The 57,400-nt window shown below is 56.8% G+C and carries 51 protein-coding genes and 1 riboswitch (1 of these 52 cut by a window edge); of the genes, 25 read left to right on the top strand and 26 right to left on the bottom strand.

The annotated features are described in order from the left end of the window. Together rhaA and rhaB are read right to left on the bottom strand one after the other, a co-directional pair. Window positions 1–892, bottom strand: the 5' portion of a protein-coding gene (gene rhaA / locus ACERY3_RS23220) for an L-rhamnose isomerase (protein ID WP_058841950.1). Its footprint begins 368 nt before the window's first position; the window shows 892 of its 1,260 coding nt (coding positions 1–892); the start codon lies at window positions 890–892; the stop codon falls past the left edge of the window. Beyond that, window positions 889–2,358, bottom strand: coding sequence for a rhamnulokinase (gene rhaB, locus ACERY3_RS23215; protein ID WP_058841951.1), 1,470 nt, complete (start codon window positions 2,356–2,358; stop codon window positions 889–891). Before rhaB ends, rhaA begins: the two co-directional genes overlap by 4 nt. 301 nt (window positions 2,359–2,659) lie before the next feature. On the opposite strand from rhaB, the gene rhaS reads away from it, so the two are divergent. Beyond that, the gene (gene rhaS, locus ACERY3_RS23210) at window positions 2,660–3,496 is read left to right on the top strand and encodes an HTH-type transcriptional activator RhaS (RefSeq protein WP_058841952.1); all 837 of its coding nucleotides are present in this window, start codon (window positions 2,660–2,662) and stop codon (window positions 3,494–3,496) included. A gap of 73 nt (window positions 3,497–3,569) precedes the next feature. Then, a complete protein-coding gene (gene rhaR, locus ACERY3_RS23205; protein WP_058841953.1) occupies window positions 3,570–4,418 on the top strand; it encodes an HTH-type transcriptional activator RhaR in 849 nt (282 codons plus the stop codon). Here the strand turns inward: rhaR and rhaT are convergent, their stop codons facing one another. After that, entirely contained in the window at window positions 4,419–5,453 is a 1,035-nt protein-coding gene (gene rhaT, locus ACERY3_RS23200) for an L-rhamnose/proton symporter RhaT (protein WP_058841954.1), read from the bottom strand. A gap of 287 nt (window positions 5,454–5,740) precedes the next feature. On the opposite strand from rhaT, the gene sodA reads away from it, so the two are divergent. After that, window positions 5,741–6,361: a superoxide dismutase [Mn] gene (gene sodA / locus ACERY3_RS23195; protein ID WP_004203668.1), complete on the top strand. Its 621-nt coding sequence runs from the start codon at window positions 5,741–5,743 to the stop codon at window positions 6,359–6,361. A 71-nt stretch (window positions 6,362–6,432) separates the two neighbouring features. Next, window positions 6,433–7,107, top strand: a complete 675-nt coding sequence (gene yiiM / locus ACERY3_RS23190; RefSeq protein ID WP_058841955.1) for a 6-hydroxyaminopurine reductase — start codon at window positions 6,433–6,435, stop codon at window positions 7,105–7,107. 53 nt (window positions 7,108–7,160) lie between these two features. Here the strand turns inward: yiiM and cpxA are convergent, their stop codons facing one another. Together cpxA and cpxR are read right to left on the bottom strand one after the other, a co-directional pair. Beyond that, window positions 7,161–8,534: an envelope stress sensor histidine kinase CpxA gene (gene cpxA, locus ACERY3_RS23185; protein ID WP_023309731.1), complete on the bottom strand. Its 1,374-nt coding sequence runs from the start codon at window positions 8,532–8,534 to the stop codon at window positions 7,161–7,163. Then, window positions 8,531–9,229, bottom strand: a complete 699-nt coding sequence (gene cpxR, locus ACERY3_RS23180) for an envelope stress response regulator transcription factor CpxR (RefSeq protein WP_006179159.1) — start codon at window positions 9,227–9,229, stop codon at window positions 8,531–8,533. The genes cpxA and cpxR overlap by 4 nt, the downstream gene beginning before the upstream one ends. Window positions 9,230–9,379: 150 nt before the next feature. On the opposite strand from cpxR, the gene cpxP reads away from it, so the two are divergent. From cpxP to ACERY3_RS23150, 6 genes are all read left to right on the top strand, one after another. Beyond that, the gene (cpxP, locus tag ACERY3_RS23175; protein WP_373226578.1) at window positions 9,380–9,886 is read left to right on the top strand and encodes a cell-envelope stress modulator CpxP; all 507 of its coding nucleotides are present in this window, start codon (window positions 9,380–9,382) and stop codon (window positions 9,884–9,886) included. A gap of 152 nt (window positions 9,887–10,038) precedes the next feature. Then, window positions 10,039–10,932 carry a CDF family cation-efflux transporter FieF gene (gene fieF / locus ACERY3_RS23170; RefSeq protein WP_023309697.1) on the top strand — a complete coding sequence of 298 codons (894 nt, stop codon included), beginning with the start codon at window positions 10,039–10,041 and terminating at the stop codon, window positions 10,930–10,932. Between the two features lie 174 nt (window positions 10,933–11,106). Further along, window positions 11,107–12,069: a 6-phosphofructokinase gene (pfkA, locus tag ACERY3_RS23165; RefSeq protein ID WP_023309696.1), complete on the top strand. Its 963-nt coding sequence runs from the start codon at window positions 11,107–11,109 to the stop codon at window positions 12,067–12,069. A 209-nt stretch (window positions 12,070–12,278) separates the two neighbouring features. Next, entirely contained in the window at window positions 12,279–13,268 is a 990-nt protein-coding gene (locus ACERY3_RS23160; protein WP_023309695.1) for a sulfate ABC transporter substrate-binding protein, read from the top strand. A 107-nt stretch (window positions 13,269–13,375) separates the two neighbouring features. Continuing rightward, on the top strand, window positions 13,376–14,119 hold the full coding sequence (locus tag ACERY3_RS23155) for a CDP-diacylglycerol diphosphatase (protein WP_058841956.1): 744 nt from the start codon (window positions 13,376–13,378) through the stop codon (window positions 14,117–14,119). Between the two features lie 73 nt (window positions 14,120–14,192). Next, complete coding sequence (locus tag ACERY3_RS23150; protein WP_211438796.1) at window positions 14,193–15,497, top strand: SLC13 family permease; 1,305 nt, start codon at window positions 14,193–14,195, stop codon at window positions 15,495–15,497. Window positions 15,498–15,596: 99 nt separating this feature from the next. On the opposite strand, the gene tpiA is transcribed toward ACERY3_RS23150, so the two are convergent. Further along, window positions 15,597–16,364, bottom strand: coding sequence for a triose-phosphate isomerase (gene tpiA / locus ACERY3_RS23145; protein WP_014172206.1), 768 nt, complete (start codon window positions 16,362–16,364; stop codon window positions 15,597–15,599). 111 nt (window positions 16,365–16,475) lie between these two features. Further along, on the bottom strand, window positions 16,476–17,072 hold the full coding sequence (locus ACERY3_RS23140; protein WP_047059172.1) for a DUF1454 family protein: 597 nt from the start codon (window positions 17,070–17,072) through the stop codon (window positions 16,476–16,478). Window positions 17,073–17,184: 112 nt separating this feature from the next. On the opposite strand from ACERY3_RS23140, the gene ACERY3_RS23135 reads away from it, so the two are divergent. After that, window positions 17,185–17,604, top strand: a complete 420-nt coding sequence (locus tag ACERY3_RS23135) for a DUF805 domain-containing protein (RefSeq protein WP_023293600.1) — start codon at window positions 17,185–17,187, stop codon at window positions 17,602–17,604. Here ACERY3_RS23135 and fpr read toward each other — a convergent pair whose 3' ends face one another. The 4 genes from fpr to ACERY3_RS23115 all read right to left on the bottom strand — a co-directional run bounded on the left by fpr (window position 17,605) and on the right by ACERY3_RS23115 (window position 21,987). Beyond that, complete coding sequence (fpr, locus tag ACERY3_RS23130; RefSeq protein ID WP_048978880.1) at window positions 17,605–18,351, bottom strand: ferredoxin--NADP(+) reductase; 747 nt, start codon at window positions 18,349–18,351, stop codon at window positions 17,605–17,607. Between the two features lie 96 nt (window positions 18,352–18,447). Next, window positions 18,448–19,458, bottom strand: coding sequence for a class II fructose-bisphosphatase (gene glpX, locus ACERY3_RS23125; protein WP_373226577.1), 1,011 nt, complete (start codon window positions 19,456–19,458; stop codon window positions 18,448–18,450). Window positions 19,459–19,611: 153 nt separating this feature from the next. Beyond that, window positions 19,612–21,120: a glycerol kinase GlpK gene (gene glpK / locus ACERY3_RS23120; protein WP_023309688.1), complete on the bottom strand. Its 1,509-nt coding sequence runs from the start codon at window positions 21,118–21,120 to the stop codon at window positions 19,612–19,614. A gap of 21 nt (window positions 21,121–21,141) precedes the next feature. Further along, window positions 21,142–21,987 (bottom strand): MIP/aquaporin family protein, encoded by an 846-nt coding sequence (locus tag ACERY3_RS23115; RefSeq protein ID WP_014885705.1) that lies wholly within the window; start codon window positions 21,985–21,987, stop codon window positions 21,142–21,144. A gap of 399 nt (window positions 21,988–22,386) precedes the next feature. On the opposite strand from ACERY3_RS23115, the gene zapB reads away from it, so the two are divergent. Continuing rightward, window positions 22,387–22,626 carry a septal ring assembly protein ZapB gene (zapB, locus tag ACERY3_RS23110; RefSeq protein WP_010436935.1) on the top strand — a complete coding sequence of 80 codons (240 nt, stop codon included), beginning with the start codon at window positions 22,387–22,389 and terminating at the stop codon, window positions 22,624–22,626. Between the two features lie 83 nt (window positions 22,627–22,709). Here zapB and rraA read toward each other — a convergent pair whose 3' ends face one another. From rraA to priA, 7 genes are all read right to left on the bottom strand, one after another. After that, window positions 22,710–23,195: a ribonuclease E activity regulator RraA gene (rraA, locus tag ACERY3_RS23105; RefSeq protein WP_032662736.1), complete on the bottom strand. Its 486-nt coding sequence runs from the start codon at window positions 23,193–23,195 to the stop codon at window positions 22,710–22,712. 92 nt (window positions 23,196–23,287) lie between these two features. After that, window positions 23,288–24,208 carry a 1,4-dihydroxy-2-naphthoate polyprenyltransferase gene (gene menA / locus ACERY3_RS23100; RefSeq protein ID WP_069303426.1) on the bottom strand — a complete coding sequence of 307 codons (921 nt, stop codon included), beginning with the start codon at window positions 24,206–24,208 and terminating at the stop codon, window positions 23,288–23,290. A 68-nt stretch (window positions 24,209–24,276) separates the two neighbouring features. After that, complete coding sequence (hslU, locus tag ACERY3_RS23095; protein ID WP_023309685.1) at window positions 24,277–25,611, bottom strand: HslU--HslV peptidase ATPase subunit; 1,335 nt, start codon at window positions 25,609–25,611, stop codon at window positions 24,277–24,279. A 9-nt stretch (window positions 25,612–25,620) separates the two neighbouring features. Further along, on the bottom strand, window positions 25,621–26,151 hold the full coding sequence (hslV, locus tag ACERY3_RS23090) for an ATP-dependent protease subunit HslV (RefSeq protein WP_008501802.1): 531 nt from the start codon (window positions 26,149–26,151) through the stop codon (window positions 25,621–25,623). Between the two features lie 94 nt (window positions 26,152–26,245). After that, a complete protein-coding gene (gene ftsN, locus ACERY3_RS23085; RefSeq protein ID WP_373226576.1) occupies window positions 26,246–27,229 on the bottom strand; it encodes a cell division protein FtsN in 984 nt (327 codons plus the stop codon). A gap of 93 nt (window positions 27,230–27,322) precedes the next feature. Beyond that, the gene (cytR, locus tag ACERY3_RS23080) at window positions 27,323–28,348 is read right to left on the bottom strand and encodes a DNA-binding transcriptional regulator CytR (RefSeq protein WP_023309683.1); all 1,026 of its coding nucleotides are present in this window, start codon (window positions 28,346–28,348) and stop codon (window positions 27,323–27,325) included. Between the two features lie 119 nt (window positions 28,349–28,467). After that, window positions 28,468–30,663 (bottom strand): primosomal protein N', encoded by a 2,196-nt coding sequence (priA, locus tag ACERY3_RS23075; RefSeq protein ID WP_087822923.1) that lies wholly within the window; start codon window positions 30,661–30,663, stop codon window positions 28,468–28,470. A 200-nt stretch (window positions 30,664–30,863) separates the two neighbouring features. Between priA and rpmE the strand changes: the two genes are divergently transcribed. Next, the gene (gene rpmE / locus ACERY3_RS23070; protein WP_003862040.1) at window positions 30,864–31,076 is read left to right on the top strand and encodes a 50S ribosomal protein L31; all 213 of its coding nucleotides are present in this window, start codon (window positions 30,864–30,866) and stop codon (window positions 31,074–31,076) included. A 48-nt stretch (window positions 31,077–31,124) separates the two neighbouring features. Here the strand turns inward: rpmE and metJ are convergent, their stop codons facing one another. Beyond that, window positions 31,125–31,442 carry a met regulon transcriptional regulator MetJ gene (gene metJ, locus ACERY3_RS23065; RefSeq protein WP_007369220.1) on the bottom strand — a complete coding sequence of 106 codons (318 nt, stop codon included), beginning with the start codon at window positions 31,440–31,442 and terminating at the stop codon, window positions 31,125–31,127. A 276-nt stretch (window positions 31,443–31,718) separates the two neighbouring features. Between metJ and metB the strand changes: the two genes are divergently transcribed. From metB to katG, 4 genes are all read left to right on the top strand, one after another. Beyond that, on the top strand, window positions 31,719–32,879 hold the full coding sequence (metB, locus tag ACERY3_RS23060) for a cystathionine gamma-synthase (RefSeq protein ID WP_033146933.1): 1,161 nt from the start codon (window positions 31,719–31,721) through the stop codon (window positions 32,877–32,879). 2 nt (window positions 32,880–32,881) lie between these two features. Further along, window positions 32,882–35,314, top strand: a complete 2,433-nt coding sequence (locus tag ACERY3_RS23055; RefSeq protein WP_033146932.1) for a bifunctional aspartate kinase/homoserine dehydrogenase II — start codon at window positions 32,882–32,884, stop codon at window positions 35,312–35,314. Between the two features lie 226 nt (window positions 35,315–35,540). Continuing rightward, the gene (gene metF / locus ACERY3_RS23050; RefSeq protein ID WP_023309676.1) at window positions 35,541–36,428 is read left to right on the top strand and encodes a methylenetetrahydrofolate reductase; all 888 of its coding nucleotides are present in this window, start codon (window positions 35,541–35,543) and stop codon (window positions 36,426–36,428) included. Between the two features lie 147 nt (window positions 36,429–36,575). Continuing rightward, window positions 36,576–38,756: a catalase/peroxidase HPI gene (gene katG, locus ACERY3_RS23045; protein WP_058841959.1), complete on the top strand. Its 2,181-nt coding sequence runs from the start codon at window positions 36,576–36,578 to the stop codon at window positions 38,754–38,756. Window positions 38,757–38,839: 83 nt separating this feature from the next. Here the strand turns inward: katG and ACERY3_RS23040 are convergent, their stop codons facing one another. From ACERY3_RS23040 to argE, 5 genes are all read right to left on the bottom strand, one after another. Continuing rightward, window positions 38,840–39,943: a glycerol dehydrogenase gene (locus ACERY3_RS23040; RefSeq protein ID WP_008501794.1), complete on the bottom strand. Its 1,104-nt coding sequence runs from the start codon at window positions 39,941–39,943 to the stop codon at window positions 38,840–38,842. Window positions 39,944–39,955: 12 nt separating this feature from the next. After that, a complete protein-coding gene (gene fsa, locus ACERY3_RS23035; protein ID WP_058841960.1) occupies window positions 39,956–40,618 on the bottom strand; it encodes a fructose-6-phosphate aldolase in 663 nt (220 codons plus the stop codon). Window positions 40,619–40,746: 128 nt separating this feature from the next. Further along, complete coding sequence (locus ACERY3_RS23030; protein ID WP_058841961.1) at window positions 40,747–41,511, bottom strand: AraC family transcriptional regulator; 765 nt, start codon at window positions 41,509–41,511, stop codon at window positions 40,747–40,749. A 94-nt stretch (window positions 41,512–41,605) separates the two neighbouring features. Then, a complete protein-coding gene (gene ppc / locus ACERY3_RS23025; protein WP_373226575.1) occupies window positions 41,606–44,257 on the bottom strand; it encodes a phosphoenolpyruvate carboxylase in 2,652 nt (883 codons plus the stop codon). Window positions 44,258–44,528: 271 nt separating this feature from the next. Further along, entirely contained in the window at window positions 44,529–45,680 is a 1,152-nt protein-coding gene (gene argE / locus ACERY3_RS23020) for an acetylornithine deacetylase (protein WP_058841962.1), read from the bottom strand. 88 nt (window positions 45,681–45,768) lie between these two features. Between argE and argC the strand changes: the two genes are divergently transcribed. From argC to oxyR, 4 genes are all read left to right on the top strand, one after another. Beyond that, a complete protein-coding gene (gene argC, locus ACERY3_RS23015) occupies window positions 45,769–46,773 on the top strand; it encodes an N-acetyl-gamma-glutamyl-phosphate reductase (protein WP_032662767.1) in 1,005 nt (334 codons plus the stop codon). A 6-nt stretch (window positions 46,774–46,779) separates the two neighbouring features. Continuing rightward, entirely contained in the window at window positions 46,780–47,556 is a 777-nt protein-coding gene (argB, locus tag ACERY3_RS23010; protein WP_090420882.1) for an acetylglutamate kinase, read from the top strand. A 103-nt stretch (window positions 47,557–47,659) separates the two neighbouring features. After that, window positions 47,660–49,033 carry an argininosuccinate lyase gene (argH, locus tag ACERY3_RS23005; RefSeq protein ID WP_069303419.1) on the top strand — a complete coding sequence of 458 codons (1,374 nt, stop codon included), beginning with the start codon at window positions 47,660–47,662 and terminating at the stop codon, window positions 49,031–49,033. Window positions 49,034–49,360: 327 nt separating this feature from the next. Next, window positions 49,361–50,278 carry a DNA-binding transcriptional regulator OxyR gene (oxyR, locus tag ACERY3_RS23000; RefSeq protein ID WP_023309664.1) on the top strand — a complete coding sequence of 306 codons (918 nt, stop codon included), beginning with the start codon at window positions 49,361–49,363 and terminating at the stop codon, window positions 50,276–50,278. Here the strand turns inward: oxyR and sthA are convergent. Further along, complete coding sequence (gene sthA / locus ACERY3_RS22995) at window positions 50,261–51,661, bottom strand: Si-specific NAD(P)(+) transhydrogenase (protein ID WP_008501785.1); 1,401 nt, start codon at window positions 51,659–51,661, stop codon at window positions 50,261–50,263. The genes oxyR and sthA overlap by 18 nt on opposite strands. A 196-nt stretch (window positions 51,662–51,857) precedes the next feature. Between sthA and fabR the strand changes: the two genes are divergently transcribed. Further along, a complete protein-coding gene (fabR, locus tag ACERY3_RS22990) occupies window positions 51,858–52,496 on the top strand; it encodes an HTH-type transcriptional repressor FabR (RefSeq protein ID WP_008501784.1) in 639 nt (212 codons plus the stop codon). A 9-nt stretch (window positions 52,497–52,505) separates the two neighbouring features. Then, entirely contained in the window at window positions 52,506–52,865 is a 360-nt protein-coding gene (locus ACERY3_RS22985) for a YijD family membrane protein (protein ID WP_008501783.1), read from the top strand. A gap of 80 nt (window positions 52,866–52,945) precedes the next feature. Here ACERY3_RS22985 and trmA read toward each other — a convergent pair whose 3' ends face one another. Next, complete coding sequence (gene trmA / locus ACERY3_RS22980; RefSeq protein ID WP_047653051.1) at window positions 52,946–54,046, bottom strand: tRNA (uridine(54)-C5)-methyltransferase TrmA; 1,101 nt, start codon at window positions 54,044–54,046, stop codon at window positions 52,946–52,948. A gap of 104 nt (window positions 54,047–54,150) precedes the next feature. Beyond that, window positions 54,151–54,327, top strand: a riboswitch (cobalamin riboswitch). Window positions 54,328–54,392: 65 nt separating this feature from the next. On the opposite strand from trmA, the gene btuB reads away from it, so the two are divergent. Further along, entirely contained in the window at window positions 54,393–56,240 is a 1,848-nt protein-coding gene (gene btuB / locus ACERY3_RS22975) for a TonB-dependent vitamin B12 receptor BtuB (protein ID WP_047059189.1), read from the top strand. Continuing rightward, on the top strand, window positions 56,185–57,036 hold the full coding sequence (murI, locus tag ACERY3_RS22970; RefSeq protein WP_373226574.1) for a glutamate racemase: 852 nt from the start codon (window positions 56,185–56,187) through the stop codon (window positions 57,034–57,036). Before btuB ends, murI begins: the two co-directional genes overlap by 56 nt. The last annotated feature ends 364 nt before the right edge of the window (window positions 57,037–57,400 follow it).

Raw genomic sequence — 57,400 nt, 5'->3', positions numbered from 1 at the left:
CGTGATCGCTGTCCCAGCGCACCGGACGGCTGACGTGCAGCAGCAGGCGCGGCACGTAGAGCATGGCGGCGGAGATTTTGTCGGAGATCACCTCGGTCGGGTGGAAGTGGCCGGCATCCAGACACAGCGCGGTCTGGCGGCTGGTGGCGTAACCCATGTAGAACTCGTTCGAGCCCACGGTGTAGCTCTCGGCGCCAATGCCGAACAGCTTGCTCTCTACGGCGTCGATGTGGTGCGCCGGGTCCAGCTTCTCGCTGATGGCCTCATCCAGCGCGGCCAGCAGGCGCTGGCGCGGGGCCAGGCGATCGACGGTGATGTCCTTCATGCCGTCCGGGATCCAGATGTTCATCACCGACGGCGTGCCGAGCTGTTCGCCGAAATACGCCGAAACGCGGCGGCTGACCTTCACGTGGTCGATCCAGAACTGGCGGATGTCGTCGTCCGCGTGGGCGAGGGTAAAACCGTCCGCGCTCAGCGGATGTGAGAAGCAGGACGGATTAAAGTCCAGGCCCAGCCGGTTGGCTTTCGCCCACTCTACCCAGTTCTTAAAGTGTTCCGGTTTTATTTCGTTGCGCGCCACCGGCTCGTCGGATTCGAGGTAAATCGCATGCAGGTTCAGGCGTTTTGGCCCCGGGATCAGGCTCAGCGCCAGCTCCAGGTCGGCGCGCAGTTCGGTCGCGTTACGCGCTTTGCCGGGGTAGTTACCGGTGGCCTGAATACCACCCGTCAGGGAACCGCCTGGGTTCTCGAAACCGGCGACGTCATCGCCCTGCCAGCAGTGCATGGAGACGGGCAGACGGTCGAGCTGGCGCAGCGCCTCTTCGACATCCACGCCGACGGCGGCGAAACGCTGTTTAGCCAGGCCCCAGGCTTGTTCTAATTGAGTTGTCATGCGCAAAGCTCCTTAGTCAGTCGGTTTTGCTGAAACTGCGCCCGAAAGCGAGCAATTTCACGGCAGGGATTGGGGGTGAAGGTGGTCAGGCTGGCGTTAGCCGCCACCACAGAACGGAAGTCATCAACGCTGGAAAGTTCGTCCAGGGTCATCAGCTGAATGCCGATATTCCCGAGCGTGGAGGCCTCCACGGGACCCGCCACTACGGTGATGCCGCAGGCATCGGCGCAGAGCTGGTTCAGCAGCTGGTTCTGGCAGCCGCCGCCCACGATATGCAGCTGGCTGAACGGTTTTCCGCGAAGGCTCGCCAGCTCGCTGAGGATGTCGGCATACAGCAGGGCGAGGCTGTCAAAAATGCAGCGCGCAAGTTCGGAAGGGCTCGACGGCACCGGCTGCCCGCCCTCGACGCAGGCGGCCTGAATTTCGGCGCTCATGTGCGCCGGGTTGATAAAGCGGTCATCGTTCGGGTTGATCAGGAACGTACAGGCCTTCAGCTTCTCGGTTTCGGCGATAAGCGCGGGCAGGTCGGTAACGTTCTGCTCTTTCAGCACCCGCTGGAGCAGCCACAGCCCCATGATGTTTTTCAGTACGCGGTAGCGGCCTTCGGCACCGCCTTCGTTGGTAATGTTTGCCGCCATCGCGGCATCGCTGGCGTACGGGGTTTTGCTCTCAAAGCCCATCAGCGACCAGGTGCCGGACGAGAGGTAAGCCGCGTCTTTACTTGCAAGTGGGGACGCTATTACCGCGCTGGCGGTATCGTGGCTGGCGACGGCAACGACAGGGATTGCGTTCCCCTGGGGGCAAATCCAGTGACCGATCACGTTACCCGGGTGGGTGGGTGTGCCGAACCAGGAAGGCGACGCCCCCGTCCAGGCCAGCAGATGTTCATCCCAGCTATCCGAGTTGATATTGACCAGCTGTGTGGTGGTGGCGTTGGTATATTCCCAGTTCATGTTGCCGGTCAGGCGATAGCTCAGGTAGTCCGGGATCAGCAGCGCATGGGCCACGTCCGCGACCAGCTCCGGCTGTTGCTCGACCAGGGCACGCAGCTGATAGAGCGTGTTAAACGGCAGAAACTGAATGCCGCTGCGCCCGTAGATGTTGTCCTTGCCAAGCTGGGCGATAGCGTTCGCCATCAGGCCGTCGGTACGGCTGTCGCGATAAGAAACCGGCAAGCCGACGCGCTCGCCATGGCTATCAAGCAGAACGAAGTCTACGCCCCAGGTATCAATGCCGATGCTGTCGATGCGAATGCCATCGTTGCAGACGTTGTTCAGTCCGGTACGGATCTCTGCCTCCAGGGCATCGATATCCCAGGTATCAAAACCGTCCTGCTTTTGCAGGCAGTTGGCGAAACGGTGCATTTCGCGAAGCGAAAGCGTGTGCTGCTCACGGTCCCAGCTCGCGAGCATTACGCGGCCGCTGGATGCGCCTAAATCGACAGCCACACAATGGCGAAAAGTCATGGTCAGGTCCTTTCTTAAGTCATTAGCGGTGAGTGTAAAAAAGGGAAGAAAAAGTCACCTTCTCACCACTGACAGGCCAAATCTCGCGCTGGCAAGAAAGCAAAGGTGAATGTGAGGGCGTTCACAGTTTCCAGCAGTGACGGGATGCTCAGGCAGTGTGACGCTGAGCGCATTTCCCGATCTTTCCCCCTGTTTCTTGAAAAATGGACAGCTTTTGCGAGGTTTACTGCCAAAAATTGAAGGTGAGTGTGGGAGGCCTTAATTACTATTTTGAGAACATTTTTCATTGGTGGGGGCCGTTATGACCGTACTGCACTGCGTGGATTTTTTTCCTTCAGGAGGTTCGCCTGTCGCGATTGAGCCACGGCTTCCTCAGGCTGCGTTCCCGGAGCATCATCATGATTTTCACGAAATTGTGATTGTTGAGCGCGGGACGGGTATTCATGTTTTCAATGGCCAGCCCTATACCATCAGCGGCGGTACGGTGTGCTTCGTGCGCGACCACGACCGGCACCTGTATGAACATACCGACAACCTGTATCTGACGAATGTGCTTTACCGTTCCCCGGACGCGTTCCAGTTTCTTTCGGGGCTGAGCCAGCTGTTGCCCCAGGAGCAAGACGGACACTATCCGTCGCACTGGCGGGTGAATCAGTCCATCCTGCAGCAGGTGCGTCAGCTGGTGAGCCAGATGGAGAAGAGCGAGGACGGGCAGGAGACGCACGCCATTGCCACGCGCGAACTGCTGTTTATGCAGCTTCTGGTGCTGCTGCGCCGCAGCAGCCTGGTGGAAGGGCTGGAAGATAACAACGCGCGCCTGAACCATCTGCTGGCCTGGCTGGAAGATCATTTTGCCGAGGATGTCTGCTGGGAAACCCTTGCGGATGATTTTTCACTGTCGCTGCGTACCCTGCATCGCCAGCTTAAGCAGCACACCGGGCTGACGCCGCAACGCTACCTTAACCGTCTGCGCCTGATCAAAGCGCGTCATCTTTTACGTCATACCGACGATAGCGTCACGGATATTGCCTATTGCTGCGGTTTTGGCGACAGCAATCACTTTTCAACGCTATTTCGCCGGGAATTTAACTGGTCTCCGCGCGATATTCGCCAGGGAAAAGACGCGATGCTTCAGTAACGCGAGGGCAGTCACCGTTTTATTTCCGCAAAAAAGCTAATAGTGTCAGGTTATTCGGCGTAGAGGTCGTGGTGTGGCTGCTCAGTTAATTCTTCGCAAAGATGTTTTTTTTGCCTCCGCGAGTCAGGCCGTCACGGTGGCCGATCGCTACCCGCAGGACGTCTTTGCCGAACATACCCACGAGTTTTGCGAGCTGGTGCTGGTTTGGCGCGGTAACGGCCTGCACATCCTCAACGACCGTCCCTACCGCATCACGCGCGGAGACCTGTTCTACATTCGCGCGGATGATAAACACTCCTACGCCTCGGTTAACGACCTGGTGCTGCAAAACGTTATTTACTGTCCGGACAGGCTCAAGCTTAACGTGGACTGGGCCGCGAGCATTCCGGGCTTTCTTGATGCTAAGGGTTCTCCGCACTGGCGCTTAAGCAGTAGCGGCATGGCTCAGGTACGGCAGGTTATTTCTCAACTGGAGCAGGAGAGCCAGAAGAACGACCCCGTTGCTAACCAGCTGGCGGAGTTGCTTTTCGCCCAGCTGGTGATGACGTTGAAGCGCCATCGTTACGCCACTGATAACCCCTCCGCCACAACGCAGGAAGCGCTGCTGGATAAGCTCATCACCCGGCTTGCGGGCAGCCTGAATAAAAACTTTGTACTGGAGAAATTCTGCGAGCAGGAACAGTGCAGCGAGCGCGCGTTGCGCCAGCATTTCCGCACCCTGACCGGGATGACGGTGAACCACTATCTGCGCCAGCTGCGCATCTGCCATGCACAATATCTCCTCCAGCATACGGAGTGGATGGTCAGTGATGTGGCGATGCGCTGCGGCTTTGAGGACAGTAACTACTTTTCAGTGGTGTTTAACCGCGAGGTGGGGATGACGCCGGTACAGTGGCGTCATCGCAGTCGAAAGGGGGCGTAATCAGTTTGCCATGCCGAGGCCGACGATATTGGCAGCGATAATAATCACCACGCAGCCGAGGCTCAGTACGCCAACCGGACGGCGTCCGGCGTTCGTCCACTCTTTCAGCACCAGCCCAACCAGCCCGCCGCAAAGTACGTAGAAACTCATGTGCAGCATCCAGCTTATATAGTCGTATTGCGCCGGAATGCTGGCGTGGCCCCAGGCGTAGAAGAAGAACTGCAAATACCACATCAGGCCGCCCAGAGCGGAGAGCAACACGTTGGTGATGATGAGCGATGTTGCCAGCGAGAAATCGGCTTTTACCGACAGGTTTTTTACTTTTGCCAGACGAATGAAGCAGAAGCCCAGGTTAACCATCGCGCCGCCACCCATAATCACGACATAGCTTGGTAGCGCAACGTACAGCGGGTCGACGCCCAGCGCGGCCGCCGCTTCGTGCATCGGTTTGGCGGCGTTCATGGCGAACGACATGCCGGCCGAGAAAATGCCGCACATCACCGCCAGCAGCAGACCTTTCTTCAGGTTAAAATCTTCAGCTTTAATGCCCATCTTGCGTTCTTTCAACTGCCCCGCGCGCGTCACAATTCCTACGCCAATGACCGCCACCAGCACGCCCAGGAGCGTCATCCGCCCACCCTGAGTATTAATAAGCACGTCGAAGTTGCCGTTGAGAATTGGCGTCATCAGGGTACCGACGATCAGCGTGATGCCAATCGCGATACCAATCCCCATCGACATGCCGAGATAACGCATGGTGAGGCCATAGTTGATGTTGCCGACGCCCCACATCGCGCCGAACAGGAACACCGGCAGCAGGGTGGCGGCGCTGAAGGAGGAGAAGTAGCCCCAGAAATCGGGCAGCAGCATGGCGCTAATGGTCCAGGGCAAAATCAGCCAGGACACGATACCGCCAACGGACCACATGGTTTCCCATGACCAGCCTCTCACTTTTTTAAACGGAGCATAGAAACAGGCTGCACTGGCAGCGCCTATCAAATGCCAGAAGATACCCATCGTAATCGCATGATTCATTTTTACACCCTCATCGTTTTTATCGTCAGTGGCTTCCCACCGACTTGAGGAGTGTAAAAATTAGGCGGTTTGGGGACCTTCAGAAGGTTGCCGCAGATGTGTTCTGGATGGCAATCAGCACGTTAACCGCGTGAGCAGACTCACAATTTCGCGATTAATCGAAAACGAATAACCTTATAAAAACTACGGCATTGATAATCATTTTCAATATCATTTAATTAACTATAATGAACCAACTGCTTACGCGGCATTAACAGCTGTGCCGCCCGACAATAATGGAGAGGATTATGAGTTATACACTGCCATCCCTGCCGTATGCCTACGACGCACTGGAACCGCATTTCGACAAGCAGACGATGGAAATCCATCACACTAAACACCACCAGACCTATGTGAACAACGCGAACGCCGCGCTGGAAAGCCTGCCAGAGTTCGCTAACCTGTCTGCTGAAGAGCTGATCACCAAGCTGGACCAGCTGCCAGCGGACAAGAAAACCGTTCTGCGTAACAACGCTGGCGGCCACGCTAACCACAGCCTGTTCTGGAAAGGCCTGAAAACCGGTACCACCCTGCAGGGCGACCTGAAAGCGGCTATCGAGCGCGACTTCGGTTCCGTTGACAACTTCAAAGCGGAATTCGAAAAAGCCGCTGCAACCCGTTTCGGCTCTGGCTGGGCGTGGCTGGTTCTGAAAGGCGACAAGCTAGCGGTGGTTTCTACTGCTAACCAGGACTCCCCGCTGATGGGTGAAGCGATTTCTGGCGCATCCGGCTTCCCAATCCTGGGTCTGGACGTGTGGGAACACGCTTACTACCTGAAATTCCAGAACCGTCGTCCGGACTACATCAAAGCCTTCTGGGACGTGGTGAACTGGGACGAAGCAGCAGCGCGTTTCGCCGCTAAAAAATAAGGTTGCATTGACGCCTGTGAGAAGCGAGTCTTATGACTCGCTTTTTTTGTATCTGCGTAATGGAGGCAGCAATGCATTACCCGGTGAACGTGTTTACAGGCAAGGTAAGGGAGTACGACGGCAGCCGCCCGAGTGCCATCGCCAAAATTCAGGTCGACGGTGAGCTGACGTTAACCGACCTCGGGCTTGCGGGTGACGAGCAGGCCGAAAAGAAAATTCACGGCGGGCCCGATCGCGCGCTGTGCCACTACCCGCGCGAACACTATCAGCACTGGAAAACCGAGTTTCCCGAGCAGGCGGACCTCTTCGTCGCCCCCGCGTTTGGCGAGAATCTCTCCACCGAAGGGCTCACCGAAAAGAACGTGTTTATCGGTGATATCTACCGCTGGGGCGATGCCCTGATTCAGGTGACGCAGCCACGCTCGCCGTGCTTCAAGCTCAACTACCACTTCGGTATTCAGGATATGTCGGCCCAGCTGCAAAAAGCGGGTAAAACCGGCTGGCTGTATCGCGTGGTGCTGGCTGGGCAGGTTTCAGCGGACGCGCCGCTTGAGCTGGCGTCGCGCCTGAGCGATGTGTCTGTTTATGACGCCTGCGCCATTGCCTGGCATATGCCGTTTGACGACGAACAGTATCACCGCCTGCTGTCGGCGGCGGGATTATCCATCAGCTGGACAAGAACGATGCAGAAGCGGCGTTTAAGCAGCAAGATCGAGGATAATTCGCGGAGATTGTGGGGGGAATAGTCCTCCGCAGAAAGTAGGCCGGGTAAGGCGAAGCCGCCACCCGGCACTAACAGCTACGAACGCTTATACAACGGTAGCCACAGCGTTAACCGTAGCCCACCCAGCGGGCTGTCGTCGGCTTTCACCCAGCCGCGGTGCTGCTGCATGGCGGTTTCAACAATCGCCAGACCCAGTCCCGTGCCGCCCGATTCCCGGTCGCGCGCCTCATCGGTACGATAGAACGGACGGAAAATCTGCTCGCGGTCTTCCGGGCTCACGCCTGGGCCGTCATCATCGACAATGACGGTGATCCCGTCTTTATCCACCGAGAACGCCACCTCAATCTTCGTATGCGAGTAGCGAAGAGCGTTACGCACGATGTTCTCCAGCGCGCTTTCCAGCGTGTTGGGGTTACCGTACAGCGGCCACGGGCCCGGCGGGAAGTTGACGGTGAAAGATTTACCCATCTGTTCCGCTTCGAACGCCGCGTTGTCCAGCACCTCGTGCCAGAGGTGATTCGCTTTCACCGTTTCGCTGACCAGCGCGTTTTTCTGCTGATTGCGCGACATGACCAGCAGGTCGTTGATCATGCTGTCCAGGCGGTGCGCTTCCGTTTCAATACGCTCCAGCTCTTTGCTCTCACCGCTGCGGCGGCGCAGCAGCGCGGTGCCAAGCTGCAAGCGCGTAAGCGGGGTACGCAGCTCGTGCGAGATATCCGACAGCAGACGTTGCTGCGCGGTCATCATGCGGTCGAGCGCGCTCACCATCTGGTTAAAACTGGTTCCGGCGGCAAGGAACTCCTGCGGACCTGCTTCCAGTTCAGGGTGTTGTCGCAGGTTACCCTGCGCCACCTCATCGGCGGCATTCTTCAGCTTACGCGCCGGTTTTGCCAGGCTCCACGCCAGCCATAACAGCAGCGGCGAGCTGACCAGCATGGTGACAATCAGCAGCAGGAGAGGGCGGTCAAACAGCAGGTTGATAAAATCAGACTGGGAGTTGCTCGCCGGACGGATCAGGTAGAGCTGATAATTATCCTCTCCGTCCCTGACGGAGAAAGGCCCCACCATCTCTACGCGGCCATATTTCTTCTTCTGGGGATGATCGGCATTATCCGCCTGGCCAATGAAGTTGCGGATAATCTGCATTTCATTGCGATCGGCCCCAATGACGCGGCCTTCGCTGGTCACCAGCAGCAGGCGTTGTCCGGGCGGCGCCCACTTGTCGATAGCGCGAAACAGCCTGCGCCACCACATTAAATCGTTCGGCGGATCGTTTGCCAGCTCGGCTTCCACGTGCTGCTCGATCATCACGCCCTGACGTTGCTCGCTGTCGAGAAGCTCCGTCATCTGGCGTGAGTCGAGTTTTGGCAACATCAAAACGAGCATTAAAACCAGTGCCAGCGTCAGCCAGAAGATGGCGAAGATGCGGGCGGTTAAGCTTCCTATCATGAAGCGGAAACCATCAGATAACCGCGACCACGCAGGGTTTTAAACCATGGGTGACCGTCTTTACGCTCCGGCAGCTTACGGCGCAGGTTAGAGATGTGCATGTCGATGGCGCGGTCAAACGGGGTGAGGCGTTTGCCCAGCACTTCCTGGCTTAGATGTTCACGCGATACCACCTGACCGAGGTGCTGCGCCAGCAGATACAGCAGGGTGAACTCCGTGCCGGTCAGTTCCAGCGTCTGGCCATCAAAGCTCGCTTCCTGACGGCCCGGGTTGAGGCTCAGGGAGTCGACTTCAAGAGTAGGTGAGCTGTTGTCGGTATTTTGCTGCTGTTCGCTCCAGTGGGAACGACGCAGGATAGCGCGAATACGGGCAACCAGTTCACGGTCGTTAAACGGCTTGGGTAAATAGTCATCCGCGCCCAGCTCAAGGCCGAGTACGCGGTCAAGTTCGCTGCCGCGCGCGGTCAGCATAATAACGGGAGTCTGGTGTGTCTGGCGAAGCTCTTTCAACGTATCAATACCGTTTTTCTTCGGCATCATCACGTCGAGCAAAAGTAAATCGATGCTGTCGTCAAGGAGACTCAGCGCCTGCTCGCCATCATGGGCAACCAGGACGTTGAAACCTTCCATGTCGAGCAACTCCTTTAAAAGGGATGTGAGCTCTCGGTCATCATCAACTAACAGGATTTTATTCATTGTTTAAATACCTCCGAGGCAGAAATTACGACATCAAGGCTGTCTAATCCATGACTTTACGTTGTTTTACACCCCCTGACGCATGTTTGCAGCCTGAATCGTAGACTGTCTCTCGTTGAATCGCGACACGAAAGATTTTGGGAGCAAGTGATGCGCAAAGTTACCACTGCCGTCATGGCCTCAACGCTGGCGTTCAGTGCGTTTAGCCAGGCTGCTGAAGCTATCATCAGCGATAACAGTCCCTTACAAGAGGGCGCAACGCAGAACAGCAGCCAAAGCCATATGTTTGACGGCATAAGTTTAACCGAACATCAGCGTCAACAGATGCGAGATCTGATGCAGAGGGCACGACACGACCAGCCCCCTGTTAATGTTAGCGAAATGGAGACAATGCATCGCCTTGTCACCGCAGAAAATTTTGACGAAAGCGCTGTGCGCGCTCAGGCCGAAAAAATGGCACAGGAACAGGTTGCCCGCCAGGTAGAGATGGCGAAGGTCCGCAACCAGATGTTCCATCTGCTAACGCCCGAGCAGCAAGCGGTTTTGAATGCCAGACATCAGCAGCGAATGGACCAGCTGCGCGAGGTTGCACGGATGCAGCGAAGCTCAGAAACGACGTTTTTCAGTAGCAATAGCAGTACCCGTAGTAACCAGTAAACCCTGTTTTCCTTGCCATAGACACCATCCCTGTCTTCCCCCACATGATGTGGGGGTTTTTTTTGCCCCGCATCCGCGCTGTTAACCGTTTATTCATCCTTAGACTCCCCATGCTTCCGTTATACTAGCGGCATGACATGACAGGAGCGTTTATGAATCAATCCTATGGAAGACTGGTAAGCCGGGCCGCCATTGCGGCGACCGTCATGGCCTCCAGCCTGTTACTGATTAAAATCTTTGCCTGGTGGTATACCGGCTCGGTCAGTATTCTGGCGGCGCTGGTGGACTCGCTGATGGACATTGCCGCCTCGTTGACCAACCTGCTGGTGGTGCGTTACTCGCTGCAGCCAGCGGATGAAGAGCACACATTTGGGCACGGCAAAGCGGAGTCGCTGGCCGCGCTGGCGCAAAGTATGTTCATTTCCGGCTCTGCGCTGTTCCTGTTTTTAACCGGCATTCAGCATCTCGTTTCGCCGACACCGATGAACGATCCCGGCGTGGGCGTAGTTGTGACGATCGTTGCGCTTATATGCACACTTGTTCTGGTAACGTTCCAGCGCTGGGTTGTTCGCAAAACGCAAAGTCAGGCTGTACGGGCGGATATGCTTCATTATCAATCTGATGTTATGATGAATGGGGCTATTCTTATTGCGCTCGGTCTGGCCTGGTATGGCTGGCATCGCGCCGATGCGTTATTTGCGTTAGGGATTGGTATCTATATTTTATATAGCGCCCTGCGGATGGGGTATGAAGCGGTGCAATCACTGCTTGACCGCGCCCTCCCGGACTCAGAACGTAATGAAATTTTTTCTATCGTGACCTCCTGGCCCGGCGTCAGCGGTGCACACGATCTTCGAACGCGGCAGTCAGGGCCGACCCGCTTTATTCAGATTCATATTGAAATGGAAGACAACCTGCCACTGGTTCAGGCTCACGTTATTGCTGAGCAGGTCGAGCAGGCGATTTTGCAGCGTTTTCCTGGTTCAGACGTCATCATTCACCAGGATCCCTGCTCGGTTGTACCCGGTCATGTTGGGCTTTCGTAATTCGTTGTAAAAAAGTGAGCCAGGCCAGCATTTTGTGTATAAATTACCGCCGTTTGGTCTGACCTGAATCAATTCAGCTGGAAGGGATTGATATACTATTTGCAGTATTCGTTGGTCGATAAGTTTCTTCCGGCAACAGATTTCAATTTTGCATTCCTAAGTTCAGAGGTAGTCATGATTAAGAAAATCGGTGTGTTGACAAGCGGCGGTGATGCGCCGGGCATGAACGCGGCAATTCGTGGTGTTGTCCGTGCAGCGCTGACGGAAGGCCTGGAAGTTTTTGGCGTTTATGACGGTTATCTGGGCCTGTATGAAGATCGTATGGTTCAGCTCGACCGTTACAGCGTGTCTGACATGATCAACCGTGGCGGTACTTTCCTCGGCTCTGCGCGCTTCCCGGAATTCCGTGATGAACACGTTCGTGAAGTGGCTATCGAAAACATGAAGAAACGCGGCCTGGACGCCCTGGTGGTTATCGGTGGTGACGGCTCCTACATGGGTGCAAAACGTCTGACCGAAATGGGCTTCCCGTGCATCGGTCTGCCGGGCACCATCGACAACGACATCAAAGGTACTGACTACACTATCGGCTTCTTTACTGCACTGGGTACCGTTGTTGAAGCGATTGACCGTCTGCGTGACACCTCTTCTTCTCACCAGCGTATCTCTATCGTTGAAGTGATGGGCCGTTACTGCGGCGACCTGACGCTGGCGGCAGCCATTGCGGGCGGTTGTGAATTTATCGTCGTGCCAGAAGTCGAATTTAGCCGTGAAGATCTGGTGGCTGAAATCAAAGCGGGCATCGCGAAGGGTAAAAAACACGCGATCGTGGCTATCACCGAGCACATCTGCGACGTTGACGAGCTGGCGAAGTACATCGAAGCCGAAACCAAACGCGAAACCCGCGCGACCGTACTGGGTCACATCCAGCGCGGCGGTTCCCCAGGCCCTTACGACCGTATTCTGGCGTCCCGTATGGGCGCGTACGCTATCGATCTGCTGCTGCAGGGTCACGGCGGCCGCTGCGTCGGTATTCAGAACGAAAAACTGGTTCACCACGACATCATCGACGCGATTGAAAACATGAAGCGTCCGTTCAAAGGTGACTGGCTGGACTGCGCGAAAAAACTGTACTGATCGGTTCTGTTGCCCGGTGGCGCTGCGCTTACCGGGCCTACAAAGCACGACTCGTAGGCCGGGTAAGGCGTAGCCGCCACCCGGCCTTTTTATGCGCGCACGCTTTTTTTATTCCACTACGTTATAGCCAATCTTTTTTTATTCTTTAATCCTCGATTCGCTTTCTGGCACGCTGCATTCATCAAAACACTACACAAGAGAGCTGGGCGATGAATAAATGGGGCGTGGGTTTAACATTATTGCTGGCATCGACCAGCGTTCTGGCTAAGGATATCCAGTTACTGAACGTGTCATACGACCCGACGCGTGAGCTGTACGAGCAATACAACAAAGCGTTTGCAGCACACTGGAAGCAGGAAACCGGCGATAACGTGGTGGTTCGCCAGTCGCATGGCGGCTCCGGCAAGCAGGCGACGTCCGTGATAAACGGTATTGAAGCCGACGTGGTGACCCTGGCGCTGGCCTACGATGTCGACGCGATCGCCGAGCGTGGCCGCATCGACAAAAACTGGATCAAACGCCTGCCGGATAACTCCGCGCCATACACCTCGACCATCGTCTTCCTGGTGCGTAAAGGAAACCCGAAACAAATTAAAGACTGGAACGACCTGATCAAACCGGGCGTTTCTGTGATTACCCCGAACCCGAAAAGCTCCGGCGGCGCTCGCTGGAACTACCTGGGCGCATGGGGCTATGCACTGCATCACAACAATGGCGACCAGGCCAAAGCGCAGGAATTCGTGAAGGCGCTGTATAAAAACGTTGAGGTGCTGGACTCCGGCGCGCGTGGCGCCACCAACACCTTCGTTGAGCGCGGGATTGGCGACGTGCTGATTGCCTGGGAAAACGAAGCTCTGCTGGCCACCCACGAGCTGGGCAAAGACAAGTTCGAGATCGTGACCCCGAGCGAATCGATTCTGGCTGAGCCGACCGTTTCCGTGGTCGATAAAGTGGTTGAGAAGAAAGATACCAAAGCGGTGGCGGAAGCCTATCTGAAGTATCTGTACTCGCCAGAAGGCCAGGAAATTGCGGCGAAAAACTTCTATCGTCCACGCGATGCGGCGGTCGCCAAGAAATACGAAGGGGAGTTCCCAAAACTGAAGCTCTTCACTATTGACGATGTGTTTGGCGGCTGGACGAAAGCGCAGAAAGAGCACTTCTCCAACGGTGGCACTTTCGACCAAATTAGCCAGCGCTAACCATTAGCCTGTGACACGGTGACCCGGCGTGAGAAATCCGCCGGGTTTTTTATTTGGTCATCATTTTGCGTTACTCTTTTGCCTCTATTGAAAACAGGGAACGCGTTGTGAAAAAAATTATCTTATTGCTCCTCATTGTCATCGCCCTTGCCGCTGGCGGCGTGTACTGGATGAAGGCGGGTAATCCGAATGCGTTGCGCCATATCGTTCTCGACCAGTGTGTGCCGAATCAGATCCAGAACCGTAACCCGGCACCCTGTGCGCAGGTGAAAACGGATGCAGGCTATGTGGTATTTAAAGATCGCAACGGGCCGCTGCAATACCTTTTGATGCCAACATATCGCATCAACGGTACCGAGAGCCCGCTGCTGACCGAAGCTCATACGCCGAACTTTTTCTGGCTGGCGTGGCAGTCGCGCAGCTTTATGACCCTGAAGCGTGGATCCGAGGTGCCTGACAGCGCCATTTCGCTGACGATTAACTCCCCGACTGGCCGCACGCAGAACCATTTTCATATTCATATCTCCTGCCTGCGCCCGGACGTGCGCGAGAAGCTCAACGCGGCACAGGGAGAAATCAGCACCCAGTGGCTGCCTCTTCCCGGGGGGCTGGAAGGACATGAATATCTTGCTCGTCGCGTAACGGAGAATGAACTGGTCCAGCGCAGCCCGTTTATGATGCTGGCGGAAGAGCTGCCGGAAGCGCGCGACCATATGGGGCGTTTCGCGCTGGCAATGGCGCAGCAGTCGGATGGCTCTTTTGTTTTGCTTGCGACCGAGCGTAACCTGCTCACGTTTAACCGCGCGTCCGCGGAGGAACTGCAGGATCATCAATGCACTATCCTGAAGTAACCCCACCATAAATCGCGTTTACTCGGGCTGCCTGTCACCGTAGACTTGCTGAAAAATTCTACAGGAGACAGGTATGTCGCTCTGGTTAACGTATCCTCTGCTGCTGCCCTCACTGATCGTTGGCGTCACCATCGTGCTGTGGGCGACGTCGCTATTGCCGGAATTTATCACCGCGCTGCTGTTCTTCACGGCGGCGATGACCGCCAGAATCGCCCCGCCGGAGGTCATCTTCGGCGGTTTTGCCTCGTCTGCTTTCTGGCTGGTATTCAGCGGCTTTGTGCTTGGCGTGGCGATCCGTAAAACCGGACTGGCGGACAGGGCCGCCCGGGCGCTGTCGGCAAAACTCACCGACTCCTGGGTGTTGATGGTGGCGAGCGTGGTGCTGCTAAGCTACGCGCTGGCGTTTGTGATGCCGTCGAACATGGGACGTATTGCGCTACTGATGCCGATTGTCGCGGCGATGGCAAAACGCGCCGGTATCGCCGACGGCTCCCGCGCCTGGTTCGGGCTGGCGCTGGCGGTGGGGTTCGGGACTTTCCAGCTTTCGGCGACGATCCTGCCTGCTAACGTCCCTAACCTGGTGATGAGCGGTGCGGCGGAAGGCTCGTACGGCATCCATCTGAACTATGTCCCGTATCTGCTGCTGCACACGCCGGTGCTCGGTATTCTCAAAGGCCTGATTCTGATTGGCCTCATCTGCTGGCTATTTCCCGGCAGCCCAAAACCGCCGAAGGAACAGGCGCCGTCAGAGCCTATGGGGCGGGATGAAAAGCGTCTTGCCTGGCTGCTGGCGGTGGTGCTGGGGATGTGGGTCACGGAGAGCTGGCACGGCGTGGGGCCCGCGTGGACGGGGCTGGCGGCGTCGGTCATCGTTATGCTGCCGCGCATTGGGTTCATTACCGGGGAAGAGTTTTCTGCGGGGGTGAATATGCGTACCTGTATTTACGTCGCGGGCATTCTTGGGCTTGCGATCGTGGTGACGCAAACCGGTATCGGAACGGCCGTGGGCGAGGCATTGCTTCGCATTATGCCGCTGGATGCAGACAGACCGTTCACCAGCTTCCTGGCGCTTACCGGTATTACCACGGCGCTCAACTTCATTATGACCGCCAACGGCGTGCCGGCGCTTTACACCACGCTGGCGCAGAGCTTCTCGGACGCGACCGGTTTCCCGCTGCTGTCGGTGATCATGATTCAGGTATTGGGCTATTCCACGCCGCTGCTGCCGTATCAGGCGTCGCCGATTGTGGTGGCAATGGGGCTCGGGAAGGTGCCTGCAAGGGCGGGGATGGTGCTCTGTTTGGCGCTGGCTATCGCAACGTATCTGGTACTGCTGCCGCTGGATTATCTGTGGTTTAGTTTGCTGGGGAAAGTGTAGTTCGGTGCGAGGTGTTTCCCCTCACCCCACCCCTCTCCCTAAGGGAGAGGGGGGAGAAGAGCGGCGGGTAAGCGCAAGCGCCACCCGCCACAAAGGCAATTACGCCTGTTTAGCCGCTTCTGCTGCCTTAACGATCACCGCGAAAGCGTCAGCTTTCAGGGATGCACCGCCAACCAGCGCGCCATCGATGTCTGGCTGGGTGAACAGCTCAGCAGCGTTGGAGGCGTTTACGGAACCGCCGTACTGGATAATCACTTGCTCAGCGACCTTCGCGTCGGCTTTAGCAATGTGGTCACGAATGAATTTGTGAACCGCCTGAGCCTGTGCAGGGGTTGCAGATTTGCCGGTACCGATCGCCCAGACTGGCTCGTATGCGATTACCGCGCCTTCGAACGCTGCCGCGCCCTGGGTTTTCAGCACTGCGTCGATCTGACGTGCGCACACTTCTTCGGTTTTGCCCGCTTCGTTTTCCGCTTCGGTTTCACCGATGCACAGAACCGGGATCAGGCCCTGCTCTTTCAGCACGGCGAATTTCTTCGCGATGAACTCGTCGGATTCTTTGTGATAGGTGCGACGCTCGGAGTGGCCGATGATGATGTATTTCGCGCCGATATCTTTCAGCATTTCAGCGGAGGTTTCACCGGTGAACGCGCCAGACAGGTTAACGTCAACGTTCTGCGCGCCCAGAATGATGTGGCTGCCGTCAGCGGCGTGTTTAGCCAGATCCAGGTACATATCCGGCGGAGCGATAGCAACCGCGCAGCCCGTCACGCCAGCCAGCTCTTTACGCAGGTTCGCAACCAGTTCGTTTACCATGTGGCGGCTGCCGTTCAGTTTCCAGTTACCCATCACTAAAGGATGTCGCATTTCAATTCTCCACGCTAAATAAGCGAATTAAGGAATATGGCCACCCTGTCGGGCAGCATGGTCTGTGAATCAGTATAGAGATTTTCCCTCGAAAGGCTTTGCTTTTTGTCATTAATTCGCCCCGCCGAGGGTGTCAGATAGTGCCAGCTTAATCGGTTCAACAGCGAAGGTCAGTCCTTTTTCGCCGTTGTCCGCCACAACATAGCGGATCGCGCCTTCGGTATCAGCGTAGTAACGCTTGTTTTTCCCGGCGGTAAGGAGTTTTTGCAGCTTTTGCTGACTTTGCTTTTTCGTCAGCGCAGGGGTAAAGGCCTGCAATACCGCGCTCATGTACTCCAGCGCTTTCGCCTTAGCGGCTTTCTGCTCTGGCCCCTGTATCGGCAGCCAGGTGATTTGCATGCTTTTGATTTTTAACGTACCGCGCTCCAGCGCCGTGGAAGCATACAAATTCTCGTTAATCTTGCTTGCCGCACGGGTCAGTGTGGGGGTATCGCGTGAGCCATCAATGGCGCGAAACTCATCCAGCGGCAGCGTGGGGTTGGTCTGATTGAAGGTTTCACGAAACTGGCTGATGGACTGATCGAACGACGGTGCGCCCGCCAGCAGATACGGTGCTGTGGTCGGGGCTGTGGTTTCGGCGGCGTGCAGGGGATAACCCGCGCTGACCAGCGCTAAACACAGGAAAAGAGAACGTGCCGAACTTTTCATCAACATTGCCCCTGGCCGTAAGTGCTCATGATTAAAACGATATCTGGTCGGCTTGTCAAAAGGTCACAACTCCAGGGTAAAATGCGCGCTATACGATAATAAGGAACCTTACATGACCATACAGCAGTGGCTGTTTTCATTCAAAGGGCGTATTGGACGCCGTGATTTCTGGATCTGGATGGTGACGTGGGTTGTCGCCATGCTGCTTCTGTTTTTCGTTGCTTACAACGCCTGGCTGAGCACGCAAACGGCGGCCTTCGCGCTGGTCTGTCTGCTATGGCCAACGGCGGCGGTTGTCGTAAAACGGCTGCACGATCGCGGACGTTCCGGCGCGTGGGCATTTCTGATTATTCTGGCGTGGATGCTGGTGGCGGGAAACTGGGCGATGCTGCCGTCCATCCTGCCGTGGGTCGTGGGCAGGCTGCTGCCGTCGGTCATCTTCGTGATGATGATTGTCGATCTGGGCGCGTTTATTGGCACCCAGAGCGAAAACAAATACGGTAAAGACACCGTTGAGGTGAAATACCGCTGATCACCAGTAGTGTTCGGCGGTCATATGGCCCGGCCGGCGGCGAAGATGTTTCGTCATCTGCCGGGTATCCTTCAGAAGCTGCTGCGTGTCACGTACCATCTGCGGGTTGCCGCACAGCATGACGTGGCTGGTTTCAGCGTTCAGCGGCAAACCCACTGCCTCTTCCAGGGCTCCACTCTCAATTAACGCCGGCACGCGGCCGGTAAGCGCTCCTGCTACGGTTTCGCGGCTGACCACCGTCTGAATCTTTAGCTTTCCGCCGTACTGCTGCTCCAGCGCCTGCATTTGCGGCAAATAGCTCAGGTCTGCGGCGTAGCGCGCAGCGTGAACCAGCACGATGTTTTTAAAGCGCTCCAGATCTTTGCCGTACTGCAAAATAGAGAGATAAGGGCCGATGGCCGTACCGGTTGCCAGCATCCAGAGCGTGTCGCAGTCAGGGATCTCTTCGAGCACAAAGAAGCCTGCCGCTTCACTCACAATTTGTACCTCGTCGCCGGGCTTAAGCGCTGCAAGGCGCGGGCTGAGTTTACCGTCAGGAACGGTGACCAGATAGAACTCGAGATCCGGGTTATCAGGCGCGTTAACGTAAGAGTAGGCGCGCTGCACGCGCTCGCCGTCGACGTCCAGTCCCAGCTTCGCAAATTGCCCGGCCTTAAACGGGTGAACGGGAGCATGTACGGTGAGACTAAATAGCGCATCGGTCCAGAACTGTACCTTTGTGACTTTACCTGTTACCCAGTCCGCCATGATCTTCTCCTGTGCTGTTTCTCTGTTCTATCTTCCGTACTTGTGGTGATAATTTCCAGCCCGTCAGGGCCGGAAAGCTCTATCGATCAAACGGTTTTACAGAATGTGCGTCTGCACGTCCGGGTCTTTGCGGTCGAGATAGTGGATAGACTGAATGCGGCGAATGGTGCGTGATTTACCGCGAATCAGCAGGGTTTCAGTGGTGACCATATTACCCTTGCGGGTGATGCCGTCCAGCAGATCGCCTTTGGTGATGCCGGTCGCCGAGAAGACAACGTTATCGCTACGCGCCATCTCGTCCAGAGCCAGCACTTTATTGGCCTCGATGCCCATCGCTTCGCAGCGCGCCAGCTCGTTTTCCCCGATACGGCGGTTCTCTTCGCTGTCGCCTTTCACCTCATGGCGGGGCAGCAGACGGGCCTGCATATCGCCATCCAGCGCGCGGATCACTGCCGCGGAGACCACACCTTCCGGCGCGCCGCCGATGCCGTACAGCACGTCGACTTCGCTGTCCGGCATGCAGGTCAGGATCGAGGCGGCAACGTCACCGTCAGGAATAGCAAACACGCGCACGCCGAGCTTTTGCATCTGCGCGATGGTGGCGTCGTGGCGCGGTTTCGCCAGAATGGTGACGGTGAGTTCGCTAAGGGGTTTGCCCAGGGCTTTGGCGATGTTGTGCAGGTTCTCTTCCAGCGGCAGGCTAAGGTCGATTGCGCCCTTCGCGCCTGGACCGACAATCAGCTTTTCCATGTACATATCCGGCGCGTTGAGGAAGCAGCCCTTATCGCCCACGGCCATCACCGCTAGCGCATTGGCCTGACCCATCGCCGTCATGCGGGTGCCTTCGATCGGGTCGACGGCGATATCCACGGCATCGCCTTTGCCGGTACCGACTTTTTCACCGATGTAGAGCATCGGCGCTTCGTCGATCTCGCCTTCGCCGATCACGATGGTGCCGTCGATGTTGACCTGGTTAAGTACAATACGCATGGCATGGACGGCAGCGCCGTCTGCGGTATTTTTGTCGCCACGACCCAGCCATTTATAGCCTGCAAGTGCGGCCGCTTCGGTGACGCGGGAAAACTCGATAGCAAGTTCACGTTTCATGAGGTACTCGTGCAATCAAAAGGAATTGCACGAAGTTTATCACAGAGTGGGGAGGGGTGAGGGGGCCGGTGCGGTTGGAGCCCCTCTCCCCAAAGGGGCGAGGGGACTTAAAACACCCTCTCCCCTTTGGGGAGAGGGCCGGGGTGAGGGGAATTACTCTTCGTGCTCTTCCCACGCCAGGGCGCGTTTCACCGCTTTTTTCCAGCCGCTGTAGCGGAAGTTACGCTCGGTGGTTTCGATGCCCGGGCGGAACTCGCGTTCGATAACCGCTTTTTCCTGCAGCTCGTCCAGGTTCTGCCAGAAGCCTACCGCCAGACCGGCAAGGTACGCCGCGCCCAGCGCCGTGACTTCACGCACTTCAGGGCGCTCAACGCGGGTGCCGAGAATGTCGGACTGGAACTGCATCAGGAAGTTATTCGCTACCGCACCGCCGTCCACGCGCAGGGCGTGCAGACGAATGCCGGAGTCAGCCTGCATCGCTTCCAGCACGTCGCGCGTCTGGTAGGCGATGGATTCGAGAGTAGCGCGAATAATGTGGTTAGAGTTCACACCGCGCGTCAGGCCGAAAATCGCCCCGCGTGCATACGGATCCCAGTACGGTGCGCCAAGACCGGTGAACGCAGGTACCACGTACACGCCGTTGGTGTCTTTCACTTTGGTCGCGAAGTACTCGGAGTCGAACGCATCGCTGATCAGCTTCATCTCGTCGCGCAGCCACTGAATGGATGCACCCGCCATGAACACCGCACCTTCCAGCGCATAGTTCACTTCGCCGCGCGGGCCGCAGGCGATGGTGGTCAGCAAGCCGTTTTCTGATTTCACCGCCTTCTCGCCGGTGTTCATCAGCATAAAGCAGCCGGTGCCGTAGGTGTTCTTCGCCATCCCTTCCTTGACGCACAGCTGGCCGAACAGCGCCGCCTGCTGGTCACCGGCGATACCGGCGATAGGAATACGGGTGCCGCCTTTACCGCCGATGTTGGTCTGGCCGTACACTTCGGAAGACTTACGCACTTCAGGCAGCATCGCGCGCGGAATGTCCAGCGCGTCCAGCATCTTGTCATCCCACTCAAGGGTGTTGATGTTGAACAGCATGGTACGCGAGGCGTTGGTGTAGTCGGTCACGTGAACGCGTCCCTGGGTCATCTTCCAGATAAGCCAGGTATCGACGGTACCGAACAGCAGCTCGCCGCGTTTAGCACGCTCGCGTGAACCTTCTACGTGGTCGAGGATCCATTTCACTTTGGTGCCGGAGAAATACGGGTCAACCACCAGACCGGTGGCGCTGCGCACGTACTCTTCCATACCGTCGCGCTTCAGCTGTTCGCAGATCTCGGATGTACGGCGGCACTGCCAGACGATAGCGTTGTAAATGGGCTTACCGGTTTCGCGTTCCCAGACAATCGTCGTTTCACGCTGGTTGGTAATACCAATCGCGGCAATCTCGTCGGAACTGATATCGGCTTTCGCCAGCACTTCGACCAGCGTGGAGCTTTGTGATGCCCAAATCTCCATTGGGTCATGTTCTACCCAGCCTGGACGAGGATAAATTTGCTCAAATTCGCGCTGTGACACGCTGACGATGTTCGCGTCATGATCCATTACGACAGCGCGGGAGCTGGTAGTGCCCTGGTCGAGCGCAACGATATATTTTTTTTCGGTCATGGTATGTGTCCCGTAGTCAGATTACAGCGAAGCTTTTTGTTGTGCGGTAGAAGTCGTTTCCTTCTCCTCTTCCACACAGGTGTCGCACGGTAAGTGGCGACCAATTAATTTGCGGTAGCTAAACGCACCCAGCGCAGCCCCGACAACCGGCGCAAACAGCGGTACCAGGAAGTAAGGAATGTCTTTGCCACCGGTAAAGGCCACGTCACCCCAGCCTGCGATAAATGCGAAGGCTTTTGGTCCGATATCACGTGCCGGGTTCATCGCGAAGCCGGTCAGCGGGCCCATGGATGCGCCAATCACCGCAATCAGTAAACCAATCAGCAGGGGTGCCAGCGGGCCGCGCGGAATGCCGTTTCCGTCGTCGGTCAGCGCCAGGATAACGCCCATCAGAATAGCGGTAATCACCATTTCAACTGCGAACGCCTGCACAAAATTGATATGCGGGTTAGGGTAGGTTGAGAAGATGCCTGCCAGATCCAGACTTTCGACACTGCCGCGTACCATATGATGCGTCTGTTCGAAGTCGATGAAAAGATTGTAATAAAGCCCGTAAACTAACGCCGCTGCGCAAAACGCGCCGGCAAACTGAGAAAGAATGAAAGGAACAACTTTGCGTCCGTCGAAGCACGCGAACAGCCACAGTGCGATTGTCACCGCCGGGTTAAGATGTGCACCAGAAACCCCTGCAGTCAGGTAGATGGCCATCGCCACGCCCAGACCCCAGATGATACTGATTTCCCACTGACCAAAACTGGCACCCGCCACTTTCAGTGCAGCGACACAGCCCACTCCGAAGAATATCAACAACCCGGTACCAAGGAACTCGGCAATGCACTGGCCTTTTAAGGTTGATGTCTGACTCATAATCGGAATCCTGAAGAAATTGATGTTTATTGTTAGCATGGCCGCCCGTGACAGCCACGATGCCCTGTAGACATAGTGTTAATTTATCGTTAACGAGCAAAAACGAGAAATATCGAAATCAAAATGTGTGGTCTGTGTCAATAAAATGAGCGTTTTCGCGCCATAAAGCACATTTTTGCATCAGTACAGGAATGTGAGCTGAATCATTTCATTAACGAATCAGTTAACAATTTAGGGGTATATGATGCGAACACACCAGGACCAGACCTAAAAGTGTTGCAAACCGCGATCTGCGCGGCGTGTCGCTGGACACAGAGCGCCGCGCTCCATACAATCGACGGTATATGTCGTGCGCGTTTATGTTAAAGCGTCGCCTTGCAATTCAGGAGAGGTAGCATCATGTCTTTAGAAGTGTTTGAGAAACTGGAATCGAAAGTACAGCAGGCGATTGACACCATCACCCTGCTGCAGATGGAAATTGAAGAGCTGAAAGAGAAGAACAACAGCCTGGCGCAGGAAGTTCAGAACGCTCAGCACGGCCGCGAAGAGCTGGAGCGCGAAAACAACCAGCTGCGCGAACAGCAGAACGGCTGGCAGGATCGCCTGCAGGCGCTGCTGGGACGTATGGAAGAGGTCTAATTTCTCTCGGGAAATACAGATGAAATAAGCCGGGTAAGGCGTCGCCGCCACCCGGCTTTTTTATGGTTCTCGCTGACTTTTTACTACTCGATATCCAGCGCGTCTTCCGACAGGATAATGCCGGTATTATCGGCGTAGAGATGGTCCCCGGAGAAGAAGGTCACGCCGCCGAAATTGACGCGCACGTCGCTTTCGCCGATGCCGTCACCCGCCGCCCCTACCGGTATGGCAGCGATGGCCTGAATCCCGATATCCAGGTCTTCCAGATCGTCCACCTGACGTACGGAACCATACACCACAAGGCCTTCCCACTCATTCTGAACGGCAATGCCGGCCAGTTCAGCATCAATTAATGCACGGCGCACGGAACCGCCGCCGTCGACCACAAGAACGCGGCCGCGGCCATTCTGTTCGAGCAGATCGTACAGCAACCCGTTGTCCTCGAAACATTTCACCGTGACGATTTGACCGCCAAACGACGACCTCCCACCAAAGTTGGAGAACAGCGGTTCAACGACGTTGACATCTTCCTGGTAGATGTCACAAAGCTCGGAGGTATCGTATTTCATAGGTTTAACGCTCAGTTGCTGCGAATGTGTTCAGTATATCGTGCGAAATGCGTTGTTGGCAAAATCATCAATTGTTAATTGATATTTGTCAGCTAACGCAGCGTCTGGCTTAACACAATCCCGATGACGAACAACAGGTTAGTCAGCAACGCGCCTTTTACCGTGCGTTCCAGCATCGGCGGCATGGCGGACGGGCTGAGTTCACGCATCACAAAGCGGGCCTGCTTAATCAGCAGCGGCGCGGCAAGCACAAACAGCCAGCCCCACAGGCTCTGCAAGGAAATCAGGTTAAACAGCGCCAGGCAAACCAGCGCGCCAATGAGCAGACAGGCGTGATAGCGGCGCGCATTGACCGGCCCCAGACGAACCGCCAGAGTGTTTTTGCCGTTCTCGCGATCGCTGTCGATATCGCGCAGGTTGTTGATGTTGAGCACCGCCGTCGCCAGCAGACCGCAGGCGGTCGCGGGCAGGAACAGGGCAGGGATCACCGTATGCGCCTGCAGGTACCAGCTTCCCATCACGCTCAGCCAGCCGAAGAACACCAGTACGGAGATATCCCCGAGCCCAATATAACCGTAAGGACGCGTGCCGACGGTGTAGGTGATGGCCGCGATAATGGCCAGTAAACCCAGCACCAGGAAGCCAATGAAATCGCTGGTGGTCTTAGACGCCACCGTCACCAGCGCAAGGCCGGATACGCAGATCAGCGCTACGGTGATAATCAGCGCGCGTTTCATCTGCGCCTGGGTAATCACCCCTTTCTGCATTCCGCGCAGTGGACCTATGCGGTCCGGCTTGTCGCTGCCTTTTACCGCGTCGCCGTAGTCGTTGGCGAGATTAGAGAGAATTTGCAGCAGGCCGGCGGTAATCAGTGCCAGCGCGGCGACCAGCGGCTCAAAATAACCCTGCCACCAGGCAAGGGCGGTACCGACGATAATCGCGGCAAAGGCCAGAGGAAGCGTTTTAGGGCGCAGACTTTCGAGCCACGCCTGAGTACGGCTGATGTCAGTCATAAGTATTTAGCCAATAAAAATGGGGGCATTAGCCCCCATTAAACGTGATGAGAATCCAGTAACCGCGATTATAGGATAAAACGGCTCAGATCTTCATCTGCCACTAACGCATCCAGATGTTTACTCACATATTCTGCGTCAATGGTAACGGTTTGACCGTTAAGGTCGCTCGCGTCGTAAGAGATATCTTCCACCAGGCGTTCCAGCACGGTATGCAGGCGACGCGCACCGATGTTCTCGGTGGTTTCGTTGACCTGCCATGCGGCCTGGGCAATACGCTTGATACCGTCTTCAGTGAACTCGAGGTTCACGCCTTCGGTCGCCATCAGCGCTTTGTACTGTACGGTAGCAGAGGCGTTCGGCTCGGTCAGGATACGTTCGAAATCTTCGGTAGTCAGCGCCTGCAGCTCAACGCGAATTGGCAGACGCCCCTGCAGTTCGGGGATCAGATCCGACGGGCTGGCAACCTGGAACGCCCCTGAAGCGATAAACAGGATGTGGTCCGTTTTCACCATGCCGTGCTTGGTGGAGACGGTGCAGCCTTCAACCAGCGGCAGCAGGTCGCGCTGAACGCCTTCGCGGGATACGTCCGGACCGGAGCTGTTGCCGCCGCGCTTACAAATTTTGTCGATTTCGTCGATAAACACGATACCGTGCTGCTCAACCGCGTCGATAGCGTCCTGCTTCAGCTCTTCCGGGTTTACCAGCTTCGCCGCTTCTTCTTCAATCAGCAGCTTCATCGCGTCTTTGATTTTCAGCTTACGCGCTTTCTGCTTCTGGCCGCCCAGGTTCTGGAACATGGACTGCAGCTGGCTAGTCATCTCTTCCATGCCCGGAGGCGCCATGATTTCCACGCCCATTGGCGCGGCAGCGAGATCGATCTCAATCTCTTTGTCGTCCAGCTGGCCTTCACGCAGTTTTTTGCGGAATGCCTGGCGCGCCGCGGATGGTTCCGCCTGCTGCTCTGCCTGGCCCCAGTTGTTTTTTGCCGGTGGGATCAGCACGTCGAGAATGCGCTCTTCGGCCATCTCTTCCGCACGATAGCGGTTTTTCTCGATCGCCTGGACGCGCACCATCTTGATCGCCGAGTCGGTCAGATCGCGGATGATGGAGTCCACTTCTTTACCCACATAGCCCACTTCGGTGAACTTGGTGGCTTCAACTTTGATGAACGGCGCGTTAGCCAGCTTCGCCAGACGACGGGCGATTTCGGTTTTACCGACGCCGGTCGGGCCGATCATCAGAATGTTTTTCGGCGTCACTTCGTGGCGCAGCTCTTCATCAAGCTGCATACGACGCCAGCGGTTACGCAGGGCGATAGCCACGGAACGCTTTGCGTTATCCTGGCCGATAATGTGTTTGTTCAGTTCGCTGACAATTTCGCGTGGGGTCATTTCAGACATGGGAGATCCTTACGCTTTGGAGGTCAATTCTTCGATGGTGTGGTTGTGGTTGGTATAAATGCAGATATCACCTGCAATATCCAACGCCTTCACCGCGATATCACGCGCGTTCATGTCGGTATTTTCCAACAGCGCGCGGGCTGCAGCCTGGGCATAAGGGCCGCCAGAGCCGATGGCAATCAGGTCATTTTCCGGCTGAATGACGTCACCGTTACCGGTGATGATCAGCGAGGCGGTTTCATCGGCCACGGCCAGCAGCGCTTCGAGCTTGCGCAGCATGCGGTCGGTACGCCAGTCTTTCGCCAGCTCAACGGCAGCTTTCACCAGATGACCCTGGTGCATTTCCAGTTTGCGTTCAAACAGTTCAAACAGCGTGAAGGCGTCCGCCGTGCCGCCAGCAAAACCGGCGATCACTTTGTCGTTGTAGAGGCGGCGCACTTTCTTCACGTTGCCTTTCATGACGGTATTACCCAGCGTGGCCTGGCCATCACCGGCGATTACCACATGGCCGTTACGGCGTACACTTACTATTGTTGTCACGAGCAGACCCCCTGGTTACAGAATCGGGAAACAGAAGCCCTGAGCCTGTGCTCAGGGCTGAATTAAATGATAGATGGGGGGGATTTTGGGGGTTTCAACCCCCGGAGGCGAGTCGAATGCAGTTTGTGTGGCCGGCGATTTTCAAACGAGAAATGGTGCCATCGGCATTTTCTTTGCCTTTGACCGGACCAATCACCACGCGATTCCAGCCGTTGTTGGTGGTAATACGCGAATCAAACCCTTCAAAGGCCAGCTGAGCACGTACCGTTTCCGCCTGCTCTGCGCCTTTGAACGAACCGCACTGTACCATCCAGCGGCGCTCGTCTTTTTTCTCAGCCGTCTGCTTCGGCGCTTCGGTCTCTTTGGTCACCGGCGCGACCTGCTGCGTTTTCGGCTGCTGCGCGGTGGTATGCGCTGGCGTCTGGAGCAGATCCTGATACGGCTGAGCCGCCTGTTTCTGCGGCTGCGTTTTCGGCTGCTGCTGGACTGGCTGAGACTGCACCGTACGCGTCTGCTGCTGGTATGGCTGTTCCGTTACCCGCGGCTGTGCTTTCGGCTGCTGCACCGGCTGGGTTTGCGCCCACTGCTGCTGGATCTGCTGTTGCGCCTGACGTCGCTGCAGCGTTTGCTGGCGCTGTGCTGGCGTCTGCTCATTCCACGGTACTTCGTTCAGCTGCGTAGGCTGCTGGCGCATATCGGCCTGCATTTGGGCCAGCAGCTGACGCTGTTCATCCGTCAGCTGATTTGCATTCTGCACTTCACCACCCGCAGAAGGTTCGGTTGGCGCACGCACCCCGGGCTGACGGCTTTCCAGCTCTTTGATATACCGCCAGCGCTCTTCAGGCTTCGGAGGAAGGCCATTTCCGGCAACCTTACTGGCCTGAAGCGCCTCAGACTCTTCTTTTTTATGGTGCGTGATAAAGTACAGGCCACCAATAAAGGCGACGACTACAGCCGCAGCAATAGCGACCATTGCTGGCGAGACAGCAGGCAGGTTACGTTGCTTTTTCCTTGAGCTACTCTTTTTGCGTCGCGAAGGTGCCGGCTGGCCGCGACGTACATAATCTCGTTGTGCCACTATCGTTTCGCTGTATTTATTCGTTCGTCAGTCCGCCATGTTACTTAAGCGGCGGGGCTTTGACCAGATAAGGGTATCCGAAAGACGTTTACTTTAAGTCAATGCCTGGGTAGTGCCGCGGACAATCAGTTCGCAGTCCAGCAACCGCGAGCCGCTGCTAACTGTTTGACCGTGAAGCTGATCCAGCAGAAGGAGCATCGCTTCGCGGCCGATTTGGTAGCGCGGCTGAGCGACCGTTGAGAGCGGCGGATCGCAAAATTCTGAAAGCGAAATATTGTCGAATCCGATGATCGATAAATCTTTCGGTATGCGAAGGCCGCGGCGTTTGGCGTACGACAATGCGCCCAGCGCCATCACGTCGCTGTGACAAAATACGGCGGTTGGCGGTTCAGGCAGGTCCAGAAGTTTCTCAAGCGCTTGTCCACCCGCGGCGAAGGTAAAGTCACCGCGCGCAATGTAGTGCGGATCGACGGTGACGCCGGTACGGCGCAGCGCCTGAACGTAGCCCTGCAAGCGATAGTGACACAGCGGCATCTCTTCAGGCCCGGCAATACAGCCAATGCGCTTATGCCCCAGCTCCTGGAGATAGTTTACGGCGTTGAACGCGGCGGTGAGGTTATCAATGTGGACCGTCGGCAGCTCCAGCTCCGGCGCAAACTCGTTGGCCATCACCATCGGCGGTAAATTACGCTGCTCTTCAATGCTGGCATCAAACGGCAGACGAGAGCCAAGCAGCAGCATGCCGTCGATCTGCTTGGTGATAATGAGATCGATGAAGGTTTTTTCCTGCTGGTTCTGATGAGCACAGTCGCCAATCAGCACCAGGTAACCCTGTTCCGCTGCGGTGACTTCAATACCGCGGATGATCTCGCTGAAGAAGGGGTCGCAGATATCCGGCACAATCACCAGAATGGTGCGCGACTCATTGCGTTTAACGTTACGCCCCATCGCCTGTGGGAAATAGCCCACTTCAAGCGCAGCCTGCTCTACCCGGTTACGGGTCGCCTGGGAGACTTTATCCGGGTTCATTAATGCGCGGGATACCGTTGCCGTAGAGACTTGTGCTTTCTGGGCAACGTCTTTCATGGTCGCCGGTGCAACCTCTTTCCTGGACTTCAACGTCTTCTCCTCGCCTGAACACCGAACTTCTGACATCACCATTTTTACAGATAGTTAATGGAATCGGTTACAGAATTTTCATAAAAAGTGTGAGGAGCGTTAAATTTTTCGATCCGTCTTCAGCCTTCGATGGGATCGACGTCCAGTACCCACTTCACTTTTCGCGCTTCCGGCAGCGTGTTGATGAGCGCCAGCGTGCCGCTGACGATATGCTGCAGGCGAACACGTGAGGGGTGCTGAAGTAAGATTTGCCAGCGGAAACGTCCGCCGCGTTTTGGTGCGAGTGCCGGCACCGGGCCCAGGATCCACAGCTGATTATCCACCAGCGGGCTGGCCTGCAGGAGGTTTCTCAGCTGCTGCAGGAAAAGCGGCGCCTGCTGGTTATTGTGATCTTCCGCGCGGATGATGACGTGGCTGGTCCACGGCGGCAGCTGCATGGTCTGGCGTTCGGCCAGCGCCTGCTCGGCAAAGGCGTCATAGCCTTTATGCAGCAGGGTTTGCAGCAGCGGGTGCTCAGGATGGTGCGTTTGCAACACCACTTCGCCCTGTTTACCGGCGCGACCGGCACGCCCTGCCACCTGGGTATAAAGCTGGGCGAAGCGCTCGGCTGAGCGGAAATCTGCCGAAAACAGCGCGCCGTCTACGTCCAGCAGGGCAACCAGCGTGACGTCCGGGAAGTGGTGGCCTTTGGCCAGCATCTGGGTGCCAATCAGGATGCGCGCGCCGCCGCGATGCACTTCCGCCAGCTGCTGTTCCAGCGCGCCTTTGCGGCTGGTGGTGTCCCGGTCGATACGCGAAATAGGCACGTCCGGGAAGAAGGGGCCAAGCGCCTGTTCCAGCTGTTCCGTCCCCAGACCGACCGGTACGATATGGGTTGAACCACACGACGGGCACTGGCGCGGCACCGGGCGCTGGCTGTCGCAGTGGTGGCAGCGCAAATGCCGCTGGGCCTGGTGGAAGGTATAGTAGTGGTCGCAGCGAGGACACTCGGCAATCCAGCCGCAGTCGTGGCACAGCAGGGCGGGGGCGAATCCGCGGCGGTTCAGAAACAGAATGACCTGGTTCCCCGCCTGCAGGTGCTGGCGCATGCGGGTAATCAATGCAGGCGCTAGCCCGGCCTGAACCTGCTGACCTTTCAGATCCAGCACGTGCTGAATGGCCGGACGGGCATTCCCCGCCCGACGCGTCAGGCGCAGCATGTGGTACTTACGCTGGCGCACGTTGTGCAGCGTTTCGAGCGCAGGCGTGGCGGAGCCGAGAATAATGGGAATCTGCTCACTGTGCGCGCGATAGACCGCCAGATCGCGGGCGTGATAGCGCCAGCCTTCCTGCTGTTTATAGGAGCTGTCGTGCTCTTCGTCGATCACGATAACGCCAAGATTTTTAAACGGCGTAAACAGCGACGAGCGGGTGCCGATCACAATCGCCGCTTCGCCGTTTTTCGCTTTCAGCCAGGCGCTGAGGCGTTCGCTGTCGTTCAGGCCGGAGTGCAGCACCTCAACCGGCGCGTTAAAGCGCTCGCGGAATCGGGCGATGGTTTGCGGCGTCAGGCCAATTTCCGGCACCATCACCAGCGCCTGTTTGCCCTGCGCGAGCACGTTTTCCAGCACGCTCAGGTAGACTTCGGTCTTGCCGGAACCGGTGACCCCCGCCAGCAGCCAGGCAGAGAAATGATCGGAGGCGCTATGAATCGCGCCCACGGCGGTGGCCTGCTCGGTATTCAGACGCAGGCGATCCCCTGAAACGGAGAAACTCACCCGCCAGTCGTAAAGAGCGGGAGCTTCGCTGGCCAGTTCGCTCAGCCCTTTCTTTCTTAAGGCCTGTAGCGCCGTTTCGCTGACCTCAAGCTCGTCGACCTGATGTCGCCAGATTTTTCCCTGACGCAGCGCCGCCAGCGCCTGCTGCTGTTTCTGCGATCGCTTCAGGCTGTTGATGTCCACCGCCTGGCCCTGCTCGGTGGCAAACCAGTACCACATCGGCGCATGGCTGGCGCTTTTGCCCTGGCGCAGCATGATGGGCAGGGCGTGGAACAGCACGTCGCCAATCGGGTGATGATAATAATCCGCCGCCCACAGCAGCAGTCGCCAGGTGCTGGTAGAGTAAACGGGCTCGCTGTCCAGCACCTCAACGACCGACTTCAGCTCGTTAAGCGGTAATTCGCTTTTATCGCTGACGGAGACGACGATCCCCACGCGCTGCTGTTTGCCAAACGGCACGGTCACGCGGCAACCCGCTTTGGCGCTCATGCTGTCGGGCAGCAGGTAGTCAAAGGTGCGGGGAAGCGGAACGGGCAGGGCAACGTGAGCGACGGGCATCGAATCTTCCTGACTTGAAAAGTGGCGCGTTAGTATACACATTAGTAAAAGCGGCGTGCGGATCAGTTTGCATACGTTGGTCAAATTCTGTATGATTCGCCGCCTTTGGTGTACTTTACGCCAAAGAACTTACAATCAACATCGCGTGGTGTCTGGCGTTAGGGCTGGAAGAGCGACGCGGCCTTAACTGAGGTTCTCCCATGAAAAAAGATATTCACCCGAAATACGAAATGATTACTGCAAACTGTTCTTGCGGTAACTCTATCCAGATCCGCTCTACCGTGGGTCACGATCTGAACCTGGACGTGTGCGGCAAATGCCACCCGTTCTACACTGGTAAGCAGCGTGACGTTGCAACCGGTGGCCGTGTTGACCGCTTCAACAAGCGTTTCAGCATCCCGGGCGCTAAATAAGTTTCCCGAAAAAAAGGCACCGCAAGGTGCCTTTTTTGTATCCGCTTCTCAGTATTCCCACGTATCCGGGTCAATACCCAGTTCACGCATGATCACCTTCGCCTCTTCCGGGATTTCATCACTACGCTCTTTGCGCAGATCTTCATCGTTCGGCAACGGTTGACCGGTAAACGCATGCAGAAACGCTTCGCACAGCAGTTCGCTGTTGGTCGCGTGGCGCAGGTTGTTCACCTGACGACGCGTACGTTCATCGGTGAGGATCTTCAACACCTTCAGAGGAATGGAAACCGTAATTTTCTTTACTTGCTCACTCTTCTTACCGTGCTCAGCGTATGGGCTGATATATTCGCCGCTCCATTCAGCCATGAGATACCTTTAATCCTCTCAGTCATTTATTTAAAGGTGCAAAACCTGTAACCACCCGTTTTGAACCGCAATCTTGTCTAGTTTACCGTAGAGACGATACCGTGGCACGGATATTGCCGCTGCAGCGTGCACTAAAGCATATAATTTTAACGGCTATTTGCGCATTGCTCAATCTATACGCAAAGAAGTTTAGATGTCCAGATGTATTGACGTCCATACTTTCAGTGTTTACTCTGGTGCCTGACTTTTCACCTCATTCGCCAGGAAGCCCTCACCATGACGCGTAAACAGGCCACTATTGCAGTGCGTAGCGGATTAAATGATGACGAGCAGTACGGCTGCGTTGTCCCGCCGATTCATCTTTCCAGTACCTACAATTTCACCGGATTTAATGAACCCCGCGCGCATGATTATTCGCGTCGTGGCAACCCTACGCGTGACGTGACCCAGCGCGCGCTGGCCGAGCTGGAAGGTGGCGCAGGTGCAGTATTAACCAATACGGGGATGTCCGCCATTCACCTGGTGACCACGGTGTTCCTGAAACCGGGCGATCTGCTGGTTGCGCCGCACGACTGCTACGGCGGCAGCTATCGCCTGTTTGACAGCCTGGCGAAACGCGGCTGCTATCGCGTCCTGTTTGTCGATCAAAACGACGAACAGGCGCTGAAACAGGCCCTGGCAGAGAAACCGAAGCTGGTTCTGGTGGAAAGTCCAAGCAATCCATTGTTGCGCGTTGTCGATATTGCGAAAATTTGTCAGCTCGCAAGGGATGCGGGAGCGATAAGTGTAGTGGATAATACGTTCCTCAGTCCGGCCCTTCAGAACCCACTCGCACTGGGTGCCGATCTGGTATTGCATTCATGCACTAAATATCTGAACGGCCATTCTGATGTGGTGGCGGGCGTGGTGATTGCCAAAGATCCCGACGTTGTCACCGAACTGGCATGGTGGGCCAATAATATTGGCGTCACCGCGGGGGCCTTCGACAGCTATCTGCTGTTGCGCGGCATCCGCACGCTGTCGCCGCGCATGGACGTGGCGCAGCGCAATGCCCAGGCGATTGTCGATTTCCTGAAAACCCAGCCGCTGGTGAAAAAGCTTTATCACCCGTCGCTGCCGGAAAATCAGGGGCACGAGATTGCCGCGCGCCAGCAGAAGGGATTTGGCGCGATGTTAAGTTTTGAACTGGACGGTGACGAGCAAACGCTGCGTCGCTTCCTGAGCGGGCTGTCATTGTTTACGCTGGCGGAATCCTTAGGTGGGGTTGAAAGCTTGATCTCCCACGCCGCGACCATGACGCACGCAGGTATGGCACCGGAAGCACGTGCCGCCGCCGGAATTTCTGAGACGCTGCTGCGTATCTCAACCGGCATTGAAGATTCTGAAGATTTAATTGCCGATCTGGAAAATGCCTTCCGGATCGCAGCCAAGGGGTAATCATGAGTGTGATAGCGCAGGCAGGGGCGAAGGGTCGTCAACTGCACAAGTTTGGTGGTAGTAGTCTTGCTGATGTGAAATGTTACCTGCGCGTTGCAGGGATCATGACGGAATATTCACAGCCGGGTGACATGATGGTTGTCTCGGCGGCGGGCAGCACCACCAACCAGTTGATTAGCTGGCTGAAACTGAGCCAGACCGATCGCCTTTCTGCGCATCAGGTGCAACAGTCCTTACGCCGTTACCAGAGCGAGCTGATTGCCGGCCTGCTGCCTGCGGACGTGGCGGACGGGCTGATCAGCGCCTTTACGCATGACCTTGAGCGTCTGGCTGCCCTGCTGGACAGCGGAATTACCGACGCGGTGTATGCCGAAGTGGTGGGCCACGGTGAAGTGTGGTCCGCGCGCCTGATGGCCGCCGTGCTGCAGCACCTGGGCGTGGAAGCAGCCTGGCTCGACGCGCGTGACTTCCTGCGCGCCGAACGCGCCGCGCAGCCGCAGGTGGATGAAGGGTTGTCCTACCCGCTGCTGCAACAGCTGCTCGTGCAGCACCCGGGCAAACGTATTGTCGTCACCGGCTTTATCAGCCGCAGCAACGCGGGCGAAACCGTGCTGCTGGGCCGTAACGGTTCGGACTACTCGGCAACGCAGATTGGTGCCCTGGCGGGCGTGTCCCGCGTCACCATCTGGAGCGATGTGGCGGGTGTGTACAGCGCGGACCCGCGCAAAGTAAAAGATGCCTGCCTGCTGCCGCTGCTGCGTCTCGACGAAGCCAGCGAGCTGGCGCGTCTGGCCGCGCCGGTACTGCACGCGCGCACGCTGCAGCCGGTTTCCGGCAGCGATATCGACCTCCAGCTGCGCTGCAGTTACACCCCGGATCAAGGCTCCACGCGCATTGAGCGCGTACTGGCGTCCGGTACCGGGGCGCGTATTGTCACCAGCCACGACGACATCTGCCTGATTGAGTTCCAGGTGCCTGCAGGCCAGGACTTCAAGCTGGCGCATAAAGATATCGACACGATCCTGAAACGCGCCCAGGTGCGTCCGCTGGCCGTTGGCGTGCATAACGATCGCCAGCTGCTGCAGTTCTGCTATACCGCGGAAGTGGCGGACAGCGCGCTGAAAATTCTGGATGAAGCGGGCCTGCCGGGCGAGCTTCGCCTGCGTCAGGGGCTGGCGCTGGTGGCGATGGTGGGCGCGGGCGTCACCCGTAACCCGCTGCATTGCCACCGCTTCTGGCAGCAGCTGAAAGGCCAGCCGGTGGAGTTCACCTGGCAGTCGGAAGAGGGCATCAGCCTGGTCGCCGTCCTGCGCAAAGGGCCAACCGAGAGCCTGATTCAGGGTCTGCACACCTCCCTGTTCCGCGCGGAAAAGCGCATCGGCCTGGTGCTGTTCGGGAAAGGCAACATCGGTTCCCGCTGGCTGGAACTGTTTGCCCGCGAACAGGTGACGCTCTCGGCGCGTACCGGATTCGAATTCATTCTCGCGGGCGTGGTGGACAGCCGCCGCAGCCTGCTGAACTACGAAGGGCTGGACGCCAGCCGCGCGCTTGCGTTCTTTAATGATGAAGCGGTTGAGCAGGATGAAGAGTCGCTGTTCCTGTGGATGCGTGCGCACCCGTATGACGATCTGGTGGTGCTGGACGTTACCGCCAGCGAACAGCTTGCGGATCAGTATCTGGATTTCGCCAGCCACGGTTTCCACGTCATCAGTGCGAACAAGCTGGCGGGGGCAAGCAGCACCGATAAATACCGCCAGATCCACGACGCGTTTGAAAAAACGGGGCGCCACTGGCTTTATAACGCCACCGTTGGGGCAGGCCTGCCGGTCAACCACACCGTGCGTGACCTGATTGAAAGCGGCGACAGCATTCTGGCGCTGAGCGGTATCTTCTCCGGCACGCTCTCCTGGCTGTTCCTGCAGTTTGACGGTACCGTACCGTTCACCGACCTGGTGGATCAGGCGTGGCAGCAGGGCTTAACCGAGCCCGATCCGCGCGTTGACCTTTCCGGAAAAGACGTGATGCGTAAGCTGGTGATCCTGGCGCGTGAAGCCGGTTATGACATCGAACCGGATTCTGTACGCGTCGAATCGCTGGTGCCTGCCGGCTGTGAAGAAGGTTCTGTGGATCATTTCTTTGAAAATGGTGAAGAGCTTAACGAGCAGATGGTACAGCGTCTGGAAGCGGCGAACGAGATGGGGCTGGTGCTGCGCTATGTGGCGCGTTTCGAGGCCAACGGAAAAGCGCGAGTCGGCGTCGAGGCGGTGCGTCCTGAACATCCGCTGGCGGCGCTGCTGCCGTGCGATAACGTCTTCGCCATCGAAAGCCGCTGGTATCGCGATAACCCGCTGGTGATCCGCGGCCCTGGCGCGGGACGCGATGTCACCGCTGGAGCCATTCAGTCCGACATCAACCGTCTTGCTAAGCTGCTGTAAAGCCTGAATTTCCCTCTCCCTGTGGGAGAGGGTTAGGGTGAGGGCATCAGACAGCACTCACCCTCATCCTGAATTTCCCTCATATTCCCTGAGCAAACCTCACCGTTATTGTTGATTATTTATGTTGACGTCCCTCCGCTTTTCCGTCATTTTTACATCTGGACGTCTAAACGTATAGAAGTTCACAACACAACAAATAACGACATGCGATTGATAGAGGTAAGGTATGAGCTTTTTTCACGCCAACCAGCGGGAAGCACTGAATCAGAGCCTGGCCGAAGTAAACGGCCAGATTAACGTCTCTTTTGAATTTTTCCCGCCGCGCACCAGTGAAATGGAGCAAACCCTGTGGAGCTCTATCGATCGTCTTAGCAGCCTGAAGCCGAAGTTCGTCTCCGTGACTTACGGTGCGAACTCCGGCGAGCGTGACCGTACGCACAGCATCATTAAAGGCATCAAAGATCGTACCGGTCTGGAAGCGGCTCCGCACCTCACCTGCATCGACGCCACCCGCGACGAGCTGCGGGCCATCGCCCAGGATTACTGGAATAACGGCATTCGTCATATTGTCGCGCTGCGCGGTGACCTGCCGCCGGGCAGCGGCAAGCCGGACATGTATGCCGCCGATCTGGTCGCGCTGCTGAAAGACGTGGCCGACTTTGATATCTCCGTTGCCGCTTATCCTGAGGTGCATCCGGAAGCGAAAAGTGCCCAGGCCGATCTGCTGAACCTCAAGCGTAAAGTGGACGCCGGCGCGAACCGCGCCATTACCCAGTTCTTCTTTGATGTGGAAAGCTACCTGCGTTTCCGTGACCGCTGCGTCTCCGCGGGCATCGACGTTGAAATTATCCCGGGTATTCTGCCGGTTTCTAACTTCAAACAGGCGAAGAAGTTCGCCGATATGACCAATGTCCGCATTCCGCTGTGGATGTCCAAAATGTACGAAGGGCTGGACGATGACCCGGAAACCCGCAAGCTGGTGGGGGCCAATATCGCGATGGACATGGTGAAAATTTTAAGCCGTGAAGGGGTGAAAGATTTCCACTTCTATACGCTGAACCGCGCGGAGATGAGCTACGCCATTTGCCATACGCTGGGTGTTCGTCCAGCGTAATAAGCACAAAGCCCTCGTATTACGAGGGCTTTTTAGTTACGCGAATAGTTAAAAGGTATTAGCTATCGAATCTGTGGATTAATTCAACTATAACTTATTGCTAGTGGTGTATATCGTAACGGTAACACTGTAAAAGGGAGCATAGCGATGAGCACGTCAGACGAGACCAATAAAGCGGCATCGGTCGGCAAATGCCCGTTCCACCAGGGCGGCGTCGATCACAGCGCGGGAGCAGGTACAGGCAGCCGCGACTGGTGGCCAAAACAACTCCGCATCGATCTTCTTAACCAACATTCCAATCGTTCTAACCCGCTGGGTGAAGACTTCGACTACCGCAAAGAATTCAGCAAACTTGATTACTCCGCCCTTAAAGGCGACCTCAAAGCCCTTTTAACCGACTCTCAACCGTGGTGGCCTGCCGACTGGGGCAGCTATGCGGGCCTGTTTATCCGTATGGCCTGGCACGGCGCGGGTACCTATCGCTCCGTTGACGGGCGCGGTGGCGCAGGCCGCGGTCAACAGCGCTTTGCGCCGCTGAACTCCTGGCCGGATAACGTGAGCCTGGATAAGGCGCGCCGTCTGCTGTGGCCAATCAAGCAAAAATACGGACAAAAAATTTCCTGGGCCGACCTGTTTATCCTCGCGGGTAACGTGGCGCTGGAGAACTCCGGCTTCCGTACCTTTGGTTTCGGTGCCGGGCGTGAAGACGTCTGGGAACCAGACCTGGACGTGAACTGGGGTGATGAAAAAGCCTGGCTGACCCACCGTGACCCGGAGGCACTGGCGAAGCGACCTCTCGCCGCCACCGAAATGGGCCTGATTTATGTGAACCCGGAAGGGCCAAACGCCAGCGGTGAACCTCTGTCTGCTGCGGCGGCCATTCGTGCCACCTTCGGCAACATGGGGATGAACGACGAAGAGACCGTTGCGCTGATCGCAGGCGGCCACACCCTCGGCAAAACCCACGGCGCGGGTGAAGCTACGCACGTCGGCACCGACCCGGAAGCTTCGCCGATTGAAGCGCAGGGCCTGGGCTGGGCCAGCACGCACGGTACGGGAATTGGCGCAGATGCCATTACCTCCGGTCTGGAAGTTATCTGGTCGCAAACCCCGACCCAGTGGAGCAACTACTTCTTCGAGAACCTGTTCAAATACGAATGGGTGCAGACCCGCAGCCCGGCGGGTGCGATTCAGTTTGAAGCCGTTGATGCGCCGGAAATCATGCCCGATCCGTTCGACCCGTCGAAAAAACGCAAACCTACCATGCTGGTCACCGACCTGACGCTGCGTTTTGACCCGGAATTCGAGAAAATTTCCCGCCGCTTCCTGAACGATCCGCAGGCCTTCAACGAAGCCTTCGCGCGCGCGTGGTACAAGCTGACCCACCGCGATATGGGGCCAAAATCGCGTTACCTTGGCCCGGAAGTGCCGAAAGAAGATCTGATCTGGCAGGACCCGCTGCCGCAGGCGGTGTTCAATCCGTCGAAAGAAGACATTGAAAGCCTGAAGGCGGAAATCGCTGCCTCTGGCCTCTCCGTGAGCGAACTGGTTTCCGTTGCCTGGGCGTCAGCGTCGACCTTCCGCGGCGGCGACAAGCGCGGCGGCGCCAACGGCGCGCGTCTGGCGCTGGCTCCTCAGCGCGACTGGGATGTGAACGCCGCAGCGGTTCGCGCGTTGCCGGCTCTGGAAGCTATCCAGCGCACCACCAACAAAGCCTCTCTGGCCGATATCATCGTGCTGGCGGGCGTCGTGGGCGTTGAGCAGGCGGCGAAAGCGGCAGGCGTTTACGTCAACGTTCCGTTTACGCCAGGGCGCGTGGATGCGCGTCAGGATCAGACGGATATCGAGATGTTTAACCTGCTCGAACCCATTGCCGACGGCTTCCGCAACTACCGTGCGCAGGTGGATGTGTCCACCACTGAGTCACTGCTGATCGACAAAGCCCAGCAGCTGACGCTGACCGCGCCTGAGCTGACGGTGCTGATCGGTGGCCTGCGCGTGCTGGGTGCAAACTTTGATGGCAGCAAGAATGGCGTGTTTACCGACCGCGAGGGCGTGCTGAGCAACGATTTCTTCGTGAATCTGCTGGACATGAACACCCAGTGGAAGGCAACCGACGAATCTAATGAACTGTTTGCCGGAAGCGATCGCGCCAGCGGTGAAGTGAAATACACCGCCACCCGCGCCGATCTGGTCTTCGGTTCTAACGCCGTCCTGCGCGCGCTGGCAGAGGTTTATGCCAGCAACGATGCCAGCGAGAAGTTTGTCCGCGACTTCGTTGCCGCATGGGCGAAGGTGATGGATCTGGACCGGTTCGACCTGCAGTAACCCTTGTACCGGGTGGCGTTAACGCTTACCCGGCCTACGGGCAAAAAAATCCCCGCTAATGCGGGGATTTTTATTCACGCTATTTACTCCCACTCCTGCAGGAACCGCTGCCCATACTGGTCGGCCACCAGCAGTGCCGCATATACCTGATCCGGCGTTACGCCGCCGGGCATGTTGTGGATAGTTTCCCCTTCGGCACAGGAGGCTTCCGCGATCAAACGCATTTTGGCCGGAATATCCTCTTTGATGTTCAGCTGCGCCAGCGTGATCGGCAGCCCAACGCTGTGACAAAGCGCTGCGACCGTCTCTATTTCTTCTACCGGCGCGTTTTCCAGCACCAGCTGCGTCAGCGTACCAAACGCCACTTTTTCACCGTGATAGAAGTGGTGCGCGTCCGGTACCGCCGTCATTCCGTTATGAATAGCGTGTGCCGCCGCCAGCCCGCCGCTTTCAAAGCCTACGCCGCTGAGATAGGTGTTGGCTTCGATAATGCGTTCCAGCGCCGGTGTAACCACATGCTGTTCCGCGGCCAGCATGGCTTTTTCACCCTCTTCAACCAGCGTGTTGTAGCACAGCTCGGCCAGCGCGAGTGCAGCCTGCGTACATTTGCCGCCCGCCATGGTGGTTGCGCCGCTGCGCGAGCAGGCGCGTGCTTCAAACCAGGTTGCCAGCGCATCGCCAATCCCGGCGGCCAGCAGGCGTGCCGGCGCGCCCGCTACCACTTTGGTATCGACGATTACCATGTTCGGGTTGTGCGGCAGCATCAGGTAGCGATCGAACTCACCGCTGTCGGTGTAAATGACCGAAAGGGCGCTGCACGGCGCATCGGTGGAGGCGATTGTCGGGGCAATAGCGACCGGCACGTCCATAAAATGGGCCAGCGCTTTAGCGGTATCCAGCGTTTTACCACCGCCGATACCCAGCACCGCCAGGCAGTCGGCGCTGTCTGCCAGCTTTTTCAGCCGATCGATTTCATTTTGTGAACATTCGCCGCCAAACGGCGCTATTTCGGCGTGCAGTTCGGCTTTTTTAAAACTCTGGCGCAGGGTCTCTTCGGCAAAACCCAGCACAAATTTATCGCCGACGACCAGCCAGCGATTGGCCAGGGGTTTCAGATAGTCGCCGAGACGGGTAAGCACATCAGCGCCCTGGATATATTTTCCCGGCGATTGAATGATACGGTCCATAACAGTTCTCCCTTAGAGGTTGAGGTTACCAAACGCGTTTTTCCAGTCCTGCTCGAACTTCTCTATGGCTGACTCTACCGCTGGCGTGCCGAGCATTTGTTGCGCTACGTCTAAGGGAAGCGTGATTGCCTCGCATCCCGCCAGCAGGCAGTCCAGCGCCTGCCGCGGCGTTTTGAAGCTGGCGGCCAGCACTTTGCTTTCCGGCGCGTGCAGTTCCAGCAGGGATTGCAGCTCCTGGACCATGCGAATGCCGTCACCGCCCTGAGCGTCAACGCGGTTTACATACGGCGCGACATATTTCGCGCCTGCCAGCGCGGCGAGCAGGCCCTGTGCCGCGCTGTAAACGGCGGTCCCCAGCGTGGCTATCCCTTCTTTTTTCAACGCCTTAATCGCGATGAGCCCCTGAGCCGTCACCGGGATTTTCACCACGATGCCCGGGACGGCGTTACTCAGACGTTTGGCCTCCGCCACCATCCCTTCGGCATCGCGGCTCATGGTTTGAGCAAACAGCGTGCCTTCCGGCCCGATGGCGTTTTGCAGACGCGGCAGCACGTCCCAGATGGATTCACGGCTGGCGGCAACGATGCTCGGATTGGTAGTGACGCCCGCAATGGGGAAGACCCGCGCCAGGCGTTCAACTTCCGCCACGTTGGCGGTATCCAGGTACAGTTCCATTATTTTTCCTTAAGTCAGAAAGGTTGAACAAAGGATAAGGCGCGGGCAGGCAGGGCGGATACAGGCCAATTTTGCCAAATACTGGACAAATGTAATGTCCTTAGCGAAGTGCGAGAGCGATCACAATGCTATTTTTTGGCGGTCAGCTCGCTGTGATACTGGCGACGATATTCGGAAGGAGAGCGTTCGGTGTGCTTGCGAAAGAGACGGCAGAAGTAATTGCTGTCTGTAAACCCACAGCGTGCGGCGATATCTTTGATTTTAAGATCGTAGCCTTTGAGCAGCTGGCGCGCGTGTTCGAGTCGCGTTTGCGTCAGGTATTCGTTGAACCCCACGTTGCCAATCTTCTGAAAGAGGTGGGAAAGGTAGTTCGGCGAGACGTAGAACGCCTGCGCGACGGATTCACGGGTTAACGCCGAAGCGTGATGTTCTTCGATGAAGCGGCGAATGGCCTCAAACAGGGCGCGGCTGCGGCTGGCGGTGTGGATATCGCTGCCAAGCAGATCCCGGCAGTGGCTGAGCAAGCTTAATACCACCAGTATCGCGGTCTCTTGCTCATCCGGCTGCATCTGTAATTCGGTTAGCGTCTGCAGAAGAAAAGCACCCGTTCGCGGACCGCGGCGGGCAACCTGGAGCTGCTGCACAAGCGTATTGTCATGCTGTAACTCGATAGTAAGCAGCTGCTTACCGAAATGTATGCTCAGGGCGTTAGACGATGGATGCGTTAAGTGTCCAAAGGATGAAAATATCGCCTCACAGGGGGCATCAAGGGTAATGACGAGGCAGGGAGATGTTCGGGAATGCTGTTCAGACAGCGCTGAGAAATGAATCTGGCCCAGCGGTAGCGTGCGGTTTACCAGGTCTGCCAGGATTCGCGTGATATCGGAATGCATGAGAAGACTACCGAAATGTGCCGGGTGGCGCTAACGCTTACCCGGCCTACCAGTCACAGGTCCGGGCAAGCGCGGCGCCGCCGGGCATAGAGTATTAGCCGGTGTTACGCATACCCGCAGCAACGCCCGCAATCGTCACCATCAGCGCCTGTTCAACGCGCGGATCCGGCTCTTTACCTTCTTCTTCCGCCAGACGCGAACGGTGCAGCAGCTCTGCCTGCAGGACGTTCAGCGGGTCGGTGTAGATGTTACGCAGCTGAATAGACTCGGCAATCCACGGCAGGTCCGCCATCAGATGTGAGTCGTTGGCGATGTCCAGTACCACTTTGATGTCGCCTTCCAGCAGTTCGCGCAGCTCTTTACCCAGCGCCCACAGCTCTGGTTTCACCAGACGCTGGTCGTAGTATTCCGCCAGCCACAGGTCGGCTTTCGAGAAGACCATCTCCAGCATGCCTAGACGGGTAGAGAAGAACGGCCAGTCGCGGCACATGGTTTCCAGTTCGTTCTGTTTACCGTCTTCCACCACTTTTTGCAGCGCGGCACCGGCACCCAGCCAGGCGGGCAGCATCAAACGGTTCTGAGTCCAGGCGAAGATCCACGGGATCGCGCGCAGAGACTCTACGCCACCGGCCGGGCGACGCTTCGCAGGACGTGAGCCCAGCGGCAGTTTACCCAGCTCCTGCTCAGGCGTGGCCGAGCGGAAGTAAGGAACGAAATCTTTGTTTTCACGCACGTAGCCGCGGTACAGATCGCAGGAGATATCAGACAGCTCGTCCATGATATGGCACCAGGATGCTTTCGGCTCCGGCGGTGGCAGCAGGTTTGCTTCCAGGATAGCGCTGGTGTAGAGCGACAGGCTGCTGATGGTCACTTCCGGCAGACCGTACTTGAAGCGGATCATCTCGCCCTGCTCGGTGACGCGCAGGCCGCCTTTCAGGCTTCCCGGCGGCTGTGACAGCAGCGCTGCGTGTGCAGGTGCGCCGCCACGGCCAATCGAGCCACCGCGTCCGTGGAACAGGGTCAGCTCAATACCGGCTTTCTCGCAGGTTTTGATCAGTGCGTCCTGCGCCTGATACTGCGCCCAGGATGCCGCCATCACGCCCGCATCTTTCGCGGAGTCGGAATAGCCAATCATCACCATCTGTTTGCCCTGAATAAAGCCGCGGTACCAGTCGATATTCAGCAGCTGGGTCATGACGTCGTTGGCGTTGTTCAGGTCGTCGAGGGTCTCAAACAGCGGGGCGACCGGCAGGGCGTAGTCGATTCCCGCTTCTTTCAGCAGAAGGTGAACGCCCAGCACGTCGGACGGGGTCTTCGCCATGGAGATCACATAGGCGGCCACCGATCCTTTCGGTGCGTCCACGATCGCTTTACAGGTGTTGAGCACTTCGCGGGTTTCGTTGCTTGGCTCCCAGTTGCGCGGCAGCAGAGGGCGCTTCGAGTTCAGCTCGCGGATCAGGAAGGCCTGTTTGTCGGCTTCGGACCAGCTTTCATAGTCGCCGATGCCGAGATAGCGGGTCAGCTCGCCCAGCGCTTCGGTATGACGGGTACTTTCCTGACGTACGTCGATACGCACCAGCGGCACGCCGAAACACTTCACGCGGCGCAGGGTGTCGAGCAGTTCGCCGTTAGCGATGATGCCCATCCCGCAGGCCTGCAGTGATTTATAACAGGCATACAGCGGCTCCCAGAGCTGTTCGTTCTGGCTGAGCAGACCCTCTGGTTTTGGCAGGCGCTGACCTTTCAGACGCGCTTCCAGCCAGGCCTGAGTGGCCATCAGCTGACCACGCAGTTTCTTCATCAGGAAACGGTACGGCTCGCTGGCGCCTTCTTCTCCGGCCAGCGCGCGCAGTTCCGGCGTCGCTTCAACCATCGACAGCTCGGAGATCAGCACCTGAATGTCTTTCAGGAACAGGTCGGTCGCTTTCCAGCGGCTCAGCAGCAGGACGTGACGGGTGATTTCCGCGGTCACGTTCGGGTTACCGTCGCGGTCGCCGCCCATCCAGGAGGTGAAGCGCACCGGAACAAAGTCGACCGGCAGGCGGTAGCCGAGGTTCTCTTCCAGCTGTTCGTTCAGCTCGCGCAGGTAGTTAGGCACCCCTTCCCACAGGCTGTTTTCCACCACCGCAAAGCCCCATTTGGCTTCGTCGACCGGGCTTGGGCGATGCTTACGAATTTCATCGGTGTGCCAGGACTGGGCAATCAGCTGGCGCAGACGGCGCATCAGCTGGTTACGTTCGTAGTCGGCAATGTCTTTGTTATCCAACTGCTTCAGACAGTTGTTAACTTCCACCATTTTGTGGATCAGGGTGCGACGGGTAATTTCAGTGGGGTGTGCGGTCAGCACCAGCTCCAGCGAAAGCGATTCCACCGCTTTTTTGATGGTGGCTTCGTTGAGGTCTGGCTGGTCTTTCAGTTTACGCAGGGTGCGGGCAATGACTTCCGGGTTGCTTGCCGCTTCGCCGTTTGGCGAAATGCTGTGGTATTGCTCAGCGGTGTTAGCCAGGTTCAGGAACTGGCTGAATGCGCGTGCAACGGGCAGCAGCTCATCGTTAGAGAGGTTCTGCAAGGTGGTGAGCAGCTCCTGACGACTGGCCTCGTTACCGGCACGGGAAGATTTAGACAGCTTGCGGATGGTTTCAACGCGGTCGAGGATGTTCTCCCCCAACGCGTCTTTGATGGTATCTCCAAGCACTTTGCCGAGCATACTGACATTACTACGCAACGCGGAATATTGTTCGTTCATAAAAACCCAGTCACCCCATCATTTTTGTTTATGCCCAGGCGAAAATCATCTGGACATTATTTTGTCATCTCCCTTTATAAAGCCACGTAAAACCCCCGTCGTCAATTGCTGCGAAAACGGTTCAGCAAACGAATAAATGCGGGCAATTTACGAAATTTAATTCGCATTGCGTCAGATAAGAGATGCTTATGGGAATGTGACGGAGATCATGCGATTTGTTGGCCTCACCCTGACCCTCTCCCACTGGGAGAGGGGACTCTTCGGTGCGGTTTTAATGCCAGCAGAAGTGATGCACAACCTGGGTAATCAGTTCGCGGGTTGGCTTGATGAAGCGGGTTTCCAGATATTCATCCGGCTGGTGGGCCTGGTTGATGGAGCCGGGGCCCAGGACCAGCGTAGGGCAAAGCGTCTGAATAAACGGCGCTTCGGTGCAGTAGTTCACCACGTCGGTTTTCTCACCGAGCAGCTTTTCCACCACCTCAACCAGCTGATGATCCGGCGGGCATTCGTAACCCGGGATCGGCGGATGCAGTTCGGAGACCGTCAGGCGGCCCGGCCAGCGCTCGCTCACCGGAGCCAGCGCTTCATTCAGCAGGCCGTCGAGATCGCTCAGCGTCATGCCCGGCAGCGGGCGGATGTCCATATGCAGTTCGCAGCAGGCGCAGATACGGTTGGAGGCATCGCCGCCGTGCAGGCTGCCGAGGTTCAGCGTCGGATACGGCACGGTGAACGCCTCATAGTGATAGCGCTCTTTCAGATCGTCGCGCAGGGTCATGATGCGGCCGATGGCGTCATGCATCAGCTCGATGGCGTTCACGCCGCGCGCCGGATCGCTGGAGTGGCCGGACTGGCCCAGCACGCGCACGGCGGTAGAAATATGGCCTTTGTGCGCGCGAATCGGCTGAAGAGACGTCGGCTCGCCGATGATCGCGCAATCCGGGCGAATCGACGTATTTTCAGAAAAGTAGCGCGCGCCCGCCATGCTGGTTTCTTCGTCGGCGGTCGCCAGAATGTAGAGCGGTTTTTTCAGCTTCGTCACGTCCACGTCACGCAGCGCGTCGAGGATAAAGGCGAAGAAGCCTTTCATGTCGGCGGTGCCCAGACCATAGAGCTTGTTGTCGTGCTCGGTCAGGGTGAACGGATCGCGCGTCCAGCGGCCATCGTCAAACGGCACGGTGTCGGTATGACCGGCCAGCAGCAGGCCGCCCGCACCGGTTCCGGTGCTGGCGAGCAGGTTAAATTTGTGGCGTGTTCCGGGAACGGTCTGAACCTCAACGTTAAACCCAAGATCGCTAAACCAACCCGCCAGCAGATTGATTAAAGACTCATTGCTCTGATCCAGCGCTTCTTCCGTTGCGCTGATGGACGGAGTGGCAATCAGGGCGCGGTAGATCTCGATAAATGGCGGTAAGTTCATTTTCATTGTTGACACACCTTAGGTCGTGATAGTATCAATATTCATGCAATAAATGTGAATAAAAATACATTAACGTTGAGCATAAAGGAACCCGATGTTGAATACGCTGATTGTAGGCGCTAGCGGTTATGCGGGCGCAGAGCTTGTAAGCTACGTGAATCGCCATCCACATATGACCATAACCGCTTTGACCGTGTCAGCGCAAAGCAATGATGCAGGAAAGTTAATTTCCGATTTGCATCCGCAGCTTAAGGGTCTTGTCGATCTGCCGCTGCAGCCCATGTCTGACATCAGCGAGTTTACCGACGGCGTCGACGTGGTGTTTTTAGCCACCGCGCACGAGGTCAGCCACGACCTGGCGCCGCAGTTCCTGGCGGCTGGCTGCGTGGTCTTTGACCTTTCCGGTGCGTTCCGCGTGAACGACGGTGCGTTTTACGAAAAATATTACGGTTTCACCCATCAGCATCCGGATCTGCTGGAAAAAGCGGTATACGGACTGGCGGAGTGGAGCGCAGATAAACTGAAAGAAGCGGACCTGATTGCCGTTCCGGGCTGCTACCCGACGGCGGCGCAGCTTTCCCTGAAGCCGCTGATCGACGCAGGCCTGCTGGATCTGAGCCAGTGGCCGGTGATCAACGCCACCAGCGGCGTGAGCGGAGCAGGGCGCAAGGCCGCTATTTCCAACAGCTTCTGCGAAGTGAGCCTTCAGCCGTATGGCGTGTTTAATCACCGTCATCACCCTGAAATCACGACGCATCTGGGCGCGGACGTCATTTTCACGCCGCATCTGGGCAGCTTCCCGCGCGGGATCCTCGAAACCATTACCTGCCGCCTGAAACCGGGCGTGACCAAAGAGCAGGTGAACGAGGCCTTCACGCAGGCGTACGCGGATAAACCGCTGGTGCGCCTGTACGACAAAGGCGTGCCGGCGCTGAAAAACGTGGTCGGCCTGCCGTTCTGCGACATCGGCTTTGCCGTGCAGGGCGAGCATCTCATCGTTGTCGCCGCGGAAGATAACTTACTCAAAGGCGCTGCCGCACAGGCAATGCAGTGTGCAAATATTCGTTTCGGTTTCCCGGAAACGCAGGCTCTTATTTAAGGTGTGATGATGAACCCATTAATTATCAAACTCGGTGGTGTACTGCTGGACAGCGAAGAAGCGCTGGAGCGTCTGTTTACCGCGCTGGTGAACTATCGCGAATCACACCAGCGTCCGCTGGTGATTGTCCACGGCGGCGGCTGCGTGGTGGATGAGCTGATGAAAGGGCTCAACCTGCCGGTGAAAAAGAAGAACGGCCTGCGCGTCACGCCTGCTGACCAGATTGACATCATTACCGGTGCGCTGGCGGGTACGGCGAACAAAACGCTGCTGGCGTGGGCGAAGAAACACCACATCGCGTCCGTCGGCCTCTATCTGGGCGATGGCGATAGCGTAAAAGTGACCCAGCTCGACGAAGAGCTCGGCCACGTTGGACTGGCGCAGCCAGGTTCGCCTAAGCTGATTAACACGCTGCTGGAAGGGGGTTTCCTGCCTGTGGTGAGCTCTATCGGCGTGACCGAAGAGGGCGAGCTGATGAACGTCAACGCTGACCAGGCGGCGACGGCACTGGCGGCAACGCTGGGTGCGGATCTGATCCTGCTCTCCGACGTGAGCGGCATTCTGGACGGCAAAGGCCAGCGCATTGCGGAAATGACGGCTGAGAAAGCCGAGCAGCTGATTGCCCAGGGCATTATTACCGACGGCATGATCGTCAAAGTGAACGCCGCGCTGGATGCCGCACGCACGCTGGGCCGCCCGGTGGATATCGCCTCCTGGCGTCACGCGGAACAACTGCCGGCGCTGTTTAACGGCACGCCGATTGGCACGCGTATTCTGGCGTAATCGATTTAATGCCCGGCGGCGCTCTGCTTGCCGGGCCTACAAGACCGTAGGCCGGGTAAGCGAAGCGCCACCCGGCAGAACTAACGAATAAAGGAAGCATGTTATGGCACTTTGGGGTGGGCGTTTTACACAGGCAGCGGATCAGCGGTTCAAACAGTTCAACGACTCTTTGCGCTTCGACTACCGCCTGGCCGAACAGGATATTGTCGGCTCTGTGGCCTGGTCCAGGGCGCTGGTAACGGTAGGCGTACTGACCGCCGACGAACAATTACGGCTGGAAGAGGCGCTGAACAATCTGCTGGAAGAGGTGCGTCTTAACCCGCAGCAGATCCTCGAAAGCGATGCTGAAGATATTCACAGCTGGGTGGAAGGCAAACTTATCGACAAAGTCGGCCAGCTGGGTAAAAAGCTGCATACCGGCCGCAGCCGTAACGACCAGGTCGCCACCGATCTGAAGCTGTGGTGCAAAGATACCGTTGGCGAACTGCTGGCGGCTAACCGTCAGCTGCAGAGCGCGCTGGTGGAGACCGCGCAGAACAACCAGGACGCGGTGATGCCGGGTTATACCCACCTGCAACGCGCCCAGCCGGTGACCTTCGCGCACTGGTGTCTGGCCTACGTCGAGATGCTGGCGCGTGACGAAAGCCGTCTGCAGGATACCCTGAAACGTCTGGACGTCAGCCCGCTGGGCAGCGGCGCGCTGGCCGGTACGGCGTATGAAATCGACCGTGAACAGCTGGCAGGCTGGCTGGGCTTTGCCTCCGCCACCCGTAACAGCCTGGACAGCGTGTCCGACCGCGACCACGTGCTGGAGCTGCTCTCCAATGCGTCTATCGGGATGGTGCACCTGTCGCGCTTTGCCGAAGACCTGATCTTCTTTAACTCTGGCGAAGCGGGCTTTGTTGAGCTGTCCGACCGCGTGACCTCAGGCTCTTCCCTGATGCCGCAGAAGAAAAACCCGGACGCGCTGGAGCTGATCCGCGGCAAATGTGGCCGCGTGCAGGGCGCGCTGACCGGCATGATGATGACCCTGAAAGGGCTGCCGCTGGCGTATAACAAAGACATGCAGGAAGACAAAGAAGGGCTGTTCGACGCGCTCGACACCTGGCTGGACTGTCTGCATATGGGCGCCCTGGTGCTGGACGGCATTCAGGTGAAACGTCCGCGCTGCCAGGAAGCGGCGCAGCAGGGCTATGCGAACTCTACCGAACTGGCGGATTATCTGGTGGCGAAAGGCGTACCTTTCCGTGAAGCGCACCACATTGTGGGTGAAGCGGTGGTGGAAGCCATTCGTCAGGGTAAACCACTGGAAGATCTGGCGCTGGCAGACCTGCAGAAGTTCAGCGCGGTTATCGGGGATGATGTGTATCCGATCCTTGCGCTGCAGTCTTGCCTGGATAAACGTGCCGCGAAAGGCGGCGTGTCGCCTAAGCAGGTGGCGCAGGCGATAGCGGATGCGAAAAACCGGTTGGTTTGAACCGTGCGGGCTGGTGTCCTCACCCCGGCCCTCTCCCACGGGGAGAGGGAGCAAACACTAAAAATGGCAACTTCGGTTGCCATTTTGCTTTTATCCCCGGGCTTTTTTACGCAAAAAAAAAGCGGACCACGGGGTCCGCAAAAGTTCACGTTGGCTTTAGTTGTTCGAGTTTTGAGAGAAACTCGCTGACGGTGCGGGGACGTCAAGGGTCAAACACGTGCCGCCTCGTCTATGTGGTGTATTATTCAACAGAATGCTTGATAGGGATAATCGTTCGTTGCTATGCTATCTATCGCCATGAACTATCGTGGCGACGGAGGATGAATAATGAATATTCGTGATCTTGAATACCTGGTAGCGTTAGCCGAGCATCGTCACTTTCGCCGCGCGGCAGACTCCTGCCACGTCAGCCAGCCCACGCTGAGCGGTCAGATCCGCAAGCTGGAAGACGAGCTGGGCGTGATGCTGCTGGAGCGCACCAGTCGTAAGGTTCTGTTCACACAGGCAGGTCTGCTGCTGGTGGATCAGGCGCGCACCGTGCTGCGCGAGGTCAAAGTGCTCAAGGAAATGGCAAGCCAGCAGGGGGAGGCGATGTCCGGCCCGCTGCATATCGGCCTGATCCCAACCGTTGGCCCGTACCTGTTGCCGCACATCATTCCGATGCTGCACCAGACGTTCCCGAAACTCGAAATGTACCTGCATGAAGCGCAAACCCATCAGCTGCTGGCGCAGTTAGACAGCGGCAAGCTCGACTGCGCCATTCTGGCGCTGGTGAAAGAGAGTGAAGCCTTTATTGAAGTGCCGCTGTTCGATGAGCCGATGATGCTGGCGATCTATGAAGATCACCCATGGGCGAACCGCGATCGCGTGCCGATGGCCGATCTGGCCGGTGAAAAGCTGCTGATGCTGGAAGATGGCCACTGCCTGCGCGATCAGGCGATGGGCTTCTGCTTCGAAGCGGGTGCGGATGAGGATACCCATTTCCGCGCAACCAGCCTGGAAACGCTGCGTAATATGGTCGCGGCGGGAAGCGGTATTACGCTGCTGCCTGCGCTGGCCGTGCCGCGCGAGCGTAAACGTGATGGCGTGGTTTATCTGCCGTGCATTAAGCCGGAGCCGCGTCGCACTATCGGCCTGGTGTATCGTCCGGGTTCACCGCTGCGCAGCCGCTATGAGCAGCTGGCAGAGGCCATCCGTGGTTCGATGGATGGCCATTTTGACAGCGCGTTAAAACAGGCGGTTTAAGCCGTTCAGCGCGGCTACCCGATAGGCTTCCGCCATGGTCGGGTAGTTAAAGGTGGTGTTAACGAAGTACTCAATGGTGTTACCACCGCCTTTCTGCTCCATTATCGCCTGGCCGATATGAATGATTTCCGCCGCGCGTTCACCAAAGCAGTGAATGCCGAGGATCTCTTTGGTCTCGCGGTGGAACAGGATCTTCAGCGTTCCCACGCTCATCCCCACGATTTGCGCCCGCGCCAGATGTTTAAACTGCGCGCGACCCACCTCGTAAGGCACCTTCATTGACGTCAGCTGCTGTTCAGTTTTGCCGACAGAACTGATTTCCGGGATGGTATAGATACCCGTCGGAATATCTTCGATCAGGTGCGCCGTCGCTTCGCCTTTTACCAGCGCCTGTGCGGCGATGCGTCCCTGGTCGTAAGCGGCTGAGGCCAGGCTTGGGTAGCCAATCACGTCGCCGACCGCGTAAACGTGCGGCAGGGCGGTCTGATACATGCTGTTGACCTTCAGCTGACCGCGGCTGTCGGTTTCAAGCCCGATATTTTCCAGCTGCAGTGAATCGGTGTTGCCGGTACGACCGTTGGCGTACAGCAGACAGTCTGCTTTCAGCTTCTTACCGGACTTCAGGTGCATGATCACCCCGTCGTCGCAGCCTTCGATCTTCTCGTACTCTTCGTTGTGGCGAATCACCACGCCGCTGTTCCAGAAGTGGTAGGAGAGAGAGTCCGACATCTCCTGATCGAGGAACGCCAGCAGGCGGTCACGGGTGTTGATCAGGTCAACTTTGACGTCCATTCCGCGGAAGATCGACGCATATTCGCAACCAATGACCCCTGCGCCATAGATAATGACGTGGCGAGGCTCATGGTGCAGGCTCAGAATCGAGTCGCTGTCGTAGACGCGCGGATGCGAGAAGTCCACGTCGGCCGGATGGTAAGGGCGTGAGCCGCAGGCGATCACAAATTTTTCAGCCGTGATGGTTTCAACCGAACCGTCGTGGCATTCGAGTGCCAGGGTGTGTTCATCCACAAAATGCGCGTTGCCCTGCAAAATTTCACAGTGATTACGCTCATAAAATCCCTGACGCATGCGTGTCTGCTGGTTAATAACGGTATCCGCGTGATTCAGGATGTCAGCAAAGGATGAACGAAGAAGTCGGGAGTGGTCGCTGTAAAGAGGGTTCTGGTTAAATTCGATAATGCGGCTAACGGCGTGGCGGAGGGCTTTCGAAGGGATGGTGCCCCAGTGGGTGCAACCGCCGCCGACATTATGGTAGCGCTCGATGACCGCTACTCTGGCTCCCTGTTTCACCAGACCCATAGCAGCACCTTCGCCGCCGGGGCCGGAACCAATAACTATTGCGTCGTAATCGTAGGAATGTGGCATGGTAAGGCTTACCTGTTCTTATACATAAAAGCAACAGAATCATAACATCATTGCCAGAGTAACCCAATTATCGTTGTGCTTTTTTCGGGCAGTGGAGCACAAACCGCACGTAAACAATCATTCACAAAGCCAGGCAAACAGATTAATTTTATTCTCTGGTATAGTGCCATCAGGCCTTTGGAAGGATTCAACTATCGTGATGGGCGTAAGAGCACAACAAAAAGAGAAAACCCGGCGTTCGCTGGTGGAAGCCGCATTCAGTCAACTGAGTGCTGAGCGGAGTTTTGCCAGTTTGAGCCTGCGCGAAGTCGCACGCGAGGCCGGGATTGCGCCAACGTCCTTCTATCGTCATTTCCGTGATGTGGATGAACTGGGCCTGACCATGGTCGACGAGAGCGGTCTGATGCTGCGCCAGCTGATGCGCCAGGCGCGTCAGCGTATCGCCAAAGGGGGTAGCGTGATCCGCACCTCCGTATCGACCTTTATGGAATTTATCGGCAATAACCCCAACGCGTTTCGTCTGCTTCTGCGCGAGCGTTCGGGCACATCGGCGGCGTTTCGTGCCGCCGTCGCGCGTGAAATTCAGCACTTCATCGCGGAACTTGCCGACTATCTTGAACTCGAAAACCATATGCCGCGTGCGTTTACTGAAGCACAGGCCGAGGCGATGGTGACGATTGTTTTCAGCGCGGGTGCCGAAGCGCTGGATGTCAGCATTGAACAACGCAAGCAGCTCGAAGAGCGGCTGGTATTGCAGCTCAGGATGATCTCCAAAGGCGCGTACTACTGGTATCGCCGTGAACAAGAGAAACTGGCACATCAAACCGAAGAGTGAAGGTGAGTAATGAAACAGTCAGGTCAGGATAAAGGGACGCTGTTGCTGGCATTGATCGCTGGCTTATCCATTAATGGTACGTTTGCCGCTATTTTTAGCTCAATTGTTCCATTTTCGATTTTCCCGCTTATTGCGCTGGTGCTGACGGTTTACTGCCTGCATCAACGTTACCTGAACCGCACCATGCCGGTGGGGTTACCGGGGCTGGCCGCTGCCTGCTTTATTCTGGGCGTATTGCTGTATAGCACGGTGGTTCGCGCGGAGTATCCGGATATCGGCTCTAACTTCTTCCCTGCGGTACTGTCTGTGGCGCTGGTGTTCTGGATTGGCTCGCGCATGCGTAGCCGTAAGAGCCAGTTACCGGAGTAATGAATTTATTTGTAGGGCAGGTAAGCGAAGCGCCACCTGCCAAAAACGCCGGATGGCGCTACGCTTATCCGGCCTACAGATCACCGTGCGGTAAGTAAAACGCCGCACTCCATATGGTGCGTATACGGGAACTGATCGAACAGCGCCAGACGTTCAACCTTGTGCGTCTGGCCTAGTGTTTCGAGGTTCTTGCACAGCGTCTCCGGGTTACAGGAGATGTACAAAATACGCGGGTACGCCTGCACCATCTTCTCGGTTTCGCTGTCCAGGCCACTGCGCGGCGGGTCGACAAAAATTGTCTCACACTGGTAGCTCTTGAGATCGATCCCTTCCAGGCGGTTAAACTGGCGTACGCCGTTCATGGCCTGCGTGAACTCTTCTGCGGCCATACGAATGATCTGCACGTTGTCGATATGGTTAGCAGCGATATTGTACTGCGCGGCAGCCACCGACGGCTTGGCGATTTCCGTTGCCAGAACGCGATCGAAGTTACGCGCCAGCGCCAGCGAGAAGTTGCCGTTACCGCAGTAGAGCTCAAGCAGATCGCCCGTTGACCCTTCCGTCGCCTTCAGCGCCCACTCCAGCATCTGCACGTTCATCGCAGCGTTTGGCTGGGTGAAGCTGTTCTCGACCTGACGATACACCATCTCTTTACCTGCCACCGGCAGGCGCTCGTCGATGTAGTCCTGATCCAGCATGATTTTGGTTTTTGTCGCGCGGCCAATCAGGTGAACGTTGATGTTCTGCGCGCGCAGCGCATCGCGCAGCGCTTCTGCCTGCTCGCGCCACTCGTCATTGAGCGCTTTGTGGTACAGCAGGGAGACAATCGCCTGATTGCTTTGCGTGGTCAGGTAGTCAATCTGGAACAGCTTGTTACGCAGTACCGGATTGTTGCGCACGCCGTCCATTATCAGCGTCATCAATTGGTTAATGAGCTCGCTCGCCGCCGGAAAGCTGTCCACGCGAATACGGGACTTCGTCTGCTGATCGAAAATGATGTGGTACAGGTCGTCGCCGTCGTGCCAGATGCGGAATTCGGCGCGCATGCGGTAGTGGCTGACGGGAGAGCGGAACACCTCGGGAACGGGCGCGTTGAAAGGCGTCATCATACTTTGCAGGCGGACGACTTTCTCTGCCAGCTGCGCGTCGTACTGTTCTGTCGGGAGGTGTTCTGGGGTCATGATGCGTCCTGAGTGATAAAGAATTACGCGGGGATTGTAGGCATTGTTCAGGGGATGTCCAGATTTAATGGGCAATAGCTGTCTGGACATCCATACGTGTCTAATTGTAGCATTCTGTTTCCGGTCTCCTGAGAGTGAAAAGGGAATCCAGTGTAAATCTGGAGCTGACGCGCAGCGGTAAAGTCTGGCGGGATGAGTGTTGTAGACACTGTGAAAATGGGAAGTCTTCATCCTTATATAGCCACCTAGCCCGAAGACCTGCCGGGATCACGTCGCATTTGGTTTCATCATCGCGTGCTATCGATGAGGCCTGCGGCATCCTTCTTATATTGTGGATGCTTTAACAATGATTAAAAAAGTATCGCTGTTGACGGCGTTGTCCGTCACGGCATTTTCGGGCTGGGCGCAGGATAGCGCCGACTCGTTGGTGGTGACGGCAAATCGTTTTGAACAACCTGAAAAAACTATTCTGGCTGCAACCTCCGTTGTTACGCGTGCCGATATTGACCGTTGGCAATCAACCTCAGTCCTTGATGTTATGCGTCGCCTGCCCGGCGTGGATACGGCGCAAAATGGCGGGATGGGGCAACTCTCTTCTCTCTTTATACGTGGCACCAACTCCAGCCATGTCCTGATCCTTGTTGATGGGATCCGCCTTAACCAGGCGGGCGTTACGGGGTCGTCCGATCTCAGCCAGTTCCCGATCTCCCTGGTGCAGCGTATCGAATATGTTCGTGGACCGCGTTCGGCGGTATACGGCTCGGACGCGATTGGCGGAGTCGTAAACATTATTACCACTCGCGCGAAGGACGGTACCACGCTGAATGCAGGTGTAGGGTCGCATGGTTACCAGAATTATGGCGGCAGTACTCAGCAAACATTGGGCGACAGCACGCGCGTCACGCTTGCGGGTGATTACACCTATACCAAAGGGTTTGATGTGGTTGCGGACGGCAACAATGGTGGCCTTGCCCAGACCGATCGCGACGGCTTTATGAATAAAACGCTCTATGGTGCAGTGGATCACGCATTCTCGGAGCAGTGGAGCGGATTTGTTCGCGGCTTTGGCTACAGCAACCGTACTGCCTACGACGGTTACTACAGTTCATTTACTCCTGACGTACTGGTCGATACCCGCCAGCTCTATAGTCAGACCTGGGATGCAGGATTGCGCTTCAATGATGACATCTTCCATTCACAGCTGCTCACCAGCTATAGCCACAGCAAGGACTATAACTACGACCCAAATTTGGGCCGCTACGATTCGACAGCCACCCTGGATGAAATCAAACAGTACAACGTCCAGTGGCTGAACTCCGTTGATGTTGGCCATGGAAACATTGGCGCGGGCGTTGACTGGCAGAAGCAGAGCACCGAGCCGGGTACAAACTACGTAACCAACGGCTACGACCTGCGTAACACCGGCGTTTACCTGACCGGGTTGCAGCAGTTTGGTGACTTCACTCTGGAAGGAGCGGTTCGCAGCGATGACAACTCTCAGTTCGGTCGCCATGGCACCTGGCAAAGTAGTGCGGCCTGGGAGTTCGTGGAGGGTTACCGCTTCGTTGCTTCTTATGGTACGGCCTATAAAGCACCGAATCTGGGTCAACTCTATGGTTTCTATGGCAATGACCATCTTGATCCAGAAGAGAGCAAGCAGTGGGAAGGTGCGTTTGAAGGCCTGACGGCCGGCGTGAGCTGGCGCGTCTCCGGCTACCGTAATGACGTCGATAATCTCATCGACTTCGATAATAACCTTCAGCAATATTACAACGTCGGTAAAGCGCGCATTAAAGGTGTGGAAGCGACAGCATCGTTTGATACGGGTCCGTTGACGCATACTGTTGGCTACGATTATGTGGATGCCCGCAATGCCGCAACCAACGAACTTCTGGACCGTCGTGCTAAACAGCAGGTGAAATATCAGCTCGACACGCAGATCTATGATTTCGACTGGAGCCTGACTTATCACTATCTCGGTACGCGTTACGACACTGACTTTGGTGCTTATCCGTCTGAGAAAGTAAAAATGGGCGGTGTCAGCCTGTGGGATGTCGCAGTTTCGTATCCTGTCACCTCACATCTCACAGTTCGTGGTAAAATAGCCAACCTGTTCGATAAAGATTACGAGACAGTTTATGGCTACCAAACTGCAGGACGGGAATACACCTTGTCTGGCAGCTACACCTTCTAATCCGCGTCCCACCGTGCTGGTGTTTGATTCCGGCGTCGGTGGGCTTTCGGTCTATGATGAGATTCGGCATCTCCTGCCGGATCTCCATTACATCTACGCCTTCGATAACGTCGCTTTCCCGTATGGGGAAAAGAGCGAAGATTTTATTGTTGAGCGTGTGGTTGAAATCGTCACCGCGGTACAAAAGCGCTATCCCCTTGCGCTGGCCGTCATCGCCTGTAATACGGCGAGCACCGTTTCTCTTCCCGCCCTGCGTGAAAAATTCCAGTTCCCGGTTGTGGGTGTCGTTCCTGCGATAAAGCCTGCCGCGCGCCTGACGGCGAACGGCATTGTGGGTTTGCTGGCAACGCGAGGCACGATAAAGCGTCCTTATACCCGCGAACTGATCGACCGTTTTGCCAACGAATGCCAGATTGCGATGCTGGGTTCGGCTGAGCTGGTGGAGATGGCTGAAGCGAAGCTGCATGGAAAGGCGGTATCACTCGACGAGCTGCGTCGTATTCTTCGTCCGTGGCTGCGGATGCCAGAGCCTCCGGATACCGTTGTGCTGGGCTGTACTCACTTCCCGCTATTACAGGAAGAGCTATTAGAGGTATTGCCGGAGGGGACGCGCCTGGTGGATTCCGGTGCGGCTATCGCCCGTCGTACGGCCTGGCTGCTGGAGCATGAAGCGCCGGATGCGAAATCTACCGATGCGAATATCGCGTTTTGTATGGCCATCACGAAAGAGACTGAGCAACTTTTACCCGTTTTACGCCGTTATGGCTTTGAAACGCTCGAAAAACTGGCGCTGTAGCACGGTTTTGAGCAAAAAAGAGACGGTTGAAAGTTTTTTTTAAAAGAGGGGTTGTCAACGTCTGAGAACTCCCTATAATGCGCCTCCACTGACACGGAACAACGGCTTACAGGCCGCCGGGTTAGCGGGGTTCAGAGATGAACGCCGGCAGAGAAAAGCAAAAATAATCGCTTGACTCTGAATGAGGAAAACGTAATATACGGGACCTCGCAACGGTGAGCTTAACGCCGCGTTGCAACTGCTCTTTAACAATTTATCAGACAATCTGTGTGGGCACTCAAAGTGACATGGATTCTTAATGTCTTCGGACAATAAATGAATACCAAGTCTCTGAGTGAACATACGTAATTCATTACGAAGTTTA

Source organism: Enterobacter cloacae complex sp. ESBL7, assembly GCF_041679625.1.
Taxonomy (GTDB): domain Bacteria; phylum Pseudomonadota; class Gammaproteobacteria; order Enterobacterales; family Enterobacteriaceae; genus Enterobacter; species Enterobacter asburiae_B.
This window is presented reverse-complemented; position numbering and strand designations above follow the sequence as displayed.

Coding starts and splice junctions, on each gene's coding strand:
- menA (WP_069303426.1), bottom strand. CDS start 24,208: ATGACTGACATCAGCCGTACTCAGGCGTGGCTCGAAAGTCTGCGCCCT.
- cpxR (WP_006179159.1), bottom strand. CDS start 9,229: ATGAATAAAATCCTGTTAGTTGATGATGACCGAGAGCTCACATCCCTT.
- metB (WP_033146933.1), top strand. CDS start 31,719: ATGACGCGTAAACAGGCCACTATTGCAGTGCGTAGCGGATTAAATGAT.
- ACERY3_RS23030 (WP_058841961.1), bottom strand. CDS start 41,511: ATGCATTCCGATATCACGCGAATCCTGGCAGACCTGGTAAACCGCACG.
- rhaT (WP_058841954.1), bottom strand. CDS start 5,453: ATGAATCATGCGATTACGATGGGTATCTTCTGGCATTTGATAGGCGCT.
- sthA (WP_008501785.1), bottom strand. CDS start 51,661: ATGCCACATTCCTACGATTACGACGCAATAGTTATTGGTTCCGGCCCC.
- argE (WP_058841962.1), bottom strand. CDS start 45,680: ATGAAAATGAACTTACCGCCATTTATCGAGATCTACCGCGCCCTGATT.
- argH (WP_069303419.1), top strand. CDS start 47,660: ATGGCACTTTGGGGTGGGCGTTTTACACAGGCAGCGGATCAGCGGTTC.
- ACERY3_RS23160 (WP_023309695.1), top strand. CDS start 12,279: ATGAATAAATGGGGCGTGGGTTTAACATTATTGCTGGCATCGACCAGC.
- yiiM (WP_058841955.1), top strand. CDS start 6,433: ATGCATTACCCGGTGAACGTGTTTACAGGCAAGGTAAGGGAGTACGAC.
- trmA (WP_047653051.1), bottom strand. CDS start 54,046: ATGACCCCAGAACACCTCCCGACAGAACAGTACGACGCGCAGCTGGCA.
- pfkA (WP_023309696.1), top strand. CDS start 11,107: ATGATTAAGAAAATCGGTGTGTTGACAAGCGGCGGTGATGCGCCGGGC.
- murI (WP_373226574.1), top strand. CDS start 56,185: ATGGCTACCAAACTGCAGGACGGGAATACACCTTGTCTGGCAGCTACA.
- argB (WP_090420882.1), top strand. CDS start 46,780: ATGATGAACCCATTAATTATCAAACTCGGTGGTGTACTGCTGGACAGC.
- fieF (WP_023309697.1), top strand. CDS start 10,039: ATGAATCAATCCTATGGAAGACTGGTAAGCCGGGCCGCCATTGCGGCG.
- ACERY3_RS23115 (WP_014885705.1), bottom strand. CDS start 21,987: ATGAGTCAGACATCAACCTTAAAAGGCCAGTGCATTGCCGAGTTCCTT.
- glpK (WP_023309688.1), bottom strand. CDS start 21,120: ATGACCGAAAAAAAATATATCGTTGCGCTCGACCAGGGCACTACCAGC.
- ACERY3_RS23055 (WP_033146932.1), top strand. CDS start 32,882: ATGAGTGTGATAGCGCAGGCAGGGGCGAAGGGTCGTCAACTGCACAAG.
- rpmE (WP_003862040.1), top strand. CDS start 30,864: ATGAAAAAAGATATTCACCCGAAATACGAAATGATTACTGCAAACTGT.
- fpr (WP_048978880.1), bottom strand. CDS start 18,351: ATGGCGGACTGGGTAACAGGTAAAGTCACAAAGGTACAGTTCTGGACC.
- metF (WP_023309676.1), top strand. CDS start 35,541: ATGAGCTTTTTTCACGCCAACCAGCGGGAAGCACTGAATCAGAGCCTG.
- fsa (WP_058841960.1), bottom strand. CDS start 40,618: ATGGAACTGTACCTGGATACCGCCAACGTGGCGGAAGTTGAACGCCTG.
- cpxP (WP_373226578.1), top strand. CDS start 9,380: ATGCGCAAAGTTACCACTGCCGTCATGGCCTCAACGCTGGCGTTCAGT.
- metJ (WP_007369220.1), bottom strand. CDS start 31,442: ATGGCTGAATGGAGCGGCGAATATATCAGCCCATACGCTGAGCACGGT.
- btuB (WP_047059189.1), top strand. CDS start 54,393: ATGATTAAAAAAGTATCGCTGTTGACGGCGTTGTCCGTCACGGCATTT.
- ACERY3_RS23150 (WP_211438796.1), top strand. CDS start 14,193: ATGTCGCTCTGGTTAACGTATCCTCTGCTGCTGCCCTCACTGATCGTT.
- ppc (WP_373226575.1), bottom strand. CDS start 44,257: ATGAACGAACAATATTCCGCGTTGCGTAGTAATGTCAGTATGCTCGGC.
- rhaB (WP_058841951.1), bottom strand. CDS start 2,358: ATGACTTTTCGCCATTGTGTGGCTGTCGATTTAGGCGCATCCAGCGGC.
- glpX (WP_373226577.1), bottom strand. CDS start 19,458: ATGAAACGTGAACTTGCTATCGAGTTTTCCCGCGTCACCGAAGCGGCC.
- rhaS (WP_058841952.1), top strand. CDS start 2,660: ATGACCGTACTGCACTGCGTGGATTTTTTTCCTTCAGGAGGTTCGCCT.
- oxyR (WP_023309664.1), top strand. CDS start 49,361: ATGAATATTCGTGATCTTGAATACCTGGTAGCGTTAGCCGAGCATCGT.
- rraA (WP_032662736.1), bottom strand. CDS start 23,195: ATGAAATACGATACCTCCGAGCTTTGTGACATCTACCAGGAAGATGTC.
- argC (WP_032662767.1), top strand. CDS start 45,769: ATGTTGAATACGCTGATTGTAGGCGCTAGCGGTTATGCGGGCGCAGAG.
- tpiA (WP_014172206.1), bottom strand. CDS start 16,364: ATGCGACATCCTTTAGTGATGGGTAACTGGAAACTGAACGGCAGCCGC.
- katG (WP_058841959.1), top strand. CDS start 36,576: ATGAGCACGTCAGACGAGACCAATAAAGCGGCATCGGTCGGCAAATGC.
- sodA (WP_004203668.1), top strand. CDS start 5,741: ATGAGTTATACACTGCCATCCCTGCCGTATGCCTACGACGCACTGGAA.
- cpxA (WP_023309731.1), bottom strand. CDS start 8,534: ATGATAGGAAGCTTAACCGCCCGCATCTTCGCCATCTTCTGGCTGACG.
- priA (WP_087822923.1), bottom strand. CDS start 30,663: ATGCCCGTCGCTCACGTTGCCCTGCCCGTTCCGCTTCCCCGCACCTTT.
- ACERY3_RS22985 (WP_008501783.1), top strand. CDS start 52,506: ATGAAACAGTCAGGTCAGGATAAAGGGACGCTGTTGCTGGCATTGATC.
- hslU (WP_023309685.1), bottom strand. CDS start 25,611: ATGTCTGAAATGACCCCACGCGAAATTGTCAGCGAACTGAACAAACAC.
- ACERY3_RS23140 (WP_047059172.1), bottom strand. CDS start 17,072: ATGAAAAGTTCGGCACGTTCTCTTTTCCTGTGTTTAGCGCTGGTCAGC.
- ACERY3_RS23040 (WP_008501794.1), bottom strand. CDS start 39,943: ATGGACCGTATCATTCAATCGCCGGGAAAATATATCCAGGGCGCTGAT.
- zapB (WP_010436935.1), top strand. CDS start 22,387: ATGTCTTTAGAAGTGTTTGAGAAACTGGAATCGAAAGTACAGCAGGCG.
- ACERY3_RS23135 (WP_023293600.1), top strand. CDS start 17,185: ATGACCATACAGCAGTGGCTGTTTTCATTCAAAGGGCGTATTGGACGC.